Annotated in this window: 54 protein-coding genes (2 of these 54 only partly in view); 9 read left to right on the forward strand and 45 right to left on the reverse strand. The window is 42.0% G+C overall.

Annotated elements, in window-relative coordinates; translation table 11 throughout:
- From GT575_RS10330 to GT575_RS10355, 6 genes are all read right to left on the reverse strand, one after another.
- Positions 1-967, reverse strand: partial view of a TIGR03111 family XrtG-associated glycosyltransferase gene (locus GT575_RS10330; protein WP_330577054.1) — the 5' portion only. The gene continues 440 nt to the left of window position 1, outside the view; only the first 967 of its 1,407 coding nucleotides appear in the window; it begins with the start codon at positions 965-967; its stop codon lies off the left edge, out of view.
- Positions 939-1,544: an exosortase family protein XrtG gene (xrtG, locus tag GT575_RS10335; RefSeq protein ID WP_015535028.1), complete on the reverse strand. Its 606-nt coding sequence runs from the start codon at positions 1,542-1,544 to the stop codon at positions 939-941. The genes GT575_RS10330 and xrtG overlap by 29 nt, the downstream gene beginning before the upstream one ends.
- 47 nt (positions 1,545-1,591) lie before the next feature.
- Positions 1,592-2,365, reverse strand: coding sequence for a Firmicu-CTERM sorting domain-containing protein (locus GT575_RS10340; RefSeq protein WP_015535029.1), 774 nt, complete (start codon positions 2,363-2,365; stop codon positions 1,592-1,594).
- A 69-nt stretch (positions 2,366-2,434) separates the two neighbouring features.
- Entirely contained in the window at positions 2,435-2,887 is a 453-nt protein-coding gene (locus tag GT575_RS10345; protein ID WP_022216358.1) for a 6-carboxytetrahydropterin synthase, read from the reverse strand.
- 326 nt (positions 2,888-3,213) lie between these two features.
- Complete coding sequence (locus tag GT575_RS10350) at positions 3,214-4,497, reverse strand: aminotransferase class I/II-fold pyridoxal phosphate-dependent enzyme (protein ID WP_055144300.1); 1,284 nt, start codon at positions 4,495-4,497, stop codon at positions 3,214-3,216.
- Positions 4,498-4,808: 311 nt separating this feature from the next.
- The gene (locus GT575_RS10355; protein WP_022216357.1) at positions 4,809-5,486 is read right to left on the reverse strand and encodes a TIGR00266 family protein; all 678 of its coding nucleotides are present in this window, start codon (positions 5,484-5,486) and stop codon (positions 4,809-4,811) included.
- A 246-nt stretch (positions 5,487-5,732) separates the two neighbouring features.
- On the opposite strand from GT575_RS10355, the gene GT575_RS10360 reads away from it, so the two are divergent.
- The 4 genes from GT575_RS10360 to carB all read left to right on the forward strand — a co-directional run bounded on the left by GT575_RS10360 (position 5,733) and on the right by carB (position 11,771).
- Complete coding sequence (locus GT575_RS10360; protein ID WP_055144298.1) at positions 5,733-6,620, forward strand: transporter substrate-binding domain-containing protein; 888 nt, start codon at positions 5,733-5,735, stop codon at positions 6,618-6,620.
- A 60-nt stretch (positions 6,621-6,680) separates the two neighbouring features.
- A complete protein-coding gene (locus GT575_RS10365; RefSeq protein WP_004853031.1) occupies positions 6,681-7,391 on the forward strand; it encodes an amino acid ABC transporter permease in 711 nt (236 codons plus the stop codon).
- Positions 7,375-8,199 (forward strand): amino acid ABC transporter ATP-binding protein, encoded by an 825-nt coding sequence (locus tag GT575_RS10370; protein ID WP_004853032.1) that lies wholly within the window; start codon positions 7,375-7,377, stop codon positions 8,197-8,199. Before GT575_RS10365 ends, GT575_RS10370 begins: the two co-directional genes overlap by 17 nt.
- Before the next feature lie 344 nt (positions 8,200-8,543).
- Positions 8,544-11,771 (forward strand): carbamoyl-phosphate synthase large subunit, encoded by a 3,228-nt coding sequence (carB, locus tag GT575_RS10375; RefSeq protein WP_161171949.1) that lies wholly within the window; start codon positions 8,544-8,546, stop codon positions 11,769-11,771.
- A 584-nt stretch (positions 11,772-12,355) separates the two neighbouring features.
- On the opposite strand, the gene GT575_RS10380 is transcribed toward carB, so the two are convergent.
- The 8 genes from GT575_RS10380 to GT575_RS10410 all read right to left on the reverse strand — a co-directional run bounded on the left by GT575_RS10380 (position 12,356) and on the right by GT575_RS10410 (position 19,994).
- A complete protein-coding gene (locus tag GT575_RS10380) occupies positions 12,356-13,108 on the reverse strand; it encodes an alpha/beta fold hydrolase (protein WP_004853039.1) in 753 nt (250 codons plus the stop codon).
- Between the two features lie 38 nt (positions 13,109-13,146).
- Positions 13,147-13,617 carry an L-2-amino-thiazoline-4-carboxylic acid hydrolase gene (locus GT575_RS10385; RefSeq protein ID WP_161171950.1) on the reverse strand — a complete coding sequence of 157 codons (471 nt, stop codon included), beginning with the start codon at positions 13,615-13,617 and terminating at the stop codon, positions 13,147-13,149.
- An 18-nt stretch (positions 13,618-13,635) separates the two neighbouring features.
- A complete protein-coding gene (locus tag GT575_RS10390) occupies positions 13,636-14,565 on the reverse strand; it encodes an acyl-CoA thioester hydrolase/BAAT C-terminal domain-containing protein (protein WP_022216353.1) in 930 nt (309 codons plus the stop codon).
- Positions 14,562-14,711 (reverse strand): hypothetical protein, encoded by a 150-nt coding sequence (locus GT575_RS14945; protein WP_015535036.1) that lies wholly within the window; start codon positions 14,709-14,711, stop codon positions 14,562-14,564. Before GT575_RS14945 ends, GT575_RS10390 begins: the two co-directional genes overlap by 4 nt.
- Positions 14,712-14,898: 187 nt before the next feature.
- On the reverse strand, positions 14,899-16,314 hold the full coding sequence (locus GT575_RS10395) for an alanine/glycine:cation symporter family protein (protein ID WP_022216350.1): 1,416 nt from the start codon (positions 16,312-16,314) through the stop codon (positions 14,899-14,901).
- A 164-nt stretch (positions 16,315-16,478) separates the two neighbouring features.
- The gene (locus GT575_RS10400) at positions 16,479-17,807 is read right to left on the reverse strand and encodes a Na+/H+ antiporter NhaC family protein (protein WP_161171951.1); all 1,329 of its coding nucleotides are present in this window, start codon (positions 17,805-17,807) and stop codon (positions 16,479-16,481) included.
- A gap of 24 nt (positions 17,808-17,831) precedes the next feature.
- Positions 17,832-19,421: a family 43 glycosylhydrolase gene (locus tag GT575_RS10405; RefSeq protein WP_161171952.1), complete on the reverse strand. Its 1,590-nt coding sequence runs from the start codon at positions 19,419-19,421 to the stop codon at positions 17,832-17,834.
- A 138-nt stretch (positions 19,422-19,559) separates the two neighbouring features.
- The gene (locus tag GT575_RS10410) at positions 19,560-19,994 is read right to left on the reverse strand and encodes a hypothetical protein (protein WP_161171953.1); all 435 of its coding nucleotides are present in this window, start codon (positions 19,992-19,994) and stop codon (positions 19,560-19,562) included.
- Between the two features lie 173 nt (positions 19,995-20,167).
- Between GT575_RS10410 and GT575_RS10415 the strand changes: the two genes are divergently transcribed.
- A complete protein-coding gene (locus GT575_RS10415; RefSeq protein WP_118649184.1) occupies positions 20,168-20,551 on the forward strand; it encodes a BlaI/MecI/CopY family transcriptional regulator in 384 nt (127 codons plus the stop codon).
- A 3-nt stretch (positions 20,552-20,554) separates the two neighbouring features.
- Positions 20,555-22,393, forward strand: a complete 1,839-nt coding sequence (locus GT575_RS10420; RefSeq protein WP_161171954.1) for a BlaR1 family beta-lactam sensor/signal transducer — start codon at positions 20,555-20,557, stop codon at positions 22,391-22,393.
- Here the strand turns inward: GT575_RS10420 and GT575_RS10425 are convergent.
- The 11 genes from GT575_RS10425 to pflB form a co-directional block, all read right to left on the reverse strand.
- Positions 22,381-23,361, reverse strand: a complete 981-nt coding sequence (locus GT575_RS10425; RefSeq protein WP_161171955.1) for a DUF6070 family protein — start codon at positions 23,359-23,361, stop codon at positions 22,381-22,383. The genes GT575_RS10420 and GT575_RS10425 overlap by 13 nt on opposite strands.
- 66 nt (positions 23,362-23,427) lie before the next feature.
- The gene (locus tag GT575_RS10430; RefSeq protein ID WP_161171956.1) at positions 23,428-24,570 is read right to left on the reverse strand and encodes a DUF6070 family protein; all 1,143 of its coding nucleotides are present in this window, start codon (positions 24,568-24,570) and stop codon (positions 23,428-23,430) included.
- A gap of 271 nt (positions 24,571-24,841) precedes the next feature.
- A complete protein-coding gene (locus tag GT575_RS10435; RefSeq protein WP_015535041.1) occupies positions 24,842-25,294 on the reverse strand; it encodes a GNAT family N-acetyltransferase in 453 nt (150 codons plus the stop codon).
- A 70-nt stretch (positions 25,295-25,364) separates the two neighbouring features.
- Positions 25,365-25,760 carry a C-GCAxxG-C-C family protein gene (locus tag GT575_RS10440; protein ID WP_055272822.1) on the reverse strand — a complete coding sequence of 132 codons (396 nt, stop codon included), beginning with the start codon at positions 25,758-25,760 and terminating at the stop codon, positions 25,365-25,367.
- Positions 25,761-26,020: 260 nt separating this feature from the next.
- Positions 26,021-28,111, reverse strand: coding sequence for an ABC transporter permease (locus tag GT575_RS10445; protein WP_161171957.1), 2,091 nt, complete (start codon positions 28,109-28,111; stop codon positions 26,021-26,023).
- Positions 28,098-28,865, reverse strand: coding sequence for an ABC transporter ATP-binding protein (locus GT575_RS10450; protein ID WP_055144940.1), 768 nt, complete (start codon positions 28,863-28,865; stop codon positions 28,098-28,100). Before GT575_RS10450 ends, GT575_RS10445 begins: the two co-directional genes overlap by 14 nt.
- A 175-nt stretch (positions 28,866-29,040) precedes the next feature.
- Positions 29,041-30,057: a sensor histidine kinase gene (locus GT575_RS10455; protein ID WP_161171958.1), complete on the reverse strand. Its 1,017-nt coding sequence runs from the start codon at positions 30,055-30,057 to the stop codon at positions 29,041-29,043.
- A 58-nt stretch (positions 30,058-30,115) separates the two neighbouring features.
- Positions 30,116-30,778 (reverse strand): response regulator transcription factor, encoded by a 663-nt coding sequence (locus GT575_RS10460; RefSeq protein WP_022216340.1) that lies wholly within the window; start codon positions 30,776-30,778, stop codon positions 30,116-30,118.
- Positions 30,779-31,013: 235 nt separating this feature from the next.
- The gene (locus GT575_RS10465; protein WP_161171959.1) at positions 31,014-32,231 is read right to left on the reverse strand and encodes a 2-hydroxyacyl-CoA dehydratase; all 1,218 of its coding nucleotides are present in this window, start codon (positions 32,229-32,231) and stop codon (positions 31,014-31,016) included.
- A gap of 285 nt (positions 32,232-32,516) precedes the next feature.
- Positions 32,517-33,359 (reverse strand): radical SAM protein, encoded by an 843-nt coding sequence (locus tag GT575_RS10470; protein WP_015535046.1) that lies wholly within the window; start codon positions 33,357-33,359, stop codon positions 32,517-32,519.
- Positions 33,360-33,569: 210 nt separating this feature from the next.
- Complete coding sequence (gene pflB, locus GT575_RS10475; protein WP_022216338.1) at positions 33,570-35,846, reverse strand: formate C-acetyltransferase; 2,277 nt, start codon at positions 35,844-35,846, stop codon at positions 33,570-33,572.
- Between the two features lie 402 nt (positions 35,847-36,248).
- Here pflB and GT575_RS10480 point away from each other — a divergent pair, with 402 nt between their 5' ends.
- Positions 36,249-36,944: a Crp/Fnr family transcriptional regulator gene (locus GT575_RS10480; protein ID WP_004854105.1), complete on the forward strand. Its 696-nt coding sequence runs from the start codon at positions 36,249-36,251 to the stop codon at positions 36,942-36,944.
- A 98-nt stretch (positions 36,945-37,042) separates the two neighbouring features.
- Here GT575_RS10480 and ftsH read toward each other — a convergent pair whose 3' ends face one another.
- From ftsH to GT575_RS10505, 5 genes are all read right to left on the reverse strand, one after another.
- Complete coding sequence (gene ftsH / locus GT575_RS10485) at positions 37,043-38,863, reverse strand: ATP-dependent zinc metalloprotease FtsH (RefSeq protein ID WP_015535048.1); 1,821 nt, start codon at positions 38,861-38,863, stop codon at positions 37,043-37,045.
- Between the two features lie 274 nt (positions 38,864-39,137).
- Positions 39,138-39,983 (reverse strand): TIGR02452 family protein, encoded by an 846-nt coding sequence (locus tag GT575_RS10490; RefSeq protein ID WP_055222759.1) that lies wholly within the window; start codon positions 39,981-39,983, stop codon positions 39,138-39,140.
- A 167-nt stretch (positions 39,984-40,150) separates the two neighbouring features.
- A complete protein-coding gene (locus GT575_RS10495; protein ID WP_161171960.1) occupies positions 40,151-41,107 on the reverse strand; it encodes a hypothetical protein in 957 nt (318 codons plus the stop codon).
- Between the two features lie 16 nt (positions 41,108-41,123).
- Positions 41,124-41,345, reverse strand: coding sequence for a helix-turn-helix domain-containing protein (locus GT575_RS10500; protein ID WP_055222763.1), 222 nt, complete (start codon positions 41,343-41,345; stop codon positions 41,124-41,126).
- Positions 41,346-41,366: 21 nt separating this feature from the next.
- Positions 41,367-42,221: a hypothetical protein gene (locus GT575_RS10505; protein ID WP_161171961.1), complete on the reverse strand. Its 855-nt coding sequence runs from the start codon at positions 42,219-42,221 to the stop codon at positions 41,367-41,369.
- Positions 42,222-42,347: 126 nt separating this feature from the next.
- Here GT575_RS10505 and GT575_RS15330 point away from each other — a divergent pair, with 126 nt between their 5' ends.
- Positions 42,348-42,473 carry a hypothetical protein gene (locus GT575_RS15330; protein ID WP_270227155.1) on the forward strand — a complete coding sequence of 42 codons (126 nt, stop codon included), beginning with the start codon at positions 42,348-42,350 and terminating at the stop codon, positions 42,471-42,473.
- 123 nt (positions 42,474-42,596) lie between these two features.
- On the opposite strand, the gene GT575_RS10510 is transcribed toward GT575_RS15330, so the two are convergent.
- The 11 genes from GT575_RS10510 to GT575_RS10560 form a co-directional block, all read right to left on the reverse strand.
- A complete protein-coding gene (locus tag GT575_RS10510; protein ID WP_161171962.1) occupies positions 42,597-43,154 on the reverse strand; it encodes an HD domain-containing protein in 558 nt (185 codons plus the stop codon).
- A gap of 75 nt (positions 43,155-43,229) precedes the next feature.
- Positions 43,230-43,997, reverse strand: coding sequence for an alpha/beta fold hydrolase (locus tag GT575_RS10515; protein ID WP_161171963.1), 768 nt, complete (start codon positions 43,995-43,997; stop codon positions 43,230-43,232).
- 49 nt (positions 43,998-44,046) lie between these two features.
- Positions 44,047-44,994: a cation diffusion facilitator family transporter gene (locus GT575_RS10520; RefSeq protein ID WP_161171964.1), complete on the reverse strand. Its 948-nt coding sequence runs from the start codon at positions 44,992-44,994 to the stop codon at positions 44,047-44,049.
- Positions 44,995-45,164: 170 nt separating this feature from the next.
- Complete coding sequence (locus tag GT575_RS10525; RefSeq protein ID WP_161171982.1) at positions 45,165-46,607, reverse strand: recombinase family protein; 1,443 nt, start codon at positions 46,605-46,607, stop codon at positions 45,165-45,167.
- 259 nt (positions 46,608-46,866) lie between these two features.
- The gene (locus tag GT575_RS10530) at positions 46,867-47,040 is read right to left on the reverse strand and encodes a cysteine-rich KTR domain-containing protein (protein WP_038671887.1); all 174 of its coding nucleotides are present in this window, start codon (positions 47,038-47,040) and stop codon (positions 46,867-46,869) included.
- Between the two features lie 41 nt (positions 47,041-47,081).
- The gene (locus tag GT575_RS10535) at positions 47,082-47,939 is read right to left on the reverse strand and encodes a metallophosphoesterase (RefSeq protein ID WP_020993957.1); all 858 of its coding nucleotides are present in this window, start codon (positions 47,937-47,939) and stop codon (positions 47,082-47,084) included.
- Between the two features lie 148 nt (positions 47,940-48,087).
- Positions 48,088-50,442: an ABC transporter permease gene (locus GT575_RS10540; protein WP_161171965.1), complete on the reverse strand. Its 2,355-nt coding sequence runs from the start codon at positions 50,440-50,442 to the stop codon at positions 48,088-48,090.
- Positions 50,426-51,121: an ABC transporter ATP-binding protein gene (locus tag GT575_RS10545; protein WP_008703421.1), complete on the reverse strand. Its 696-nt coding sequence runs from the start codon at positions 51,119-51,121 to the stop codon at positions 50,426-50,428. The genes GT575_RS10540 and GT575_RS10545 overlap by 17 nt, the downstream gene beginning before the upstream one ends.
- 62 nt (positions 51,122-51,183) lie before the next feature.
- Complete coding sequence (locus GT575_RS10550) at positions 51,184-52,413, reverse strand: sensor histidine kinase (protein WP_055156373.1); 1,230 nt, start codon at positions 52,411-52,413, stop codon at positions 51,184-51,186.
- A complete protein-coding gene (locus tag GT575_RS10555) occupies positions 52,410-53,111 on the reverse strand; it encodes a response regulator transcription factor (RefSeq protein ID WP_006857257.1) in 702 nt (233 codons plus the stop codon). The genes GT575_RS10550 and GT575_RS10555 overlap by 4 nt, the downstream gene beginning before the upstream one ends.
- The gene (locus GT575_RS10560; protein WP_161171966.1) at positions 53,101-53,286 is read right to left on the reverse strand and encodes a helix-turn-helix domain-containing protein; all 186 of its coding nucleotides are present in this window, start codon (positions 53,284-53,286) and stop codon (positions 53,101-53,103) included. Before GT575_RS10560 ends, GT575_RS10555 begins: the two co-directional genes overlap by 11 nt.
- A gap of 195 nt (positions 53,287-53,481) precedes the next feature.
- Between GT575_RS10560 and GT575_RS10565 the strand changes: the two genes are divergently transcribed.
- On the forward strand, positions 53,482-53,841 hold the full coding sequence (locus tag GT575_RS10565; RefSeq protein WP_006857255.1) for a helix-turn-helix transcriptional regulator: 360 nt from the start codon (positions 53,482-53,484) through the stop codon (positions 53,839-53,841).
- 26 nt (positions 53,842-53,867) lie between these two features.
- Here GT575_RS10565 and GT575_RS10570 read toward each other — a convergent pair whose 3' ends face one another.
- The 4 genes in view from GT575_RS10570 to GT575_RS10585 are tightly spaced (at most 35 nt apart) and all read right to left on the reverse strand, a layout consistent with a single transcriptional unit that may run on beyond the window.
- Positions 53,868-55,643, reverse strand: a complete 1,776-nt coding sequence (locus GT575_RS10570) for a lysozyme family protein (RefSeq protein ID WP_161171967.1) — start codon at positions 55,641-55,643, stop codon at positions 53,868-53,870.
- A 35-nt stretch (positions 55,644-55,678) separates the two neighbouring features.
- The gene (gene srtB / locus GT575_RS10575; protein WP_161171968.1) at positions 55,679-56,452 is read right to left on the reverse strand and encodes a class B sortase; all 774 of its coding nucleotides are present in this window, start codon (positions 56,450-56,452) and stop codon (positions 55,679-55,681) included.
- A gap of 14 nt (positions 56,453-56,466) precedes the next feature.
- On the reverse strand, positions 56,467-56,871 hold the full coding sequence (locus GT575_RS10580; RefSeq protein ID WP_055229528.1) for a DUF6075 family protein: 405 nt from the start codon (positions 56,869-56,871) through the stop codon (positions 56,467-56,469).
- A 15-nt stretch (positions 56,872-56,886) separates the two neighbouring features.
- A protein-coding gene (locus GT575_RS10585) for a VirB4-like conjugal transfer ATPase, CD1110 family (RefSeq protein ID WP_161171969.1) crosses the window boundary here: on the reverse strand, positions 56,887-57,671 show its 3' end. Its footprint extends 1,549 nt past the window's final position; 785 of the gene's 2,334 nt are visible here — the last part of the coding sequence; its start codon lies beyond the right edge, outside the window — the gene reads right to left on this strand; it ends in the stop codon at positions 56,887-56,889.

Genomic DNA, 57,671 nt, shown 5'->3' on the forward strand with positions numbered 1-57,671 from the left:
TATGATCAAACATGACAAGTCTAACTATGAAATTCGAGAAAAATCCCCTGACCACATTCATTCTGTTCTTCATGAACATATGGACAACCTCTATCTCCCCACGCTGCCATCTCTGCCTCTGGATATACAATCTGTTCACGTCTTCTATCGGATCAACGTAAAATATCGCCTCACTGCAGAGAACCACACTTTCACCAAGCACATCTCTTATCTGAAATGTTACGTGTGTGTCCTCGCACACTGTATCCGTATTGTACATATTGGTTCTCATGATGGTGGAACGTCTGAACGCTGAAAAAGCACCGGAAAGTGTAAATATGTTGTTGAATTCTGACTGAAAGTTTCTTCCGGCAAGAAAAGCCTGGGCATACTCAAAAAACTCAAGTTTTCTGAGCAGGCGAAGTCCGAATCCCTTTGTCTCGTCTATCATCTCAGGATTTGTCATGATTGTACCCGTCATACAGTCAATATCAGCGTTTCTCTCAAACTTTACGACCATATTTCTTATGGCATCCCTCTGCAGAACACCGTCACTGTCTATATGGATCACATATTTGCCAAAGCTGTTGAAAAGCCCAAGGTTCAGTGCCTTAGACTTGCCCTGCTTTGAATTTACCCAGTTCATGGTAAGTTCCGGAAACTCCTCCTGACACTCGCAGAACACTTCAAAGCTTCTGTCTGTACTCATGTTGTTGACGACAAGTATATATATCTTATCATTTGGGTAACTTGAATCATTAATTGACTTGATACACCGTCTAAGACTGTGCTCTTGATTGTACACCGGTATTATCATGGTTATCTCAGGTGAAAAGTTTACTGCCTTCTCCTTATGTGACACTATCTTTTTCTTTATCAGTATCACAAAGTTGCCTATGGTCGGAATGATCTCCATAACTATAGGTATGATGACCCAGGCTGCCCAGAATATAATAGAACTATGAAATATCTGCATTATGTGCGTCAAACTTAAAACCTCCAACCTTCTGTCTTATTATCTGCGACTTTGTAAATACAAAGAAATATAGTGCAACCGTGCATGCATAGAACACAAGACGCCCTATTATCGTATGGGCAATGAAGTATGAACTTTCTCCAAACATATATATTATGAGGCAGATCACAAATATCCTGAGTACATTTGACACAAATATCGCAAATCCTCCCACTACGCTGAGCACGCTTTTCTCATATGTGTGATACAAAGGAAAAAACCACAGGAGCGCCAAAAATGCCAGTATCTCTATGATGCCTGAGCACTCATAGTCTATATACATTGAAAGGTTTGTATCCCCTGTGGATATAAATATTACATTTTTGTTGAAATAAGACTCGTATATTCCAGTCATATCCCCAAACATCCCTGCCACTGCGGATACTGCTTTTTGCAGTGGGGCAAGAATGACCGGCTCAACCAGTATAAGCATGTATATAAAGAGACCCACACTGCCTGCAATGAAATACCAGAATTCGAGTTTGCCACGTTTTAGAACCGTAAGCACATATATCCATATAATAAACGTTACGATCAACAGTATGTTCATCCTGTGTTCTGTCTCCTTTTCACATAGTAATTTTATTATACGAGGGTTTACCTCTTCTTTCTTCTGCACACAAACACTCCGCCTGTTGCAAGTGCCATCGCCATAGCTGCCCCTGCCCACGGACCTGTCGGAGTTCCGGTTATAGTTACGCCCTGCGCGCCGATATTAGGGTTGGACACTGTGATAGTCGCCCCCTGATCAATGTTTATACCCAGATAATCAGCCAGTTTCTTCATTGATATTGAAAACTCTATCTCATCACCCTTTCCCGTCTCAGTGTGTGCTGCATCATAAACCGTAAATGCCACATCGCCATCTATATCTGTATAGTAACCTGCGAACACACCAAAATTCCTGTATATTCCCTCACCTAGATTATACATCTGTCCCGACCAGTTGATCGAACCATCTGAATTCACAGGTAATACATTGAGCACACACTGTTTACCATCTACTGTAATGTTCCAGAACTGGAACTGCATCTGTGATGTGTACAGGTCATTCATGGAAAAATGCACATACAGCCTGTCGCCATCTATCGCAATCTGTCCCTTGTGAACCGAATAGCCATTGTTGCTGTTATATGTTATATCAGCAGATGGATACTGACTCCATTCACCGTAATATCCATCTATGGCAAGCCCTGTTGTGACAGGTCCACTTGAATTGCTCTTTGCCGCATCTGTCTGGGTTGCAACTGCATCATCCGCAAATGCCTGTATTCTGCCGCCCATAATAGAAAAAACTATAAAAATAACAGCGAAAGAAACAGCCATAACGCCTCTGTTCAAATGTTTCTTATACGATTCTCTTTTCTTCATACTCATCACGCCTCATCTCTGTAGTATATTTTCATTGCTCAATTTATATATGTATATATTTCATCTATATCAGCTAAGTCCTGTCATACTCTCAAGTTTCAATATATCATCAAATATCTTCTGATAATTTCTGTTGCTTGTATCCATGTTCATGGTCGGCAGCAGCATCCTGTCAGATACCTGATACACACATAGCGGATTCTCAGATATATCAAGCTGGTATAACTCCATACCACTTTTCATAAGCTGTTTTCGCAATTTCTCGTAGAAGTAGTCGCCTATTGTCTCAAGGGTATTACCACATCCCTCAAACTCAGGAAGTTCATTAAGATACCGTCCCCTATACTGATCTATAAATGACGAGATGATTGCTTCCAACTTAAAAAAGGGAATATCCTCTTTACTATCCTTCATACCTATATAAGTGACAACTGTAAATGAGTGTCCATGTATCTTCGTTATGTCGCCATTAAAACTATGTTTTGCATTAAAGTAGGTTCTGTATATATAGTAGTTAAACAACCATACCCCTCCCGACCATAAACTTCTATTTCAACTTAATAAGACTCATTCTTATCATCTCTAAATTATAAGTACATCATTGTGATATATCAATGATGAAAAATTGCCAAAATAATGTCTGTTTTATGAACATTTTGTAACTTTATGTATAGTCAGAACGTTTCAACCGATTGCGCTGTTCACATTTTATTATCTGTTTGAGTGTTATTGATTGAATAGTCACAGAATCAGTCAAACAGTCATGATGTGAAGAGTCAAAAAAAGATCCCATCCATATGAATGAGATCTTTTTATCTATATCTGCATTATTGCCCCGACATTGCCATTTATGACTCAAGCAGTTTCTGAACACTTACAAGCTTTACGCAGAGAACAAATATCTCTGTTGCCTGCTGCATCTCCTCCGGTGTAGGGAATGAAGGTGCGATTCTGATGTTGCTGTCCTTTGGATCGTTGTGGTATGGGAATGTTGCTCCTGCGCCTGTGAGGATAACTCCTGCCTCCTTGCACTTTGCAACTATAGCCTTTGCACAGCCTTCCATAGCGTCAAATGATATGAAATATCCGCCGAGAGGCTTGATCCATGAACCAATTCCAAGTCCATCAAGCTCCTCCTCAAGAACTTTGAGAGTTGTTTCAAACTTTGGTCTCATGAAATCAGCATGCTTCTTCATATGCTCCTTGAGTCCGTCAAGGTTCTTGAAGTATCTTGCATGTCTGAGCTGATTTACCTTATCGTTTCCTATGGTCTGTATTGTGTAATGCTTCTTGGCATCCTCAAGATTTGCATGTGATGTAGCCATAGCTGAAACTCCTGAACCAGGGAAGCTTACCTTTGATGTTGAAGCAAACTCAAATACCATATCCGGATTGCCGGCCTTTTCACACTCTCCGATGATATCAAGTATCTCTACCTGATTGTCCTCATACAGATGATGGATGACATATGCATTGTCCCAGAAGATTCTGAAGTCCTTAGCTGCTGGTCTTAGATTTGCAAATCTTCTTACTGTCTCATCGCTGTAACAGATTCCCTGTGGGTTTGAGTACTTTGGCACGCACCATATGCCCTTTACTGTTGGATCTGAATTTACAAGTTCTTCAACCATATCCATGTCTGGACCTGTCTCTGACATAGGTATGTTGATCATCTCTATTCCAAAATGCTCTGTGATGGCAAAATGTCTGTCATATCCTGGAACAGGACAGAGGAACTTCACCTTATCTAGCTTGCACCAAGGTGTCTCTCCCATTATTCCATGTGTATATGCTCTTGATACAGTGTCAAACATAAGAGTGAGACTTGCGTTACCACCGATGAAGATATGATCCTCAGTGGTTCCCATCATCTCAGCCATAAGTCTCTTGACCTCTGGAATTCCATCAAGGCACCCATAGTTTCTGCAGTCTATGCCACACTCTGACTTCATATCAGAATCACTGTTGATAACATCCATAAGACCAACAGATACTCCAAGCTGGGTTGGTGATGGCTTACCTCTTGACATATCAAGGTTCAGGCCAAGAGCCTTCTTCTCTTCATATGCCGCAAGCAGCTGCTCTCTAAGTTCCATTAACTCTTCTCTTGATAATTCACTGTACGCTTTCATAAAAGTCTCCCTTGCTACCTAACAATGTTATAGTTATATGTCCAGGTTGCACGTCAAAATATTCTACATCAAATAGACTATCCTAACGTTCAACCCTTGTATCATATAATTTATTTCTCCGGTTGTCTAGACCTTAATCGCATAAGTTTGCAGTATTTTGCAAATTTTGGTTGAAAAATCTAAGTTTAATCACTGTATTCGACTATATTTTCGTCAAAATTTCATATTTAACTTTTTATTTTCAAGTTAGCCGACATTGAAAGATGCTGCAGTGTTCTTTTGGGGTCGGCTTAAATATATGGCTCTATTGGTTATTTAGATGGTATCATGGATGCTATCTCAGCGGCAAGCTGCGACTTCGGCATGGTCTGAAGTGTTATCTTGCCAGGACCAGTTACCACTGTATTGAAGAATCCCTCTCCTCCAAAGAACATATTCATGGCACCACCCTTTACTGTCTCTGCGTTTAAGGAACATGTTGCATCCATCATTGCAAGATAACCTGTGTCAATGACCATCTGCTGTCCCGGTGCAAGCATGTAATCCACAACAGAACCATCGATTTCAAGGAACACTATTCCCTGACCTGTAATCCTCTGCATAATAAATCCCTCACCTCCGAAGAACCCACCGGCTATCTTCTTTTGAAAAGCTATCTCCAGATTGATTCCCGGTGTCGATGCAAGGTATGCTGACTTCTGACAAATGATCTCCTTGCCAGGTCCTATCTCAACCGCCATAATATTTCCCACAAAGCTTGAACCGAATGCTATCAGTCCAGGTCCCCCCTGAGCCGTATATGTATTTCGGAACATCGATTCACCGGATATGGCTCTGGTGAACATCTTGCCTACTCCGCCACCTGATGTCTGCATCTGCATATTCGGAGACATCCATACCATTGCACCTTTTTCGCAGTTTATAGATTCCCCTGCCTCCAGAATGATTTCTACCACAGGCATCATGCCGCCTTTGATCTCGTATCTCATATAATCTGACCTCCCTGTATTCTCCATATTTAATATGAGTTTCATTTTTTTAATTGGTACAAATGTATTATATAGTAAATACTATTCATATAACAATGTTTATTTATAAATCATGAATAAAAGCCTGTTTTTATTAGGCATATCACTTTTTCCCACTTTTGGAACGAGTTTTTTCATATATTAATTGCTTTTTTTGAAACACAATGGTATATTTATTCAGATAAAATATGAAAGGAAGATGTAAAAATGAAACTCAAAAAATTATTAGCAATTTCAATGTCAGCAGTTCTGGCTATGACAGCTCTTACTGCATGTGGAAGCAAGGATGATTCTTCGGAGGCAGGTTCAGGGAGTGCTTCATCAAAGAAGACTGCAAAGGTCATCGAGATTGACCTTACAGACGAGCAGTATGCTTTCGGTGTTGACAAGGAACAGCCTGAGCTCTTAACACAGGTTAACGATTTCATCAAGTCAATGAACGAAGACGGAACATTTGAAGAGATCTGCAATCACTACTTCGGCGATGGCGAGCCTGTTGCAGTTGAGTCAGCAACACTCGATGCAAACAAGGATCAGCTTGTAGTTGCAACCAATGCTGCATTCGAGCCATTTGAGTATACAAAGGGAGAGAACTACTATGGTGTCGATATGGAGATAGCTAAGGCTCTCGCAGACAAGCTTGGCAAGGAGCTCGTTATCCAGAACATGGATTTCGATGCTGTATGTCTCTCAGTTGGTCAGCACAAGTGTGATATCGCTATGGCAGGTCTTACTATAAAGCCAGATCGTGAGGAGTATGTAAGCTTCTCAGATTCATACTACAAGGCTTCTCAGAAGCTTATCGTTACATCAGACAATACAGAGTTTGATGATTGCAAGACAGCTGATGATGTCAACAAGATCCTTCAGGCTAAAGGCTCAGACATGAAGATTGGTTTCCAGACAGGTACTACCGGACAGTTCTACTGCGAGGGTGACGCAGACTGGGGATTCACAAAGCTTGCTATGACTTCAACAGGCTACAAGAACGGTTCTCTTGCAGTTCAGGATCTTTTAAATGGTAACCTCAACTATGTTATCATCGATGCTGCTCCTGCAGCCAGCATCACTGCTGCTCTTAACGCAATGCAGTAAATTTTAATTCGAATTTAGTAATTTTAGTATTAACGCCAATTATGTTTGAAAGGATATTTCATGGGAGACATTTCTACAAAAATACAAAAGTTCATAGAAATATTCATCGACAACAACGGGTATGTTAAGGTAGTCGAGGGTCTGAAGAATACTGTGATAATAGCCATTGCCGGTCTTATCATCGGTATAATAATCGGTACCCTCATTGCTACCGTCAGGGTAATTCCAAAGTACAAGCGTCTGCCTAGGGTTCTGGATGCGATCTGCAGTGTATATGTAGGTTTCTTCCGTGGAACACCTATGGTTGTACAGCTTCTTCTCTTCTACTATGTTCTTCTTCCTATAGTGGGAGGACACATGACAGGAGTTCAGGTGGCTATGCTTGTATTCGGACTCAACAGCGGTGCCTACATCTCAGAGATCATGCGTGGTGGTATACTCTCCGTTGATCCAGGTCAGATGGAAGGTGGACGTGCCATGGGACTCAGTTTTTCGACTACCATGCTCAAAATCGTTATACCTCAGGCAGTCAAGAATATTCTGCCAACCCTTGGAAATGAATTTATTTCTTTAATAAAGGAGACTTCAGTTGTAAGTTTTGTCGGAGCAACTGATCTCTACGTTGCATTCAACTACATCGGAAGTAACAGCTACGAATTCATGGTCCCTTATCTGGTCATGGCACTTATCTACATCGTGATGGTGCTTCTCATCAGCCTGGGAATCAAATTAATGGAAAGGAGCCTGAGAAAGAGTGATAGACGTCATTAATCTTGAAAAAAGCTTCGGTGATAACAAAGTCTTAAACGGCATCAATATCACCATAGACAAAGGCGATATAATGGTTGTTATCGGTCCCTCAGGTTCTGGTAAAAGTACATTTCTTCGCTGTTTGAACTGTATGGAAGACCCTACCGGCGGCCAGATTATATTCAATGGTGTTGATATAGCAGACCCTAAGGTTGATATCAACATACACCGCCGTCATATGGGTATGGTTTTCCAGCATTTCAATCTGTATAACAACAAGACTGTTATACAGAATATCATGCTTGCTCCTGTCTATGTCAGATGTCAGGATTTGAAAAAGGCAAAGCGGCATAATCTTCTGCTTCCTGTCACCAATCTCTTCCGCAAGGAAAAGCAGACAAAGCAGGAAATAACAACAACAAAATCAGAGATCATTGCCGAGGCACATGCAAAGGCGGAGGAACTCCTGAAGAGGATCGGTCTGGAGGACAAGGCGGATGTATATCCATCTACTCTCTCAGGCGGCCAGAAACAGCGTGTTGCCATCGTCCGTGCGCTTGCCATGAATCCTGATGTCATTCTGTTTGATGAGCCAACCTCAGCTCTCGACCCTGAGATGGTCGGCGAGGTTCTTGATCTCATGAAGGCTCTTGCAGATGAAGGCATGACAATGATCATTGTTACCCATGAGATGGGATTTGCCAGGGAGGTTGCCAATAAGGTCGTATTTATTGACGACGGACAGATTCTAGAATCCGGTACACCGGAGGAATTCTTCGGCAACCCTAAGAATCCTAGACTTAAGGATTTCCTTTCAAAAGTGTTATAAGACATTTTATCCGGCATGTGTGTTTTTTCATATGTGCCGGATTTTTTATAAAAAATTCCATGCCATTCATAATTTTTACTATATATTCATACGTACTTTCCAATTCAATTCTTGATCCATTTCATATTTCAGTTCATTTTTTCAATTTATTTCCTTATTAGCTATGTACTTTTGGGCTCTTATACTTTATAATGACAATAATTTGGGCATTTTTATAAAAGAAAATAAACGATGTCCGGCAATGTTTAAAATCACATTAAAATACTTCTTTATTTTGTGTGATTTCATGTAGTTTTCAGTGCTCTCGCTCTGAACAAGAATCATTTTACAATAAGGAGAAAGATATGCCAAAAAGAGAAGACATTAACAAAGTTCTGATAATAGGATCTGGTCCAATCATCATCGGTCAGGCATGTGAGTTCGACTACTCAGGTACTCAGGCGTGCAAGGCCCTTAAGAAGCTTGGTTACGAGATCGTATTGGTCAATTCCAACCCTGCTACCATCATGACAGATCCTGAGACAGCTGATGTCACATACATTGAGCCGCTCAATGTCAAGAGACTTGAGCAGATAATTGCAAAAGAGAGACCTGACGCTCTTCTTCCAAATCTCGGAGGACAGTCAGGACTTAACCTTTGTGCTGAACTTGCAAAAGAAGGCATCTTAGCCAAATACAATGTCAAGGTCATCGGTGTTCAGGTAGATGCCATTGAGCGCGGTGAGGACAGAATCGAATTCAAGAAATCCATGAACGCAATCGGAATAGAAATGGCAAGAAGCGAGGTTGCCTACTCTGTAGATGAGGCTCTCGCCATCGCAGATCAGCTCGGATACCCTGTTGTTCTTCGTCCTGCATACACCATGGGCGGTGCCGGCGGCGGACTCGTATACAACAAGGAGGAGCTCAAAACTGTCTGTGCAAGAGGTCTCCAGGCCAGCCTTGTAGGTCAGGTCCTCGTTGAGGAGTCAATCCTCGGATGGGAGGAGCTTGAGCTTGAAGTTGTACGTGACTGCGAAGGCAATATGATCACTGTATGTTTCATCGAGAACATCGATCCTCTCGGCGTACACACAGGTGATTCATTCTGCTCCGCTCCTATGCTCACAATCTCTGAGGACGTTCAGAAGAGACTTCAGGAGCAGGCATACAAGATCGTTGACTCTGTTGAGGTCATCGGTGGAACAAATGTACAGTTCGCACATGACCCTGTATCTGACAGAATCATCGTAATCGAGATCAACCCTAGAACATCCCGTTCTTCTGCTCTGGCATCAAAGGCTACAGGATTCCCTATTGCCCTTGTGTCAGCCATGCTGGCAACAGGACTTACCCTCAAGGATATCGAGTGCGGTAAGTATGGCACACTGGACAAATACGTTCCTGACGGTGACTATGTGGTTATCAAGTTTGCACGCTGGGCATTTGAAAAGTTCAAGGGTGTCGAGGACAAGCTTGGAACACAGATGCGTGCCGTAGGTGAGGTCATGAGTATCGGTAAGACCTACAAAGAGGCTTTCCAGAAGGCTATCCGAAGCCTTGAGACAGGAAGATACGGTCTCGGCTACGCCAAGGACTACAATACAAAGAGCAAGGATGAACTATTGCGCATGCTCGCACATCCATCAAGCGACAGACATTTCATAATGTACGAGGCGCTCAGAAAGGGTGCTACAGTAGATGAGATATTTGATATAACAAAGGTTAAGCACTACTTCGTTGAGCAGATGAAGGAACTTGTTGAGGAAGAGGAAGCTCTCGCAGCACACAAGGGTACTCTCCCATCCGACGAGGCTCTTACCACTGCAAAGAAGGACGGTTTCTCAGACAGATACCTCAGCCAGATCCTTGAGATTCCTGAGGAGGACATCAGAAATAAGAGAATCGAGCTCGGCGTGACAGAGGCATGGGAAGGCGTACACGTAAGTGGAACAAAGGACAGCGCTTACTACTACTCCACATACAATGCACCTGACAGCAATCCGATAAATGAGAACAAGCCAAAGGTTATGATCCTCGGCGGAGGTCCTAACAGAATCGGTCAGGGTATCGAGTTTGACTACTGCTGCGTACATGCATCACTGGCACTTAAGAAGCTCGGATTTGAGACTATCATAGTAAACTGTAATCCAGAGACTGTTTCAACTGACTATGATACATCAGATAAGCTCTACTTTGAGCCACTTACACTTGAGGATGTTCTCAGCATTTACAACAAGGAAAAGCCAGTGGGCGTCATCGCACAGTTCGGCGGTCAGACGCCTCTTAACCTTGCTTCTGACCTTGAGAAGAACGGCGTAAAGATCCTCGGTACATCTCCTGCTGTCATCGATCTTGCAGAGGACAGAGATCTCTTCCGTGAGATGATGGATAAACTTGAGATACCTATGCCAGAATCTGGTATGGCTACTACTGTTGACGAGGCACTTGAGATTGCTCACAAGATTGGCTATCCAGTCATGGTCCGTCCATCATACGTTCTCGGTGGACGTGGTATGGAGGTCGTATACGATGATGAGAGCCTTGACGGATATATGAGAGCTGCCGTTGGTGTCACACCTGACAGACCTATACTTATAGACAGATTCCTGAATCACGCCCTTGAGTGTGAGGCAGATGCCATAAGCGACGGAACTCACGCATTTGTTCCTGCCGTTATGGAGCACATCGAGCTTGCCGGAGTTCACTCAGGTGATTCAGCCTGCATCATTCCTTCAGTACACATCACTGCTGAGAATGTTGCTACTATCAAAGAATATACAAAGAAGATCGCTGAGGAGATGCATGTCGTAGGTCTTATGAACATGCAGTACGCTATTGAGAAAGGCAAGGTATATGTTCTTGAGGCAAATCCTAGAGCATCCCGTACAGTACCTCTCGTATCAAAGGTATGTAACGTGCGCATGGTTCCTATCGCTACTGATATCATCACATCAGAGCTCACAGGAAGACCATCTCCTGTTCCAGCTCTCAAGGAGCAGCACATACCATATTACGGAGTTAAGGAGGCTGTATTCCCATTCAACATGTTCCCAGAGGTTGACCCAATCTTAGGACCTGAGATGAGATCTACAGGTGAGGTTCTCGGACTTTCAACCTACTACGGAGAGGCATTCTACAAGGCTCAGGAGGCTACACAGACTCTCCTTCCTACAAGCGGAACTGTCCTGATCTCTGTAAACAGAAAGGACAAGGATGAGGTTATCGAGATCGCTCAGCTCTTCGAGAAAGCTGGTTTCAAGATCCTTGCTACAAGCGGAACATATGCCATAATTACGGCTGCCGGAGTAAAAGCTGAGAAAGTCAAAAAGCTCCAGGAGGGCAGACCAAACATCAATGACCTTATAACAAATGGCTCTATAGACCTGATAATCAATTCTCCGAGCGGTAAGGAAAGTGCCCACGACGACAGTTACCTCAGAAAGGCTGCCATCAAGGCAAAGATTCCTTATGTGACTACAATTGCAGGCGCAAGAGCAACCGCAAAGGGTATCCTGTACGTTCAGGCGCATGGCGACAGCGATGTGAAGTCACTGCAGGAGCTTCACAGTGAGATAAAGGACGCTGAGTAATATCGGGCGCGGGCGGCTTTGCCGCTCAGGTAGCCCGGATTGCCAGTTAAAGGACTAGAGGCTTGCTCTAGTTTACAATTTGTTGGCCAGCAAGACCTCTCAGCATTCAAAAGTGCATAAAATTTTATCTAAAATGACAAAAACCAGGAAAAGGATACAATTTCTAATGTCTTTGTATCCTTTTCCCGGTTTTATTTTAATTTGCGAAAATATTATGCGCTTTTTATTGATTACACTTCTCTCCAAGCTACCCTTCTCGCCAAACTACCTACACTGAGAGTCGAACATTTGTTTGATGTGATATATGCGGTGCTACCCTATTCGGTAGGCGGTTAGCCTTCATCACAGGAGTTTATAGCCATAATCAGCTTTATGCATCACTTGCTTTGCTCTTGATTATGCCGTTGGCTCTAAGAGCAATGATAAGACACAAAAATAACCGCCCAGTCCTAACAAACTTTAGCGGTTACTTTTGTATCCAATAATATCAGGGCTAACCGTCTATCGGTTGCACCTTTTGATATTATATTAGCATTCTCCACCCCCTTCATGTCAAACGTATATTAACTCATATTTTCCATATCTCACTGAAACTTGCTCATCATTTCCTCAAACAACTCAGGCCTGAGTAAGACAAGTCCGCCGTGTCCGAGTTCCGGTAATACTTCAAACTCCGTCTGAGGTAGCCTGCGCCTGATATACGCTATATCATTTTTCCGCTCTTTTTCTTCATTCTTTGCGTACCAATAATGGATGTGCGTATCAATCTTCGGAACAGGATCCGGCACCTTATAGTTATTGCACGATTCAAATGTTCGCCACAGTGTTTTGCTGCTGCAATGTCTCAGAACATCCGCAACATACTGCAGATCTTCCTTGGAATAGTCGTCTGTAGCAAATGCCTTTTCCAGCAAAGCCACACCGCCTGCTCTGCCTATCATCATCATTAGATAATCCTTGAGCGCAATAAAGCGTGTCACGATCCATGGCAACTGATACGGTGTGATTCCGCCGTCTATTACACAATGCTGTATTCTAACCTTCTGTCCCAGCGCAACCATAAGCGCAACGGAACCGCCCATAGAACAGCCATATACAGCATATATCTCCGTGAATCCCTTCGCCTTGATCCAGTTATTTAAGTCTGATGCAATCTGCTCCACGCTTGTAAAGTCATTGTCATTGTCAAAATCATAACCCGGAAGTGCCGGAACCAGCAGATGATAATTCTTTTCTAACAGAGGAATTACATTCTCAAAGTAATCCCACTTCACAACAGATGGATGTATCAATATTATCGTTTCTTTATTCTCTTTTCCGAACTCATGGATAGTCATTGTATTTTTCCTTCCTCATACCATATTCTTTCTTTAGATCATGATGAAAATATTCCACATTCCGTATAAGTGTTATAGAATTCGTCGACACCTTTCTCATAGCGGAATTTCCAGTCAAGCTCATACTTTGATGTCTGGCTTGCTATGCTCTCCTGCACCTTTTTGTCCTGAACATTGTCAGTGAAGAGCGTACACTTCTTGTTCTCATGCGCCTTCACCATGAAAGGCGAATCGAACACCGCAGTGACCATCTCATCCACAACTTCAGGTGTGATCCTATCCGGCTCTGCCTTGTGCAGTGAAAATACAAATGCTGCGATATACAGGTTCATCTCCAGTGAGCTTCCACCTATATCGGGAGTTCTGAGAAGCATCTCCTTGTACTCTCTCTTCACGGATCTTTTATATCTCTTCATGTCCATATCAGGATATATCTGCGCAAGCCTTGCAAGTGCCTGCTTAAAACACAGCAGTTCCACAGCTTTTGCATACATTCCATATTTCAACATTTTAATCGCCTGCCCTTTTTATTCCTGTATCCATTCCTTAAGTGCGGCTGAGAGTCTTCTGTCTATATCCTTTCTCGTCGCCTCGCACTCATTTGGATAATCCTTTGCAGCCTTGAATATAAACTTCATGACAAATTTCAGTCCAACCGGAAGCGCCATACGAAGCATCGATTCCGGCAGAACAAAATGAGTTCCATGCTCATACACAAGCGGCACATACTCACATGTATGTGGACGCTCCTTCAGTCGCTGATCCATTCTGCGGATGTATTTGCCCGCCTCCCAGAACGAGTCGTCGTCTGCACCAATCAAAAACAGCTTTCCCCTTATGTTCTCGACCTTGATCATTTCCTCTTCTGTGTGTTCTCTGGCCTTCTCCGAATCGATAAACAGACAGGTACTGCGCTCAATGTCGCCGGAGCCCTTTGTCTCCTCCTCGATTTTCTGCCAGTACACAGGATGCTCATACACAAATGGCATATAAGCAAGAGGCTCGCCTCTCCACGAAAGAGTCGATGCACCCGGTATCGGCCATTCCTTACATCCGTCTTTTTTGCCCTGTTCAAATCCCTGCCATACAAAGTCACTTGCCGTAAGTCCAAATGTCAATGTGATATCAGGAAAATACGATGCCGCAACAATGGAATCCATTCCAGCCGTACTCATTCCCATGATGCCTATTTTCCGGTTTCCATGACTTTTCAGCCATGCAATAGCCGACTCTATTCTCTCAAGCGGATTATTTACATGGCTGTAATTCTTCTTTCCAGGAGATATGCAGAGTGCGTTCACACCATTTTTGTGCAGCCACTTTGCTCCGCACTTCGCCATAAAATCATTCGGATCGTCTCCAAACAGTCCTATGAATGCACAGTCAGCCCCATTTGGATTCTCGTAGTATGTTCCGTAGAACCCATCCTTCTCGATCTCAAAAAACTGTTTTTTCACAACTTTTTCCTCCATTTTCCTGTATACTCCAGACCGCCCTCGCTGCCTGATAACACAATGACAACTTTATCTCTTCTGTCACCAACCGGATATAAGACACAATCCGCCTTGTGCAGTGTTTCTTTTATAGTTTCAGAACCTTTCATTTGTTACATCCCCCTGATCCAATTCTCTTAACAACCACAATGTTAGCCGCTACTAACTTTATTGTCAACTGTTATTGCTTTATAAATCAAAAAAACTCCCGCAAATAAAAAAGCAGCCAGACAAAATTTTGTCTGACTGCTGGTAGGTGTTCATCCAATTATTATAAATATTTACTTCTATTGAGCCCTACAGTTCCTTGTGACGTGCAAAGTAATCCTTTGTCTCTGCCACAACCACACTGCTGAGTGCAAGCAATGCTATGATATTCGGAATCGCCATAAGTCCGTTAAATATATCAGCGATAGTCCATACAGCCTTAACTGTCATGTATGGTCCGATAAATACGCAAAGTATGTATAACCAACGATAGATCTGAACTGAGACCTTGCTGCCGTTTGTGAGGTACTCAAGACACCTCTCACCATAATAGTCCCAACCAAGGATAGTTGTAAATGCGAAGAATACAAGGCAGATCATCAGGATGAATGCTGCAACCTGACCTGGCATAAAGAAAAGTCCCTTCTGGAATGCATCAGTTGTGACTGCGATTCCCTCAAGGCTGCCATCCTGCCAGCTTCCCATCATAACGATTGAAAGACCTGTCATTGTACATACGATGATAGTATCAATAAATGTACCTGTCATTGTTACAAGTCCCTGACGAACAGGCTCCTTTGTCTGAGCTGCTGCTGCTGCGATAGGTGCAGAACCAAGACCAGCCTCATTCGAGAAGATACCACGTGCAACACCCTTCTGCATGGCTATTGCAAGACTTGCTGTAACACCACCTGCAAATGACATAGGCTTAAATGCGCACTTGACTATTGTTTCAAATGCAGCTGGAACTTTATTTATATTAACTATGATAAGAACCAGACACACCACGATGTAGAGAACTGCCATGAATGGTACTATAATCTGAGAAACCTTTGATATTCTCTGGATTCCACCGATTACAACAAGTCCTACAAGGATTGCAAGAATAAATGCTGAGATGACGATGGCTATTGAGTAGTCATTTCCAAAGATTGATACTGTATTTGCCTTGTCAGGATCAAAGAAAGCCTGAACTGCAGAAGCAATACCATTTACCTGTGTAAATGTACCGATACCCATAAGACCTACGCATGCTCCGAAGAATGCAAATATCTTTGCAAGCCACCTCCACTTGTGACCCATACCGCTCTCAATGTAATAGAAAGGTCCTCCGAGAACGTGTCCATCCTCGTCAATCTTTCTGTACTTTACAGCAAGCAGTCCCTCTGAATACTTTGTTGCCATTCCAAAAAGCGCTGCGATCCACATCCAGAAAAGTGCTCCGGGACCACCGGCAAGGATACCTATAGCTGTTGCTACTCCTACGATATTACCTGTACCGATAGTTGCTGAAAGTGCTGTACATAACGCGCCAAAGCTCGTCACCTCTCCTGTACCGTCTTCCTCATTCTTAATCATGAATCTCAGTGCCTTTGGCAGATGAACTATCTGAAGGAACTTAAGTCTGATCGTCAGATAGATTCCGCAGACGATGATGAGTATTATGAGTGGCAAGCCCCAGACAATATCATCAACTTTGCCTAAAAAGTTTGTGAATGCGTCCATGTTACTCCTCCTATTTTTTATTTATAATTCACAAGTGTAAATTATAGCATAAAAATTCTTAAATAAAAACGAAAAAACACGCATTTTCAACATTTTTCTTGTTCTTTTGCGTGTTTTTTGAATATTTGTTTATTATATTACGAAATAACGCATATTTATATTCTTTACCGTCTCTTTGCCAGATGTGGTTTGTCATCACTTCTTATAAGCATCCAAACAAGTGAACTTACAAGAAGAAGTATTGGATAAAACAGATTTGGGATTATCTGGAATGCTGATATCTCATGTCCCAGCTCCGACACCGCTGATATTGCAACCAGCATCTGGGCACCGTAAGGAATGATTCCCTGGAATATGCATGAAAATGTATCAAGCAGTGACGCTGCTCTCTTCGGGGATATACCATAATCCTCTGCCATCTCCTTTGCTATCGGATTTGCCATGACTATCGCGACCGTATTGTTGGCTGTGGCTATGTCCATGGCTCCAACCAGAAGTCCGATTCCGAGCTGGCCTCCCTTGTCACCCTTGAACACCTTCTTTATAGCCGAAAGCAGCGCCTCAAACCCGCCATACTCTCTGATGAGTGAACACATGGCAGCCACAAGTACAGCTACCATACTCGTCTCGAACATTCCCGCTGCACCGCTTCCCATATTCGTCAGGAGATCCACTGCTGCCGTCTGCCCTGTGGCAAGCATGATGATGGAGCCTGACACGATTCCAACTATCAGGACTACAAACACATTAAATCCCACTATTCCTCCTATGAGTACCAGAACATAAGGTATGATCTGTATCATATTATAATCATGTTGTACTACTCCGCCTATCTCAGTATTGAATGACTTAACCAAGATTACTATGAGCGTCACAATCGCTGCAGGAAATGCTATCCAGAAGTTTGCCCTGAACTTATCTTTCATGGCACACCCCTGACCATTACATGCTGCTATGGTCGTATCCGATATGAACGACAGGTTATCTCCGAACATCGCACCGCCCATGATGGACGCCACACAGAGCGGCAGATTAAATCCTGACGCATCGGCAACTGCAACTCCTATAGGCGTCAGAAGTGTTATTGTTCCAACAGACGTTCCCATAGCTGTTGAGACAAAGCACGCTACAACGAACAAAACTGCCACGGAAAATCTCGCCGGAATGATACTCAGCATAAAGTATGCCACACTCTCGGCACTGCTCCGCCCCACGACTCCCACAAATATTCCCGCCGTCAGGAATATGAGCAGCATGGTTATAATATTTTTGTCTGTAAGTCCATTTGCCATGATCTGAAGCTTCTCATCAAAGCTTACCTTTCTGTTCTGCAGACATGCCACAAATATCGCCACCATAAAGGCAACCACTATTGGAATATTGTAAAATCCCATCGGGATCTTCAGCACGTACTCAAACAGTATTCCAAGTCCCAGATACAGGACAAGAAAGACGTATATCGGTATCAGTGCCGCACCATTTGACTTCTTCATAATTCTCCCTCTTCTTTCAATATTTTACCTAAATCGTATATCTTTTAATTGAACCTTTATTCTGCCATGGTATACAAGATACACCGCGTGGACTCCCTCTGGGAAATCCACTTTGTTCTCGCACCATCTCCACTCTGTCTCTGAGATATCTTCAGATACAGGTATATCTATTCTTCCGATACTCTCACTATCTTCTGTCACACATATGTCAAAGTATCCTTCTACATTCTCTGCCAGATCGTTTGCATCCTTGAGCTGCTCCTGATTCTCGCATCTCTCGTCTACCCTGACAGGTCCCTCATACACCACCTTGTTGGCATCCGTCTCATATCTGACATTCACGCCAAATGTACTGCTGCCCCCAAGCGCAAAATACTTATACCCTATGAGTGTTCCATCCTCTATCTCCGCAATAAATCTATCCTCACCCTTGTTCGTCACATTTGGGAATTCTATCGTGTATATACTGTTGGAGCCGTGCGGCATATGTCCATTTGTCAGGTTGCATGCTATCACCGCTGGATACGTGCCATTTGCCACAAGCGGTCCATTGTTCAGTCCGCAGCTCGTAACCTCCACCTGGTCTATGTGTCCATCCGCAGCTATATAGATCTTCTCGGCACAGGCCTGTCTGCTGTAGTCCGACTTATGTGTGAGCCTGTGATAGAACACGTACCACTGACCATCTATGCACTCTATACTTCCGTGCGTGGTTCCGGTCATATTCAGCTTGTTCTCGAAACTTCTTCCCTTATATCCCACATCGCCATTTGACACTATAGTGCCACCAAATGTAAATCCGTGATCCGGATAATCGCTCACCGCATAGCACAGCTCATGGTTCTGCCATGACGAATAAACAAAGTAGTATTTGTCTCCCACCTTTCTCATGGATGAACCCTCAAAAAATGGATGCTCCTCAAATGATGTGCCCTTCACAGCGTAAGGAATGATGTGCCTCGGTTCTTCCTTGACCGTCAGCATATCGTCCTCAAGCACCACCATGATCGGTCCCATGATGCTGTCCTTGTAGCCAAGTATCTCCTCCTTTGTTCTTCCAAACATAGATACCTCATCATCCAGCCTGCCATTTGTCAGAAAATCAGGCTCCTCCTCGTATCCGTACTGGGTTCCGTAGAATATCCTGATGGTTCCGTCATCATTCATGGCTGCCGGATCAAAGCAAATGTACTTCTTCATCACAGTGCCGTCCTTATACTGCACATGGCCAAGATATTCGTATTTGCCCGCCGGCGTATCACACACAGCTACACTGATCGGCCCTGTGTATCCGCCGTAACCGTAGTCACCACCCATACAATAATACAGATAATATCTGCCATCATTCCCCCTCACAACATCTGGCGCGTACATATACTTCAGCTCCGGGTATGCCGGATCCTGACTCGCCCTGTATGTAACGCCCTCGCATCGCCAACTTGTCAGATCTTTTACCGGCGCGGAGTACACCACATAATCCTGCATACAGAACGTGTAACCGCCCTCCTTATCGTGAGATCCATAATGATAAACCCTGTCGCCCCATACATGCGGCTCGCCGTCCGGTATGTACTCATTCAGCGGCAAAAAGGGATTGTAAACCTGCCTGTTCATATATCTTCTCCTTCTTATATCATTTTTTTCTGTTCCCCTAAAACAATAAATCCCCAACATGATCCGCGTCATCTACAGACATGTTGGGTTCTCATATTTACAAGTATATTTAATAAAACTTTTTTAGTCAACAATCACTTATAAAAAAGGCTGCATCTGTTCGCAGAGTTTCTTCTCAAGCTCTATGAGTCTCTTCGTCTTATCCTTCGCCCTGTCATCCGCCGCCTTATATTCGTTTAGATATTTATTCAGCGACTTCACACCCATATTGCAGCCATCCGTCATAAGCTCCGCTATGGTATTGTCAGACTCATCCACTATGAGTTTCACATTTGTCTTGATCCAGGACATGCTCTTGGCTATTGGATTTGGATCCTTGCCATCGTCGTGGTACTCATCCAGCAGCTTCTGTATCTCCTGTTTTATTGCATCGTGCTCCTCCTTACATTCTATAAGTATCTTCTTCATCTTCGCCGCGTGCACATACCCAAGCACCTCATCAATAGACAAAACGCCCATCTTGATCCCGGCATCACATTCCCTGAGCAGCTTTATTGTGTCTGGTGATATCATCTCATATACCTCCTTAGCCTGTATATGAGTATGTTACCCGGTGTTTGAAAATTATATACTCTGCTAAACAATCCTTTTTGGAGAGTTTCCTCATATGTATAGACAAAGGTTGACACCCCACCCCATAATCTTTATACTGTTATTACAAATGTAGTATTAAAGGAGTATAATCTATGAAACACATTCCCCAGATTTCCGAAGCCGAATATGAAGTTATGAAGGTTATATGGAAATATGCCCCTATAAGCACAAATGACATTACTGACAAACTGTTGCAGACCACTTCATGGAATCCTAGGACTATCCAGACTCTCATCAAAAGACTTTCTGATAAGTCCGCCATCTCCTATGAGAAAAAGGGCCGCATGTTCGTCTACTCCCCTGTCATCAGTCAGGAGGAATATCGAAAACATGAAAGCTCATCTTTTCTAAAGAAGTTTTTCAATGGACACATATGCGACATGGTTTCTGCGTTTGTGGATAGTGATGAGCTTAGTGCTGATGATATAAAGGAACTTCAAGACATATTAAATGTAAAAGGCACCGGGAGGAAATAAGGCTTGACAGAATTTTTCACACATTTTTTTATCAGCAATATATCCATAAGTTTCGCTCTGCTGCTACTGATATTTGTTCGATTTATGTTCAGAAAACAGCTAACATGTAACGGCAAATACAACACCATATATATTGTGCTGTTTCTTCTCGTAATTCCATTTATCCCTGTAAATAATTCATTTATATTCCAAGCCATAGGTTTCATACGATCATTATTTAACAGAAGTACTTCTGCCGCAAATACAGTTACTCCTGTGCCTATCAATACCAGCCCTTCATCAAATGGGAACTGGATGAACGACTTTGCTATATCTGTAAACAGTACATCTACAATATATCCAAAGCTCCTTTTTATTATATGGCTTTCCGGAGTTTGCATATTTTCCATCCGTTTAATAGTGTCAGGCATATCACTATACAAGCTGAAAAAATCTGCTGTTCCAGTCACCGACGATACTGTCATATTGAATATATATTCGGAATGCCTTGAGCTCTGCAATGTGCGCAGATACAAACCGAAATTATATTACTCCTCTGCTTTATCTGGAGCGGTCATTGTAGGTGTATTCCGCCCTGTTATATATATTCCACGGCAAATCAACGACTGCATATCCGATTACACAATAACCGACCTGAGACATATTTTGTTACATGAACTACAACATTTTAAACGCAGAGACAATGCCGTGAATATGTTTATCTGCATATTCTGCATACTGTATTGGTTCAATCCTGTTGTTATATACACATTACATACAGCAAGACATGACAGAGAAAAAGCATGTGACAATGATGTATTGCAGTGCCTCGGTCAAAGCTATGCTGTGAAGTATGGACAGACCATCCTCCGTGCGGCTGCAAGCAGATCCAGTAATTCATCATCGGTATCATTCAAGAGCAAAAGCAGGAAAAAATTACTTAAAACAAGGCTTCAGCTTATTGTTAATTTCAACCCTGTCACCAACAGAGAAAAACGAAAATGTATATATGCATTTTTCATTATCATATTGCTGATGACTGTATGTGCGCCATTATCTGTATATGCTCTGGATGATACACAATACAAGGATTTTGCCCCAGTGAATCTGGAATTCTTGGATCTATCCAGCTACTTTTCTGGCTACAACGGCTGTTTTGTGCTGTACGACAAAGGAAATGATAAATGGTTTATCTATAACCAGGACAGAGCTCTATGCCGCACTTCACCGGATTCTACATATAAAATATATGACGCAGTGATGGCTCTTGAACATGGCATCATAACTTCCGACAACTCATTTATGCGCTGGGATGGGAGCACTTACCCTTTTGATGCCTGGAACACAGACCAGACACTTCGATCTGCCATGACCGGATCTGTAAACTGGTATTTTGACAATCTGGATGCAGCCATGGACCACACAGATGTGAAAAATTTTCTCAGTCTTATTGAATATGGAAATCAGAATATCAATTCAGCTCAGAACTGTTACTGGCTGGAATCCTCTCTGACTATATCCCCGGTAGAGCAGGTAGAACTGCTATGTCACCTGAAAAAAAATGATTGGAACTTGTCTAAGGCAAATGTGGATACAGTCATGGAGTCCATGTTTATAGCAAGCTCTGATGGAAAAAGTCTGTATGGCAAGACAGGTACCGGCAGAATTGATGATGTAAATATAAACGGCTGGTTCGTTGGATTCATTACATCTAATGATAATGATTACTTTTTCGCCACGAATATATCACTTTCTGAAAATGACAATCAGTTTTTATCAGCGGACGGACTTTCCGCATCGAAGATCTCTCTGTCAATACTGCGTGATCTTGGAATATATGCCTATGGATATCAGTCAGAATAAACCGGTATGTCACATTCCATCTTCTCTATATGATTTGACATATATTTGAAAGTACCATCTTCTTCCGGTTTTACTGTAAGTGTATTTCTAAATGCAATGTCCGATCCCTTGTCAGCCCACACCGCATCAACAATAAGCGAAACAGTTCCATCATCGTTGTAGGAATAGTCCACAACCTCTCCGAATGGTGGGTACTGTTTTCCAAGGATGACATGGTATCTGTACGAATCTTTTTCTGGATTGTAATCACATTTATCCCTCAGCTCCGTCACAGTGACAGGGAACATTGACAACATAACAGACTCATATTTGTCTGCATCTATCCATCCACCATCAGGTTTCAGATTTTCACCAGTGTACAGTCTGTATATATCATCAAACATACACGGCACAAGTATATCAGATGCATTTGACTCATCCCAATCGATAACAAGCATATTGTAATTCACATAACTAAGCCCATACACATATTTTCTTGTCAGTTCCCTGCATTCATCCGTCAACGGACTGACTCTGAAATACTCCTTCAGCCCACCATGAGCTATTATATTTGAATATGTATATATAAAGTAGCCTTTTTGTGTGAGTTTCATATCTTTTAAATCCTGTATGCCAGTCGCTATAAACTTCCAGTCATGATTCTCGAATTTTGCTGTGTTAAAAATCATCTGTATCCGGCTGTCATCATACACAAATGTCATCTCCGTCACGCTTGCATCCCGGTTTACCCTATATACGCAAATGTAATCACGCCCTCCACCATCTGTATATTTTCTATAAAATGACTGAAATAGCTGATAATTATACATATTGGTATCATCAGAAAAACACATCAGTCCACTGTTTCCTAAGATATCTACTGCACCATATATTAAATCACTATTATCCGAAATATCTTCATCCTCATACAACTTTCTTATGGCATCTGACTGCAATATTCCTATTATATTTACTTTAACATTCTCCATTTCGTCATCGGATAACAGACTATCAGCAATAACATTTCCATTCTGATTTATTGTGATGGTCTTATCTCAGTAATGCTCCTGCCACTCTTTATCAGAAAGCCTGTCTCTGTACCAATATATCCCCTCTTTGCCCATCGTCAGAACATCATTTGACACATACTCAAATCCATCATTTTCTTTCTCCTTTATTGTAACTTTATGTTTAAATAATCTGCCACTCTCATCCTTCTCCGAAACAGCATTTACTATGAGGGTTATTGTTCCGTCAGCATTATGCTCAGCATCCACTACCTCTGGAAATGGAACCAATGGTGTTGCACTGTGATCAAACATCCCCCTCGTTCTGTACTGATACATTTGTCTAGACACATCATACACATTGACATGCTGAAGTACGTCTGTAGACACAGGCAAATACTCCTGAAACACCTTCTCATATAACTCTTCTTCTATCATATATGTGACCCCCTCCTCCGAATAGGGACTGGACACACCATATTTCATTTTGTAAAATGCCTCATAGATATCGTAATAATTTATTTTGTTCATATCTGATTCATCCCAGTTTGTGGTAAATAAATTATTCGAATCATATCCAATAGTCTTGATATACTTTCTGTTAAGTACCCTTAACTTCTCATCCAGAGGCTCAACTCGTAATGCCGTATACGCAGAATCTCCGTCATATCCTCCCATCCTGTACCTCTCAAAAAATAGATATCCGTCTGTGTATTTCCATGTATAGGCCTTATAGTTTTCTTCATTTTTCTCAACAAAACAGTTATTCTCCCGCACATAGAATCGCCTGGTTATCATCACATTGTTACCGCCTGATTTAAAATCAAACCTTACAAAGGACTTATCATACATGACCTGCAGTATTGTACATCCCGCATCTCTGTTTTCAGCCACCTCTGATAAAAACATCTCCGCATTCTCTGCATTTGCCATATTGATCTGATTCTCCACATCCACAGCTATGTACCCCTTACTTCCCATCGATTCTATTACGGTCCTAGTCTGATTCAGTTTTTCTTCCTCGGTCTTGCATTTCATATCCTGACAAGATGAATATATATCATCCAAATCTGCAATAAACTGATTTTCATCAGATATACTAAAATCAATAACTGTCCGCTCTGCGTCTGCCACTGCATTTTTATTGGAACAACTGCATAACAATATGGCTACGCCAACCAAAAGTAGCATACAATATAACTTCTTGTATATATTACACACGTAGTATTTCAAGATAAAAAAATATAAGTTCATCATATTAAAACTCCTTTATAATAAATATTACATTTGTAATATTTATTATAAAGGAGTTTATTGCTGTGTCAATACTAATTACTTATAACTTCGCCATAAGATAAGTAACTCCGGCAGCACTGAAACATTCGCTCCGATCCAGACGTTATCTCCCACTGTGATAGGCAGGGCGATCTCAAAATGTAACTTTGCTCTATCATCATATATACTACAGCTTATACTGCATGAAATTACCATTATGAACAAATCCGAAATCCGTATACAATTTAACACCCATGTCAGATGCCGTGATCTGTATCGTTCCACATCCATAATCCCTTGCATCATTTACAACACGGGATAACAGTTCCTTTGCAATGCCCTTTCTTCTATAATTAGGGTTGGTAAACATACTGGAGAGCAACCCAATTCTTCCACTTGGGCATCCAAAATATGGCGGTTTCTCCACAAATGACATACCGCTTGTCCCTATAATATCATCCCCGTCAAAAGCCAGCCATGATACAAATGTTCCGTCTGCCATATGGCGGGTATAATAATCCTTAAGCGCTGGCACCAGGTCTATCTCTTCTTTTGCGCCCTCTTCCCTGAGCTGATTTATTCTCATATTTATAAATGTATCAAGTTCATTTTCTGTAAGTCTTCTGTAGTCTATTTTCATTTACTTGCATCCTCCATTCCAGAATCCCTTTTTCCTCCAGGATAGGTAAACACGTTGTTCTTGTTACATTTTATTCACTCTTCACCAGTTCATCTATCAGCTCTATAGCCTCCCTGATCATGCCGTCACAGTGCACTTTCTTGATTCCGCCATTTTGGGCATTTGCCTTTAACAGATCAGCACAATCGGTCATGCCGTTGTGGTTATCTGCTATCCTGCGCCTGAACTGATTTATCACGTATGGATTCTCAACGCCCAAAGCGCCAAGTACCATAAGTCCTCCTGTGATCGCACCGCAGGTTGAACCACATTTCATGCCACCACCGAAATTAGCACTGAGCTTTGCCGCCATATCTCCTGTTATTCCGAGCTCATCCGCGTAAGCCCGCAGAATGGTCTGCGCACAGTTATTGACCATCGGTGTCTCGTTTCTTATCTCCATAGCTTTTTCTACATGTTTGTTCATTATGACTTCCTCCAATCCATATACAAATAATCATTTGTTAACCATCAAAATTACTTTTTATGTATCCCTTTGAGGAATTTCCCCATTACAACTCTATATAAAAAATGGCGGGGAGTCTCCCCGCCTAATTAGGTTGGACCTGGGTCTTACGACCAGCCCAGACAATGTGACATGTCACATTTATATCGTATGTTGATGATAACATAATTATGTTATTCATTCAATAAAAAGTGCAATTATTTTCAATAATAGTTATATCCTCACTCACTGATAATCTTCCTGCTGCACAGATACGTTATAAGGAAATATCCGCCATATATGATTACCACGATGGCAGCCGTGATTCCGATAGCACCTGCTATATCATACGCTCCCATAGTGTCAAGAATCTTCGTGCTGACCATCATTCCAAATACCGAATGGACTATGGCGAGAGCAAGTGGGAATACGAAGAATAGTCCCATCTGCGAGAAAAGAGCCTTGTTGATCATGTGCTGATCCACGCCAAGCTTTCTGAGCATCTTATATCTCTCTATGTTGTCTGTGCTCTCTGAGAGCTCTTTGAGTGCGAGGATGGCTGCACCGGATATGAGGAATATGAGTCCGATATACATTCCTATAAAGGATGCGATGGCTCCGGCTCCCACGCTGGCTGCCTTAACACTATCCTTAGTGTTTACTGTGATAAGTCCGCAGATCACATCCTTATTCGATACCTTCTTGATAATCGTATCACTATCCTGTATGGCATCTCTGTCCTGATCGGCATACTTTCCGATGAAGTACTCCCTGGCAAACTGTACACCTTCAACAGCTGAATCAGGCACAATAAACACACCTGTGTTGATCGGCTGTGTCGCGAGCTCTATATCACCATCTATACAATATGTGATAACCGGCTTAAGCGTCTTGCCATATACCTCTATCTCTTTTCCCTCCTGAAGTCTCTCGTCACGGAGCTCCACGAACATTCTATAATTTGCCAGTATTGCATACTCGTCATCGGCAAGCTGGATCTCAGCTTTGTCATAAATCTTTGCCACCTTGTTGTAGTCAGACTGTGATATGATCTCCTCCGTTCCATCAAATCCAGACCAGGCAGCTGCATCTATCCCAAAAGAATCCATGAGAGCCTCATCTCCCAGATAGTTTCTGATTGTAAGTGCAGGACATGTATATGTGTGTACGTCAACGTAATCTGAGAAGTATGATCCAAGATCCACATTATTTTCACTATATACATCTTCTATGCTCTTTCCATCAGTCACCTCAAGTTTCTTCAAAAGATCATTTGTCTCGCTGTCATTACCCATCTCGTCCTCGTCATAATAGATTGAATCACTGCTCTGGGTTTTCGATATACTCACATCCGCTCTTGCGTACTTTGCAATGCCCTCATTTAAGGAATTCTTCACTGCAAGCGCTGATGAAAGCGCACATATTGTCACAAAAAGCATCAGACAGATGACTGATATTGAAAGTACATTTGTGTTGACACGGCTGCTCATCTGTCTGACGACAAATGTATTGAGTCCCTTATAGTACACATTCTTCATGGATGACACGATCCTGAAGAGCATTCCGGATACCGACCAGAAGAAGAGCACCGTTGCAACGCATCCGACCACGATCAACTTGTAGAGATCGTTCATGTACATATCATTTATATCGGTAATCACCGCATGATAAGCATATCCAAGTGATACAACTGATATCAGGAACACGATAACTGATACCCACGGATTCTTGATCTTGACATTCTCAGATTTTCTTCCATTCTGGAAAAGGTCGATGAGCTTACATTTGCTGATGATAAATGTGTTGAAAATTATAACCACCACATATATGATTGCAAAATACAGACAGGTCTTGGCAAATGCGCTGCCGGAGAATACAAAGCTGTATGATGACATATCTGCATCGAACATGTTTGCAACAAGTACACTTGTGAGCTGTGAGATTCCTATTCCGGCAAGAAGTCCTACCACAAGTGATACAAGTCCGATGATAAGTGTCTCGATGAAAAGCATTGTGGACACCTTGCGTTTTCCCATTCCAAGGATGAGGTACAGACCAAATTCTTTGTTACGCCTCTTCATCAGAAAACGGCTTGCATATATGATGAGGAATCCGAGCACAAATGCGATGAACACGCTGACGCCCGCGATTATCTTGCTCATGAGCTGCACGACCTGTCTTGTGTCAGCCGATATCCGGAGCATGGCGGTCTGCGTCTCTATGGCATTGAACACATAGAAGATTGCAACACCAAGTACCAGAGTGAAGAAATATATGGCATAGTCCTTTATACTCTTCTTCATATTTGATACGGAAAGCTTAAAGAGCGTCATTCAGATCACCTCCAAGCAGTGTCACGACATCTATGATCTTATTGAAAAATTCTTTTCTTGTATCTCCTCCTCTTCTGAGCTCGTGGAACACCTTGCCATCCTTGATGAAAAGTATCCTGCCTGCATAGCTGGCTGTAAATGAATCGTGTGTTACCATGAGTATCGTTGTCATGAGATCCTCATTCAGATGCTTAAGTCTCTCAAGCAACAGCTTTGCCGACTTGGAATCGAGTGCTCCCGTAGGCTCATCTGCAAGCACAAGCTTTGGATCAGTGATGATTGCTCTCGCAGATGCTACTCTCTGTTTCTGACCGCCCGACATCTGATACGGATACTTCTTCAGAACACTCTCGATCTCAAGCTCCTTTGCAACAGCTCTGACCTTCGCATCTATCTGTTTTGCAGGCACATTCTGTATTGAAAGTGCCAGTGCGACATTCTCATACGCCGTGAGTGTGTCAAGAAGGTTGAAATCCTGAAATATAAATCCAAGCTCCTCTCTTCTGAACTCGTTAAGCTTGTTGCCCTTGAGTGTTGTGATATCCTTGCCGCCCACATAGATGTGTCCGCTGCTAACCTTATCTATAGTTGAAACGCAGTTAAGCAGTGTCGTCTTACCGCTTCCCGATGCGCCCATGATAGCTACGAACTCTCCTGCCTCCACATCGAATGATATTCCATCTATGGCCTTTGTCATATTGGATTTGTTTCCATAATACTTCTCAATGTTGTCAATCTTTAATATTGTTTCCATTGAAATGCCTCCTCAAATGTTTGTTTATTACTGCTCTCACCATTGAACATATTTGCAGTTTACACATTTTGAAAGCAATTGTCCTTTTTCCATTATTACCTAACATTACAATTCTGTAACCTTGGGGGCGCTCACCAGATCTGGTATCCCACTATCGAAAAACGCAATTTTTATATCATCCAATCTTGTATATATCATTATGTCCAAATACTATACTCACATCTGTGTATTCATCCACCTTTGACGCTATATTCAGCTTATGTCCCAGCTGCCTGCACAGATTGTCTATTATATAAAGGCCCATACCTGTGGATTTCGCATGTTTCCGCCCATTTTCCCCGGTAAATGATTTCTTGCACACAAGTGGAATATCAGACTGTGGTATACCTATTCCATTGTCCTTTATGTGCAGAGCCTTGCCGTCACCCACCGGTTCAACCCAGATCTCTATAGTCTTTTCCTGCCCTCGGTCTATATACTTGATGCTGTTGCTCACGATCTGATTTACCATAAACTCAAGCCATTTTGAATCCGTCACAACACATTCATCCACATCATGAACATTCAGCGATATGTCACCATCAAGCAGCATATCCTTGTTCTTCACAGCCACCCTTCCGATGACACTCTTAAGATTTGTCTCAGCAAATCTGTAATCTGCCGATGCATGCTCTGCCCTCACATAGTAGAGAACCTGATCTGCATACGCGTCAAGCCTTGCGACCTGATCCGCATATTTTCTCGGGATCACATCCCTGTTGTTGTGGCACATGAGCACCAGACTGGCTATCGGAAGCTTTATCTCGTGAACCCAGATCTCTATAAAATCCTTGAAATTCTCCACGCTGTCCCTGTACTTTCTCACATTCTCAGTCATGGACTTGTTGATGTCGTACATAGCTGAATACACCAGCTTTCCCTCGTAGAAGTCAGGCTCGTCCAAAGTGTCAAGTATGAGGTACTTCTGATCCAGTTCATCCAGATGTCCAACCAGACTGTTGTAGAACTTATATTTTCTCAGATAATCGAAAGCGATAACCGATACGACAAATATCACAGCCACGATGACGAACATAATTCTCATCTGTAACTGTGAGTGAAATGCCATCATGAGCAGATATGTGAATATCACAAATCCCGCATATCCCGCAATTATTCCAAGTTTATCCTTTATATACAAGCCAAATTTCATTTTACAAAATTACTCCAATCTTTTGTCGCTGTAAATGATATATAACCCCACTTACCTGTCATACAAGTCGGTATCCCTGCTTCTTCCTGGTCTCTATGGCATCATCATATCCAAGATCCGCCAGTTTCCCCCTGAGCCTGCTTATATTTACTGTGAGCGCATTGTCATTTACAAACTCGTCATTGTCCCATAGGTCTGTCATGATCTCATCCCTCGACACTATCTTTTCCCTGTTGGCAAGCAGCAGCTGGAATATGATCATCTCATTCTTGGTGAGAACCATCTCCTGATCACCTTTGCTGATAGTCCCCTTGCTGAAGTTGACCTCCGCATCTCTGTATGATGCCGTATTCTGGCTGCCCTCCATGCGCTTGAGCACCGCCGCTATCCTAAGCAGAAGTATCGTTGGATTGTATGGCTTTGTTATATAATCATCCGCGCCATAACTCATGGACAGCACCTCATCCATCTCGGAAGTCCTGCTTGTGACCATGATGATAGGCACATCAGATTCCTTTCTTATCTCCTTCACAAGGTTTCTGCCGTTAATCCCCGGAATATTGATATCCATGAGCACCAGATTCGGTGCCGCTTTCAATATATCGTCCTTTGTATTGTCAAAGTTCTTAAGACTCTCAGCCTCATAGCCCTCATTCTCAAGTATCTGCACAAGCTCCTGACAGATACTCTCGTCATCTTCAACAACAAATATCTTTTTCATCTTTATTTCTCCATTTTCTATTTTCCATTTAGGCAATTACGAAACCCTTAATCTATTCAACATGCAAGAAGATGTTTAGCATTACCAAATCAGGGGAATACGAAGTCGCCGGTACTTAGATGGCACGTTAGTGACATCTTTAGTACCGTTGCAGACTGAGTTAAGCGAGAGCGACCCCTGATTGGTATGCTAAAACATCTCTTGCACATTCAGCGTATTTAAGTTTCGCAATTGCCTATTTTCCCATTTTAAGTGGCATGTCCACCAGCATCCTCGCCCTGTTGTAGACATTCAGCTTTGAACCACTGGAATCCACATCACAGCTCACTATCATGCCCTGCGGCAGCTTCTTCTGAAGTGAAGGGTACAAACCTCTTCCACATGTGTGATTAGGCATACAGCCGAATGGCTGAACCGCCAGAACCTTTGGACACTCATGGAGTATGTGTCCCGTTATCTCCGCGCCGATGAGCCAGCCATCTCCTGTTTTATATCCCCAGCTCACATATCCTTCAGCCTCACGCTTCATCGTGAAGAAATCCTCCATGGTATAGAACCCATATTTTCTAAGCGCCTCTATCATTGCTCTCTGCAGGCTGCCGAAGAACTTCAGCCCCGCCTTGTAAAGAAGAGATTCAAATGTCATATTGTCCGTGAGGTGTGAATCCATATAGTACATGGCATACCAAGAAAGCCCATTTGTATGGCTCTCACATCCATTTGACTCAAGGAACTTTATCATATCCCAGTTGCCCAAGTGACAATATTTTATGTACAGTTCACCAACTATCCCAACACGCTGTTTTCTCTTATCATGCAGCTTTATCCGCGAAAAATCCCTGGCAATCCTGACAAAGTTTCGTTTCATCCTGCCTAGTGTCAGATTCTTTCCCTCTTTCAGATCTCTGGACAGGATATCTATCCACTTCTGCCACATTCTTTGTGACTGTCCCTTTTTCACCTCATTTGGTCTTGTCTGATTGAGGAGCAGCATGAGCATATCTCCGTAGAAGAGTCCGAACAGTGCTCTCCACACCATGAATGGCTGTACACGCATCTGACAGTCCTTCTCCAGCCCCTTAACATTCAGGGATAGTATCTTTACCCTGTCAAATCCTGCCTTTCTCACCGACTCCTTTAACACATGTAAGTAATTGGCTCCCCTGCAGGCATCCCCCGCCGTCGGCATGAGAAGTCTTGTCCGGTTGATGTCATACTTGCCTGACTGCAGTGCATCTATCATCTGCCCGGCATTTAAAACAATCGGATAACACATATCATTGTTCACATATTTAAGACCAACATCCGTGATATGATCCTCATTTGACAGTATGACCGGATGATAATCCTTTGAATAAAAGGCGTATTTTATCAGAGGAAAATGCGCATCCAGCATGGCAGGGATCAGCAGTACATATTTTTCATCCCATGCGTTCTCGTCTATCTTATACATAATTTACTCCCCATATACTTTGCAGTGATATAACGTATTTGTAGCACTTTAATTATATATTATAACTTCTTTTGCATGCACCTAGCCACTGTTTACTAATTAATTATGTTAAACTTATTTTTTGATATAACAAAGACACAGGTACTATATAAAATGTCACACCCGTTACAACGGTTTTAACATCTTATATAGCACCTGTGTCTCAATACAAATATTTTTATACACTGCTACAGCATCGACTGGGAATTGAACTATCGATGATTTTCCCGGTTCTTGTTCTTAAATTTATTCCAGAATACTCTTTGCAAGCTTCTGCTCCTCATCAGTAGGCGGGTCGATTCCCTCAAGCTTATATGGTATTCCAAGTCTCTCCCACTCAGTGATTCCGAGCTTGTGATATGGAAGTACCTCAACTTTATCGACAGTCTTGAGAGTATCTATGAACTCCTTTGTCTTCTTCAGATCATCCTCATCAGTTGTGATGGTTGGTACCAGTACGTGTCTGATCCACATATGCTTACCCTGATCTGACAGATACTGTGCAAGATCAAGTATATTGCTGTTGGAGAATCCTGTGAGATCTCTATGCTTGTCATCATTGATCTGCTTGATATCGAGCAGGAACAGATCTGTGAGGTTCATCAGCTCATTGAACTTGGAGAAGAATGGCTCCTCCCTTGTAAATGGATTGCCGGCTGTATCTATTGTTGTATGAATACCCTCAGCCTTTGCAAGCTTGAAAAACTCGATGAGGAAATCCATCTGAAGCAGCGCCTCACCACCGCTCACTGTTATACCACCGCCGTTTTTCCAATATGGCTTATAGCGGAGCGCCTGCTTTAACAGATCCTCAGGGGTCCTCGCCTCGATCTTGACGCCCTTATCCTTCAGCAGCTTTGTATTCTCTTCTATCTTCTTCTCAAGTTCTTCTCTCTCAGCATCGCTTGTTTCATCTGAGTAAAGCTTACTATAGTCTGTCACAAGATTCCATGTCTCTGGGTTGTGACAATATTTACATCTCATCTTGCAGCCCTGTAAAAAAACTACAAATCTTATGCCTGGACCATCTACTGCTCCAAAGCTCTCTGTCGAATGGACATATCCTAAAACCTGTTTCTTTTCAGACATATTTCACCTCTAAGTTCTTCCTATTCAAATATAACTCTCAATTAATGAAAGTAATTACAAACAAAACTACATGTCTATTATCTCTTATAAAAATGATATAAATACATATTCTTAAAAAAAGTCCCGGAGAGGTTATCCCCGGGACCATGGTTCTTGTTATATCTGACAAAGCATCTATAACTTCACTGAAAATCCAGCGTCAGCTAAGAATTAAAGTGAGTCATGGAATGTTCTGTTGATAACATCGAGCTGCTGCTCACGTGTAAGTGATATGAACTTAACAGCATATCCTGATACACGGATTGTGAAGTTAGCGTACTCTGGCTTATCTGGATTCTCCATAGCATCAAGGAGCTTATCCTTACCAAATACGTTTACGTTCAGATGATGAGCGCCCTGATCGAAGTATCCATCCATTGCGCTTACAAGCTTTGTAGCTCTCTCTTCCTCATCATGTCCAAGTGCTGATGGGTTCATTGTCTGTGTATTTGAGATACCATCCAGTGACCACTCATAAGGAATCTTTGCAACAGAGTTAAGTGATGCAAGAAGTCCTGATGTCTCAGCGCCGTAGCTTGGGTTAGCACCTGGTGCAAATGGTGTCCAAGCACGTCTTCCATCTGGAAGGTTACCTGTGTACTTACCATAAACTACGTTAGATGTGATTGTAAGGATAGATGTTGTAGGCTCTGAATTACGATATGTGTGTCTCTTCTTGATGTCTGTAAGGAACTCATGAAGAAGCCATACACCGATGTTATCAGCTCTGTCGTCATCGTTACCATACTTAGGGAACTCGCCTTCGATCTCGAAGTCCTCTGCAAGTCCTGTCTCTGCGTTACGGATAACCTTAACCTTAGCGTACTTGATTGCTGACAGTGAGTCGATTACGTGTGAGAATCCAGCGATACCTGTTGCAAATGTACGACGTACATCTGTATCGATAAGTGCCATCTCAGCTGACTCATAGTAGTACTTGTCATGCATGTACTGGATGAGGTTAAGAATATTTACATAAAGTCCTGCTAACCAGTCAAGCATCTTCTTGTACTTAGCAAGTACTTCATCATAGTCAAGGTACTCTGATGTGATAGGTGAGTACTCTGGACCTACCTGCATTGGCTTACCAGTCTTCTTGTCAAGGAACTTCTCATCCTTACCACCATTGATAGCGTAAAGAAGACACTTAGCAAGGTTTGCACGAGCTCCGAAGAACTGCATCTCCTTACCAGTCTGTGTAGCTGATACACAGCAGCAGATTGAGTAATCATCGCCCCAGATTGGCTTCATTACATCATCGTTCTCATACTGGATTGAGCTTGTTCTTACAGAAATCTTAGCAGCATACTTCTTGAATGTATCCTGAAGAGCTGATGAGTAAAGAACTGTAAGGTTTGGCTCTGGAGCTGGTCCCATGTTCTCAAGTGTATGAAGGAATCTGTAATCGTTCTTTGTAACCATTGAACGTCCGTCAACACCGATACCACCAACCTCAAGAGTAGCCCATACAGGATCTCCTGAGAACAGCTCGTTGTATGACTTAATTCTTGCGAACTTAACCATACGAAGCTTCATTGTGAAATGATCGATAAGCTCCTGAGCCTCAGCCTCTGTAAGCTTACCAGCCTTAATATCTCTCTCAATGTAGATATCAAGGAATGTAGATACACGTCCAACTGACATAGCTGCACCGTTCTGAGTCTTGATAGCTGCAAGGTATCCGAAGTATAACCACTGAACAGCCTCTTTAGCGTTTGAAGCTGGCTTTGAAATGTCATATCCGTATGACTGAGCCATAACCTTCATCTCTTTGAGACGCTTAATCTGCTCTGAAAGCTCTTCTCTCTGACGGATGACATCATCAAACATGTTGCCATCGCCACAGTTAGCCTTATCCTCTTCCTTCCAAGCGATAAGCTGATCAATACCGTAAAGAGCAACTCTTCTGTAGTCACCTACGATACGTCCACGACCATATGTGTCAGGAAGTCCTGTTACGATATGTGTATGACGAGCTGCCAGCATCTCTGGTGTGTAAGCATCAAATACTGCCTGGTTGTGTGTCTTGTGATACTCAGTGAAGATCTTGTGGAAGTTCTCGTTTGGAGTATATCCATACATCTGAAGAGCCTCCTCAGCCATCTTGATACCACCATAAGGCATAAATGCTCTCTTAAGTGGCTCATCTGTCTGAAGACCTACAATCTGCTCAAGATCCTTTGTCTCTGGATCAATGTAGCCTGGGCCATAAGATGTGATGCTTGATACAACATCAGCATCCTCCTTTAAAACTCCACCGTTATCTCTCTCAGCCTTCTGAAGTGCCTGAAGCTTATCCCAAAGCTTGTTAGTAGCATCTGTTGGGGCTGCAAGGAAACTCTCGTCTCCATCGTACTGTGTGTAGTTGTTCTGGATGAAGTCTCTTACATTACACTCTTCCTTCCAGAGTCTACCTGTGAATGATTCCCATTCCTGGTTCTGTAACATGATAAAATTTCTCCTTTCAGTGTTTTAATATGTGAAAATGTGACACACTATTTACTTATTATACAGAATAATCTTCTATAATTCAATAATGCTTATCACATTCCTTGCTTTTCATTTGTAAGTATATTATACTTTACTCATAAATTCGGTTGTTATAACCACGTAATGAAGATTTAAACAACTTTTTTTGAAAAAATTTGAGAAAATATATGAATAATATATATTGTGTATGGACAAGGGATAATTTATTACACATATACAATATACTGTGTTTTGAAAAAATATACATCCTATAGCTGAAAGCCTGATCGCACCCCTGCATCATGACACCTTGTCACTATAATATACTACGCTGCAGACTGCTACTCTGCATAGAAATAAATAATAAGATGGAGGTTATGTATGAAACTTAAAATTCCTCAATATCAATTGTCTGAAGTACTCAACATGATGGCATTTAAAGGAATCTCTGAAGCCGATATCAAAACCATGATGGATCTCAGGATCCTGCGCGAACACTATTACAGATACAACTCCACTATATTCAAAGCCGGCGAAATAACCGAGGAGCTTGGAATAGTCATCAAAGGCCGGGTGATTGTTGAGAATGTTGACTACTGGGGCTCCAAAAGTATCCTGAGTTCAGCACTTCCTGGAAAGGTGTTCGGTGAAACATACGCCCTGTCCGGACACAAACTCATGATCGACGCAAGAGCAACAGAGCCTACTATCGTATTCCTGCTCAACGCACAGGATATCATGTCCGGCAAATACAACAGTTATCCGTGGCATCTGCAAATGCTGAAGAATCTTCTTCTCCTATCATCGAGAAGAAGTCTCACACTCTCTCTTCATATCTTCTATATAAAGCCAAAGAAGATACGTGAGCGTGTCAGCTATTATCTCTCAGGACTTGCCAGCTCTCTTGGAACAACTGAGTTCGATATCCCATTTAACAGGGAACAGTTTGCCGACTACCTGAATGTCGACAGAACCGCACTGTCAAAGGAGCTGTCCAACATGCAGAGTGAAGGACTTATAGAGTTCAAAAAGAATCATTTCAAACTGTTGGAGCTTGACCACGAGGAATTGACGTAATACTACTATTCTGAATCCAGTACAAGTCTATCTTATGATTACCGGGTGCGGAATTGTAAAATGCCAGCACCCGGTAACTGAAATTATATCTAAGAGAATCATGAATTCAATATCTTCATAAACTCCTCGCCTGTGATCGTCTCCTTCTGATACAGATAATTGGAAAGCTCATCAAGCTTCGCTCTGTTCTCGAGGATAATGGTTGCCGCCTTCTCATGCTGCTTTCTTATAAGCTCCACAACCTTCTTGTCTATGAGTGTCTGCGTCTCTGCCGAGCACGAAAGTGATGAATCACCGCCAAGGTATTTGTTAGTTTCTACCTCCATGGCTACCATATCAAAATCTTTGCTCATTCCGTATTTGGTGATCATAGCTCTTGCAAGCTTTGTTGCCTGTTCTATATCGTTGGAGGCTCCCGTTGTAATAGATCCAAATACTATCTCCTCTGCAGCTCTTCCGCCTGTGAGTGTCGCTATCTTATTCTCAATCTCTTCCTTGGTCATAAGATAGTGATTACCCTCATCCACCTGCATGGTGTAACCAAGAGCTCCTGATGTTCTCGGAACTATGGTTATCTTCTGGACAGGCGCTGAATCAGTCTGCTTGGCAGCTACAAGCGCATGTCCGATCTCATGGTATGACACGACAAGCTTCTCCTTGTCTGTAAGTATCGCATTCTTTCTCTGGTAACCTGCAATTACGACCTCTATGCTCTCTTCCATATCGGCCTGTGTCACGAAGCCTCTGCCGGCTCTGACAGCCCTGAGCGCCGCCTCATTTACAATATTTGCGAGCTCGGCACCTGATGCACCTGATGCCATTCTGGCTATCTTATTGAAGTCTACATTGTCTCCTATCTTGACCTTCTTGGCGTGAACCTTGAGTATATCCTCACGTCCCTTGAGATCAGGAAGTTCTACAGGTACTCGTCTGTCAAATCTTCCCGGTCTGAGCAGTGCAGGATCAAGCGAATCCGGTCTGTTGGTTGCTGCAAGAATGATGACACCATTGTTGCCTTCGAATCCATCCATCTCGGTGAGGAGCTGGTTAAGTGTCTGCTCTCGCTCATCATTGCCGCCTATCTGTCCATCTCTCTTCTTACCTATGGCATCTATCTCATCGATGAACACTATACATGGAGCCTTTTCCTTTGCCTGCTGGAACAAATCCCTTACCTTTGAAGCACCCATACCTACGAACATCTCAACGAACTCTGAACCGGACATTGAGAAGAAAGGTACATTCGCCTCTCCGGCTACAGCCTTGGCAAGCATGGTCTTACCTGTTCCCGGAGGACCCACAAGAAGAATACCCTTTGGCATGGAAGCGCCGATCTCCTTGTACTTTCCAGGATTGTGAAGATACTCAACTATCTCAGTCAAATTCTCCTTCGCCTCATCCTCTCCGGCGACATCTGTAAACTTTATTCCCTCTGTGGAATTAACATATATCTTCGCATTACTCTTGCCCATTCCAAACATCATGGAATTCTTGCCGCCTCCGGCGTGCTTCATCATCTGATTGGCAAGCATTCTTCCAAGTAATGTGAATATAAGTATAGGCACGATCCAACTGAGTATAAAACTGAGTATCGGTGATGTCTGCTTGATCTCCTGACCTGAGAACTTGGCTCCCGACTTGTAAAGTCGCTCGGTTAAGTTCTCATCACTCACCATAGCAGTCTTATACACCTTCTTGTCATCTTTGCCTGTAAAATAGATGACATTTGACTGTGCCTCAATGTCTACCTCATCGATCTTCTTGTCATCTGTCATGGATATGAACGTACCATAGTCCACCTCCTCTATACTTCTCTCAGCAAACCATGGGACAAATATGAAATTGAGAACCATTATTATGATAAGCACTATCAGATAATAAAATATCAGCGGCTTCTTTGGCTGTTTTACTTCTTTCATATAAAAATCCTCCTTGTGATATTTTTTAGGATATATATGTCTGACACAATACAGAAACGCCATTATCATATATATTATTCTAACCTTATATCACAAGGAGGATTTATTCAATTAATTATTTCTAAAATTTGTATAATTCTTTTAATAATCTTTCACTATTTTCTCATTGACACTAATCCTGTAATCAAGACTCTTGTCATTTCCTGCTCATCTTCTTATATCTACATCGCCGCCCTCATAGCATGATGGTATGCACCATAGGCACAAATTTCATTTACAATGAACTTAATACGCTGTTAAACACCCTGTAATTGAAATCATCATTTGGTCTGCAGTATACAGCAAACTCGATATTCTCAAATGCGTATATATAATCACTTAGAACATTTGCAGCAGCTGATGCCACCGCATGAGGATCGTTGCGGAATGCACCACAGCCAAATGCACCGAGTATCACTGTGTCCGCATGGTTCATAACTGCGCTGTCAAGTATCCTTCTGAGTCTTTTCTCATGAATAATCTGAAGGTCATAATTGCTTACTCCCGCTGCGCTTGCACCATTCTCACAGTTATAAATATTTCCTGGAATTTCCCGTAGATTCGGCGCAGCACATGTGATCACATCCGCTTTATACCAGTCCTTTTGCTCCATGAGTTCCGGCAGATCTGTATCCGTCTTAAACACCACTATACCAGGTGTGTATATAATATCATCATTGTGTATAGGATCTTTTGCCGCTCTGTGAGGAGTATAGAACATTCCCCACATATCAGGAGTGTTCAAACAGAAATACAGATTAGAACATCTGCAGAGACATTCCTCCTGTGCACTCGCTCCATATACAACTCCGCCACCCGGATTTACCGCCGATGCAAAGTTATGCACAGCAACATGCTGTCCCTTATAATATGCCGCTGCCTCATATGTTCTCTTTCTGGATACCACAATCCTGGTCTGTTTCTTATAAATATTAAGATTAAGTCCCGGAATCTTCTCACTTTCTGCAATAAATCGCTGCCCTGACACTGATTTCTTTGTAGCATCTGACAATGCAGCATCCGTCTTGCACATATACTCTGTATTCTGAAATATAATTTTGTTCATCTCTTTGCGATCCATCTGTAATCCTCCTTAATTCTCACTGTCATACATGAAATTATGATAATATGCCCACGCTAAATGTTCTCGTTTTTCAATTTCATTCATTTTCTCTAGTCATAATTTTAAACCACAGGGAACCAATTTACCATATCCCTGTGGTTTAATCTTAAATTAATATTCACCTGTTATTCTATCTCAACTACGCCTGTATCCAGGAAGAATTTGCCAGTGCTCACACTATATTCATACACTGAATCTTCTTTATCCACGAATGAACTATGCATCTTACCAGTCACATCCGCATAGGACACGATCACATACTGCCAGTCACAGTCAAACTTTATTGTATCTGGTATATCCCCAACATCATAGGTTTTGGCGTCCAGCTCTTTGTTATCCTCAGACATAGCTGTAAATGTATACTTTTCTCCTGCTCGTTCAAACTTCCATTCCACGTGTATAGTCATCTCATTTTCATCTCCTGATGAACTTTCACTACCCGAGAACGAAGTCGTCTTATACGACTCTTTTATATCCATTACACCTGAGCCGTTCTCTGCAGTCTGATCCGTGGCCGCACACCCCATTGAGCTGCCACTCGTTATATAATATGTTCCATCTGTTTTCTCATATACCTTATTTAGGATTATTCCCACATCACCATCTGAGTCTGCATAGCTATCCTTATTGTCCAGATCATAGTACACACATCCGTTCACTGTCCGGCTTCTGGTGACACTTCCATCTGCATTCTCATTATACCCAACATTGTTTGTTCCAACACTTATACCATCAGATACCAGAGTCTCGTACATATCTTCCCCCTCGCCTGATCTGGCATAGATCATATAACATCCGTCAACATCAATGTCTTCATCTGTTATCTTAAGTGTACCTGCATCAATATCGATTTCGCACGGAACATCGGTAACTGTCCCAAGCCTTTCTGTTGTTACAAACACTCCAACCAGAAAATCTTTTTCATCAGTTTCAGTCATTTCCTTATCCGCAAGCGAGCAGCCTGAGAGCATACATATTCCAAGTAATCCAATAATACCCACAGCAGCCAGATCACTCTTTCGTATCACTCTATGTGTCTCACCTGATTTCCTGTCTGTTTTCTTACCCCTGATAACTTTCATCACAGCTCCCGCCTCCTTAGTCTTCTTCTATAAGTTCACCATCAAATGTCAATATGTCTCCAACATCGCAGTGCAGGTAATAGCATATCTTGTTGATCGTGGTAAACCGCACACCCTTTGCTTTCCCGCTTCTGAGAACCGACAGATTTGCCTCTGTTATCCCCACTAGTTTGCAAAGTTCCTTCGATGTCATATTATTCTCTTTTAAAACCCTGTCCAGAGTTACTTTGATCGCCATCCCTACACGTCACCTCAAATTCTATATATATGAATCATTTTCTTCTTTTATCGCTTTTGTCTTAGCAAGGTTTCTGACACCCATATACGCAACGACGAGTATTATCAGCTCATATAATGGAAGTGATATCTTGAAATCTGCATTTGAAAGAGTCGTCATGATAAAAAGCTGAAGCACATTCTTCGAGAGTTCCAGAATCACCATGACTGATATTGCACTCTTGCTCGTCTTTGAAAGTCTCTCTGCCATATGGATTGTTTCATCCGAATACTCATTTTCTATTATGCTGTTGCAAAGCCTGTATCCCCTGATCAGAACCCATATGACAAGAGCAGCATTTACAAGCTGGAAAATAAACAGGATCACTGCCCATCCGGCATCACCAGGCATAGCACCGGCATTTGTCCGATTTGTTCTGACAAGCTCCGGCAGTGACACACAGACAATCACAAAAGCTGTGAATACCACTATCACACCTATTATCTTCTTGATGATTTCTACTATCTGAGTGCTATCCGCCTTGTCTATACTCTCCACGATCCTGAGCACAGCATAACATGCCAGCACCGACCATATCACTGAGCTTATTGCAAGATTCAGCATATCTGAAGTTACCAGAGCATTTCCATCTATGACATACCCTGGATTTATCATCATATATATTCCTATGAAAAGCACCGCCGAAAGTCCCAGCAACAGGTAGTCAGCATCAATTTTTCTATTTCTTATACAGAGCACGATGAATCCAGCAAGTGGCATACATCCTATCAGGCAGAACATAAATATTGCAAATGCGTTCTGGCCTCCTCCTGCAAGTGACATATTCCTTAGCCACACCGCAATATACGCAAATATATTTAAAATACCATTAACCATAGCAGCCTCCAATCCAATGTAAAAATTATTGTTTCACGATAATTATCTTACTTGTATAGTACCATAGAATTATCGTTTGTCAATAATTATTATTGTTTTTCGATAATTAATTACAGTTGATACAAAATGTGTCTCCGTATATTCGACTTCATCGCCAGCATGACCGATGACTATTTCATAGATCTGTATGAATACCTTTTCCCAGATGGACCATACAAGGTCGACTATGTCGGATACTTTGACAACATCTGATCATAATTGTCAAAACAAATACCTCCCGGGCTGATCGTTATATTCCATCATCCGCCTAGGAGGTATTATCACATATTTTGTAATAAAAAATAACTTTTCACTATCAATTACTGGCACTATCAACTACTTGCCGGGCTGATCTGACATTTTCTCTATAAGCTTCTTACATTCAGCCTCAAATTCATCTTCCACTTCTCGCCATGGTCTTTCGGCCTCAGCAGGGACTGAACTAAGGTTGTCCGTATTCCTGTACTCCTCGCCTTTCATCAGATTCTTAAGTTCGAAGTTCATCATATCATCATCTATCTGTTTCCACATCGCATTCTCTTCTTCGCTCAGATCAGCAAGTCCAAATCGCTCAAGTATAACGTTCATGATCGAACTCTCTATCTCAAGATAATTGGACAAATGCGCTTTTACCGGTCTGATTATGTCTGATATATACGCCTCGCTGGCATCGTGCAACAGGCAGGCAAGCTGTAACCGCTCTGACCATCCCCTTGCCTTCGCCTCATTCATACAGTTGATGGAGTGCTGTGCCACAGAAAAGAAATAGGACACATGCCCTCCACCGCGGCACGTGAGGCTTAACGCATGCGCTATATCCTGTATTGATATGTCAGCAACTGCCATATTCATCGGATCTATTTTGATTCCCGTATACGTGTTCATCGTTGCCATATCACAGTCTCCTTATCCTTATTTATCAGCATTTTAAGATAGTATATCCTTGTTGTATCATATTCCACTTTTAATTCATTCAAGGTCAAGCAATTCAGAAATAATATCATTGAATTGTCTGCTCTGATCTATGTTGCACACGTGACCGCAATGCTCTATTATTATCAGCTCCGCATCTGTCAGATCAGCTTCCTCCACGATTCCATTTATAAAGCACAGATCACCACGCCCGGAAATATATACATTCTCCTCGTGTAATCTGCTCACGAACTCGTCACAAAGTGAAAAATGCTCAATAAAAATATTCATATACGCCTTAAATTCCTGACTGTTTAATGCCTTGGCACATTTGCAGAACACCTTCCTGCTTGTCTTGCTGACTTTCCATGGCATAAATAACTTTGCCATTATTCTGTAGACAACAGGAAATGGAAGTTTGTCACCTATCTTAGCAAAGACATTGACAGCACGCCTGAGTGGTTTTCCAACCGTGCCAAGCGCACCCACAAGTATTGCTTTATCTATGTAACTTCCGCATCTCATCTCCATATATTTGATAAATATAGTTCCAAGTGATACGCCCATAAAAACAGCTCGCTGTATCCCCCGCTCATCAAGCACCTGTGTTATCTCACCCACGACAACATCCAGCGTACTTCCCATCTTGGACAATTTTAGTTCACTGTCTCCATGACTTGGCAAAGTTATCGCCAGAACATTAAACTTCTTCTGAAGCAAGGGAATCTGATTCTTCCATACCCTGTTGTTTCCTCCAAATCCATGAAGCAGAACTATATATCTATCGGTATCACATGAGCTTTCAAAAACTTCATAATGTAACAATATCCTTGCATCCCCTTGATCATTTGTATTTTGTATTACAGCTTTACTATCAATCCGGTATGACCTCTATATACACCTGATCATACTTATCCCTTAGCTCCTGTTTTATCTCGTCTCTCACCTTATGAATGATACTTATATGTATCACATCCGTCTGATTTCCTATATATACCTCAACCCACAGCTTCCGCCCGGTCTGGATGACATCCAGAAAAGTGACCTCATATGGGTAATCCTTCATATGCTGATCCACTATGGCTCGTATCTGACTAAGCGTCTCTTCCTCCGGAGCAAAAAGAATAAGATTCTTGATACTCTGAAATATCTCGCACACCGGCTCTTTTATGAGAAGAAGTGCCATAACCACCGCTACTGCTGGATCAATATAAGGGGTAATAAAACGCAGTTTTGTATGCAACAGAGCAGTCTGTACCGCAAATGCTATAGCAACTCCCATACTGCTTATTACGTCAAGCTTCCACATATACAGCTCCGCTTTGATAGTTGTAGACTCATATTTCTTACTGTAATGACCGAGTATCGCATACATAACCGCACAACATACACATACAAGAAATTCGAATACCGCTATGCTCCCCGCATCTACCTCATGTCCACCATGAAACAACAGCTTTATATTCTCAACCATGAGATTACATGTGAGTGCAAGTAATACACTGTACTTCACAAGGAGGAAAAGTGATTCCACCTGGGCATAGCCATATGGATGTTTCTCTGTCACCGGTTTATACAGAAGCGGAACCAGCACCATGAATGGTCCTATCATGACCAGATCTGCGGAGTCGAACAGGCAGTCCGTCCAAAGCGAATGTGAATGGGTATACCATGCCATCACGCCCTCCGCAAGTATGAAGAAGACACTTCCCATAAAAGACAGACGAAGTATTCTCTTCTCTATTGCAAGCTTGTCCTTTCTCGACCTACGTTCCTTCTTCTTAGCTTCTCTTTTACTAATTTCTACATCTCTTTCATTCATTATATATTCTTCCTATGTTTAATTTCCATAGACCACAATATCATCAGTACATAATATAATCAAGTATCGGCTATTGATTTCTCCTTTTTGATATGCATATTTTTTACAAAAAAGTCCCTGTAACCACCTCATGGCAATTACAGGGACTCATATTGTCTTTATTAAGCTAATTACTTACAAGTTCTGTTCGTCCGAATCCTACTTGTTAGCGATTGCAGCCTGTGCAGATAGGTAAAAATATGGGGGTTTTTAATGAAATGAGCATTGTCCTCATTCTCTCCCCTATGTACCGAGGAAATCTTTTCGATTTCCTCTAATTTGATAATGCAGTTTTTCTTTCTGCCTTCCGCTGTAAAGGTTGCTTTCACATCTGCTGTCCCATTCAGATTAACATACCAATCAAATGTAGTATCCGATGTTGGTGTTATCAAATATACAAACCGATTGACAACATCGTGGCTGATAGTGCTACCACTAAAATCAACAAGGCTGTTCAGAGTAGAACGGATACCCTCTATATCCAATCCTTTCGGATTGCTTTTTTCCTGTGGAATTTCATCAAGTGCTTTTTGAAGTTTCTTGATTTCTTCATCGACAGGACTTCTCATTGCTTGATACTCGTCTTTGGAAATCTCTCCATCAGCTCTCATAGCAATCAAGTTAGTCAGTCTGCTATTTGCCTTATCCAATTTCGCCTGTATCGTTACCGTATCGGATTGAGTTTCGTTAGATTTTTCTTCCTTATAATAACACTTAATAAGGTCTAACGCAATCAGTACAGACTCTTTTCTCTCTGTCCAGAGATGCTCTAACAGAGCTTTTGCCATAAAATCAAGTTTCCAATCGGTTATCATTCTGCTGTCACAATATCCCTCAGTGTCTAAACCGATTTCAGCTCTTTTCCGTTTAATTCCGTTGTTAAGCTGATTGTAGCATTGATAACCGTAAGAGGTTTTTCCGTCCAATTTCGTATGCCATTTGTTTTTACGATATGATGAGCCGCAGGAGCAACGCAGCTTGTTGACCCATATATCTCGTGAATCACGCTTACTATGTGTGTTTTTTCCTGCCGATACACATACAGGTTTTACTCTGCTTTCCCTTATTGCCTGTGCTTTATCCCATATCTCTTGAGAAATAATAGCAGGGAAATCTCCCTCAACATATTCATAAGTGGACATATCAAGATTGTTAATTCGCTTCTGCTCTAAAAAATTATTGCTTCTGGATTTGTTGTAACACTTTGTTCCTGTGTAGGTGGCATTTTTAATCGCTCTCATAATATTTGAAACGCTCCACTTTATAAGTCCAGAAGCTGTTTTCCTTTTTCGCTCCGTCAAAATCTTTGCGATTTTCATCGAGCCATAACCTTGCAGATACAAATCATATATCATTCTGACCGTTTCTGCCTGTTCCTCATTGATAACATAGGTATCTCCAACACGGTCATAACCTAAAATATTACCGTTTCCATAGAGAACACCATTATCACGGCTGATTTTCTGACCTGCTTTTACACGCTCGGAACACGCATAATTATCTCTATGATATAGATATGTGACTTCTACTCGAAAAGTAGAAAAGTGCCACGAGCAAGCAAGGCTTTTTTTAATAAGTTATCCTCACTTCTACGTGACACTATGTAAATAACTGCTGCTTCTGATAAGCAGCGTGATGGTCGTGCTTGACCAACACATAAAAATCCCTCCAAACTCGAAAACGGGTTTAGAGGGCAGTAAAATTTAGTCTGGGCGTGACAAAGCCGCCCACCAAAGCACCGTTTTTTTTATTCGGCGGGCTTGTCCTACCTATGGTTATATAAAAACAGAGCCGACAAACTGCGATTACTCACTTGTTCATCGGCTCTGCATCTTATGCGTCTGGCTCTTTGATGACGGTTATTTGTAAATTCTTTACATCAATCAATGTTTCCTGTTTACATTTTGGGCAGTAAAGAGGATAGTTTTTCAAAACTGTGTCCTCTCTGATTTTGTTTCGGGTTTTGTTTCCGCAAAGAGGACATAATAGCCATTCTGTCTGCTTCAAGTTACAACCTACCTTTCAAAATTAAATACATTTACTTACTATCATTCTGCGATAAGCTCCAATAACACGATTTCTGGACGGTTATTAAATCGAATAGGGATTATACTATTGCCAAGTCCTCTGCAAACAATCATATTTGTGTCACCTTTCGTATATAAGCCTGCATCATATTTTGGAAACAAGCCTTGATTTGGAGCAACCAAACCGCCAATAAACGGTAAACGAAACTGACCACCATGTGCGTGACCGCTTAAAACTAAATCGACACCACAATTTACATAGGCTTCAAACAATTCTGGGCGATGTGAAAGCAAAATAGTGTAATTGTCTTTATCTCCGATTAGTCCCCGTAATTTCGTATCAACCATAGCAGGAACTTCTCCAAACATATCCCCTTTAAGCGTAAAGCTTGGGTCGGAAAGTCCGATAAGCGTAATGTCATCTCCATTATATTCTAACTGCATTGCTTTATCTTCAAGGACAACTACACCAGTATTTTCAAGTTCTGCTTTAAGCTCATCATACTGTGACAAACTGGCTTCGTGATTGCCTGTTACATAATATGTATCTGCAATTTGAACAGCTTCTTTTGCAAAATCAAGGGCAACATCAATGTCCGTATGTTCAGCATCAACTAAATCACCCGTTATTACTATTATGTTTGGCTCACATTCTGACAGTATTTGTAACAGTTCTGCATTGTCTTCTCCGAACACTGCATTGTGCAGGTCGGATATTTGAGCTATCCGAAAACCATTAAATGCGGCAGGGATACGATTGCTTGAAACAGTCACCGTACTCAACATCAAAGCTGTATTGCTCCACATAGTCCAAATAATCAAAGCAGCAATCAACGTGCATACAGAAATCAAAGTTTTTTTAGATAATCGTTTTTTCATGGTGTTCTCCATCTTTCCTATATTATGATATAGAGCCAACCTTACAATTAGATGAATTTTGACTTACAAAATAGTAAGCTAAAAGAGGCAGACAATTCCGTTCAAGAATTACCTGCCTGCCCCTCTATGAATGCAATAATATTGAGAACTATTGCACACTAATTATATCTACGATAGATGTTTTCTCCAATTTTTTAATGGGGTTTCTTACTGCCAAAATTACTGCAATGGCAACAACAACAATAATGATACCAAGCTGAACCAGAGGAACACTCCATGCATCGCCCCATTTATAGGTTATAAGTTTGCTAAATAAAATCTTGTTACAGACTATTCCTAAAACGCTACCGCAAATAGTACCTGTGATTGCATAGGTAGATGCTTCGGCAATAATCATTTTAGCCAGTTGCCTGTTACTTAATCCAATCGCTCGAAAAACTCCGTATTGTTTCATTTTTGCCACCACACTCATAGCTATGCTATTTATGATATTGAATAGTGTAATCAATGCAATCAATACCAAAAAGCCATAAATGAAAAGCCCAAAACAATAGTAAGCCCCACGGGTGTTACTATTACCCATTCGCTCATCAGAAAATGTATATTGTGAGCCTACCAAGCGGTGTATTTCATTTACATCATTCTCTGTGGCATTTTGAGATAACTGTATATCAATAATACTATAATCCGTTTCGCCCGTCAGTTTTCTAAAGGTATCCTCAGAACAAATGAGCTTGCCAACATCTTGACGATTATTAAATGGGCAGTCAGATAACATACCGACAATCTCCATATCAGCTTGGCTGCCATTCAAATTTAAGGTAATGACATTGCCTACCTCAATGTCGTTTTGTGGCTCAAAAACGATAAGTCCTGTATTACTTTCACTTTGTGCTTTTTCCAAGCTGCCGGACAAAACATAGTCCTTTGCCCAGTCAAACTGCATGTCTTCATATGAAATAAGGTCAACAACTTTTTCCTCGCCATTTACGATTACGGGAACATTGTAAGCAAACATTCGCCCATAAACATTTTTTACGGCGGGATTTTGCTGTAATTCCTCAATAAATTCAGCCTTTACCGAGCAGGTATCTTCTGGACTGATAACAGATATATCGGCAGTCCACGTCTGTAAAGGCGTCAATGTGTGATTCATAAAATCAATAGTTACTGAAAATGCAAGAAAAAGAATAATACTGATTGAAAATGAGCTAATCATTAAAATAAAATTCTTTTTGCTTGCTTTAGCATGATGAATACCAAGAGAAGTGTCTATCTTGAAAAACTTGGTATTCGCCGCTTTTTTTACAGGTTGTAAATCATTTGCATTTCCAGATACCGCTGCCAAAGGAGAAACTTTGGATGCTTTCTTAGCAGGAGAACGGGCAGCAAGGAGAACTGTCAACAAACCAACAACAATACCCGCTATAATACTTGGATAGCTTATACTAAAAGCAGGCATTCCACCAAAATATTGTGGACTAAGCTGCCGCAAAATAAAACACAATACCCAAACCAATACCATACCGCCGATAACACCAAGTGGAATTGCAAAGCGACACCAATTCATAACCTCTTTACGTACTAACTGCATAACCTGTTTAGGTGTTGCCCCTATGCAACGAACCATTCCAAAAAACTCTGTTCGCTGTGCCACATTAGTGTTCATACTACTTGCAATCATTAAAACGCCAGCCATCAAAACGAGGAAAAATAGAATTATTGCAACAGTATACACCTGTGCCATGAATGAATCATCACTCTGCCCCATCAAACCAAGCAATGTTATATTTTCGGTTACTTGTTTATCGGACAATCCGTACTGTTCTTTAATCTCAGCTATCTCTTTTGGAATGTTTCCTTTATTATCAAATAGCACGAAAAACATTGTATACTCAGATGGGTTAACATCTGTTTCATTGGAGTAAATTGTTCGAAAGCCATCTGTTGTCAAAAACACACCATAAACATCTTCACGCATAAGGTTTGCGGAATTTTTCATAAAGCCAGAAATAATATATGAGAATTCCGTTCCATTTGGCGTTGTAATTACAATTTGCTCACCAATTTTTAACTTTAGCGTATCCTTCGCATTGATTGATATCATTGCTTCATTCTCAGTTTTAGGAAACGTCCCTTCATCCAACACATTAAAAATTTCTGTAACTATGCTTTCATTTCCACCGCATATACTCACATTTTTTCCATGCAAAGTATATTCTTGTTCTCCTCGAAAATTCAGCGTACCATAATCGGCAACAGTAGCTACCTCTGGTCTGGAAGATATAAGCATTGCATCTTCATCACTAATGTTTTGTATGCCAATATGCCAATTTCCGTTTTCCTGCTGTGCCTGCAAAATCTGCCCTCTGATAAACATATCAGCCATACCGAAAATAGCTGTTACCAGAAAGACAGCCAATACAATACAAATAATAGACATACGATTTTGCTTTCGATGTACTTTTGCAGAAATAGGAACAAGGTCAAGATAACTTTTCATTCGCATTACCTCCCAAGTCTGTCAGCACACCGTCTGTGACACGCAAGACACGGTCAACCATAGAAGTAAGACCGTTGTTGTGCGTAATCATAAGTATTGTTTGTTGGTAATGTCTGGATGCTTTTGTCAGCAAATCAATAACATCTTGGCTATTCTTGCTATCCAGATTGCCTGTCGGCTCGTCCGCAAGAATCAACTTCGGTTTTGTAATCAATGCCCTGCCAATAGCGACACGCTGCTGCTGACCGCCAGAAAGCTGGCTTGGCAAATGGTTTCTTCGTTCTGTTAAGCCGAGCAATTCTAATATTTCTTCTACATCAGAAGCTTTCGGTTTGCGATAATCCAAAAGAAGCGGAAATGCTATATTCTGTTCCACCGTCAATTCAGATACAAGCTGAAAAGACTGAAAAATAAAGCCGATATTCCTCCTTCTGAAAATCGTGCGTTCTTCTTCTTTCATAGAAAATAAGTTATTCCCATCCATCGTGACTGTGCCAGAAGTAGGAACATCCAATGCACCGATACAATTTAGCAGGGTACTCTTCCCAGAGCCAGACTCTCCAACGACAGCAACGAACTCACCTTTTTCCAGAGAGAACGATACATTTTTCAAAGCATCGACTTTTGCCTCACCAGTTCCGTATGTTTTACACAGATTTTGTACTTTTAAGATTTCCATTTATAAGTACCTCCTTTCTTACAAGGATAGAAGTAACAGCTTACAATCAGATGAATTTAACCTTACGATTCCGTAAGGAAAGACAATGTAAAGGTTGTTCCCTGTAATCGCTCGCTCTGAACAGAAAGAATACCGCCTTGTCCCTCAACAATCGCCTTTGCTAATGGCAATCCAAGTCCAATCCCTTGACTTTCTGAAGTATTTTTGCTTCGATAAAATCTCTTAAATATGTGGTGTATATCCTCTTGGGAAATGCCGTGTCCGTTATCCGTAATAAATATTCTAATCATAGCGGGCGTTTGTTCCCACGATATAGAGATTTTTCCCCCTGTATCTGTATGGTCAAGTGCGTTTTTGATAATGTTGCCAATGGCTTCGCCCGTCCACTCTATATCACAGTAAAGCATCTGTTCCAAATCACCATCTATCACAATTTCCTTTTTTTCATTGTCCGCCCGTGTTGTCAATTCACTAATTGCGTGATTAATAATATTCGGGATACTGTAATTGGATTTTTCAAAAGAGATGCTCCCTGCATCTATTCTTGTGATTTTCAACATAGATTGAATAAGCTGTTCCATTCTCTTTAATGCAGTTCCAATCTTTAAGGAAAATTCTTTGACCGTTTCGAAGTTTTCTGGCTCATTCTCAATAATTTCCTGATACATCATAAGTGCCGACAGAGGCGTTTTTAATTGATGTGATATATCAGAAATTGTATTTTTAAGAAACTCTTTTGTCTTTTGTTCTGTATCATTTTTTGCTTGAAGCATAGTAGCCAATTGGTCAACAGAAGATAAGAGCTGGTAAATAGTTCCCTCGTTAGATTGCGGAAGGTGAACAGTATAGTTCCCATCTATGTAGTCCTTAATGATGTTTTCTGATTCCCTATATAGTCTTTCCCTACGATACAAAAACAGCATTGTACCTAAAAACAGAAGCAGCGTCCATAGAAATAACATCACAAACAGAGATGTCAGTATTGTATTTTTAACAGCAGATACATAAGGTAAATTTTCTATATCCGTGCTGTTTGAAAGACCAATTTCGGCTAAAAACTTATTTCCTGTAGTGCCTGCTTCCGTATTCATTAAGGCTGTTGCAATTACTTCCTTTGAAATTCCTTCTTCCAGTAAAGAAGTAGCAATCGCATTATTGTGTGTTAAAAACATTTCTTTGGTAGCCGCCGTTTGCGTGTCAATGACAGCTATTCCCATCAAAAAAAGCAGCAAAACAAGAGTAACAATGAAAATGCAATAATAACGGCTATGTTTATCATGTAAGAAGTTCATTCGTCCACCTCTTTCCACTGATAACCAAATCCTCGGACTGTTAGTAAATGTTCTGGATGTGATGGGTCTGTTTCTATTTTTTCTCGCAGTCGTCGCACATAGACGGAAAGGGTATTATTGTCTACATAATCTCCTGTGCTGTCCCATAACTCGTCTAAAATAATATCTCTTGTAATAATACGGTTTGCATTCTTTACCAACAGGCATATTAAACGGTATTCTGCGGCGGTAAGTTCTAATATTTTTCCCTTTAATAAGACACGGCTTCCTAAAAGGTCTATCTTAATATCGCCACATTCCATAACTGCCCCTGTTCCTTGAGTGGACAACCCTGCCCGCCGCAGCAACGCTCGTATGCGTGAACATAACTCGCCTAACTTAAACGGTTTTGTTATGTAGTCATCACCGCCGCAGTCCAGACCACGAATAATGCTAACTTCTTCATCAGAAGCTGTCAGAAAAATAATCGGTATCTGACTTCCGTTTTTTCGTACTTTTTCACATATCTCAAAACCTGTTCCGTCTGGCAATGTGACATCAAGGATGAGCATATCGTATTTTTCTATCTCAGATAAATAAGTTAGAGTTTCCTGCACAGAACGGACAAAATCGACATCGAAGCCATTTTTCTTTAGCGAATATTGCAGTCCGTCTATTAAACTTACATCATCTTCTAGTAATAAAATTCTATTCTCCATAATCTGTAACCTTTCTCCGCTTATCAACGGGCTTTTTTGAACTTTTAGGAATAAGCCACATCCGATTTATATTTAGGACACCCTCAATACGGTTTTCTTTGCATAACCGTTGCACACGCCGCACCGATATCCCCCAAAGTTCTGCGGCTTCCTGTGCCGTCATATATTCAAACATTTCTGACCTCCTAAAATCGTACTGTATCTATTATATCCGTTTGAACGAACAATATCAACTATGCAAATGTGAATTTTTATATCTTACAAGTAGAGATTTTATATCCTAATACAAGGGATTTCAGACCGTTCTATAAGAACTATCATTTCTGTAAAATATAATAGAAGCATTATATTGATACAAGGTGGTGAGTTTATGGACGCAAGAAACAATGATTTTGACTTCGATTTTACACCGATAGGGCAGGCAATCAAAAAAGCAAGGACAGCAAAAGGTATGACCAGAGATGAGCTTTCTCGTATTGTGGATTATGACCCAAGACATCTTCAAGCGATTGAAAATGAGGGGCAAAAGCCAAGTCTGGAGTTGTTCATTCAGCTTGTGACGATGTTCGGTGTATCAGTTGATGAATACATATTCCCAGATAATGAGGTCAAGAAAAGTTCCGTCCGCAGACGCTTAGACGCAGAACTCGACAAACTAAATGATAAAGAGTTGCTCGTAATAGAAGCAACTGTCAGCGGTCTATGTAAGGCAAAAGAGCCAGAGGAATAAACCTCTGGTTTTTCTTTTGCCCATTCTTAATAGGCAGGAACACCGTAACCATAGATGGAGCTACTTCCAACCGTATATTGATTTTGCCTGCAAGTGTCGCCAGAGTTACCCTCTACGGTGTAAACGACACCGTTTTCGCATTTCTCCACAATGCCTACATGGTCGGTTTCTCCGTCGCCTTCCCAATCAAAAAAGATAATATCGCCTGCCGACGGCTCATAGCTTCGGTCTTTCCATTGTCCGTTACCCTTAAACCAATTTGCACCGTCCACGCAGCCTGCGAATTTTGGGATAATCCCGCTTTCGATATAGCCACATTGGTCGGCACACCAAGACACAAAGCAGGCACACCATTCCACACGCCCCTCAAAGCCGTACCAACTCCAATAAGGCTGACCGCCCTCATTGCCGAGCTGTGTCAAAGCGACCTCCACAATCGCCTGGTTACCGCCGCTTGTGAACGCTCTTCCGTATGGATAATACCGCAGCACATGGGCGGGATATTGCGTGTCGCCATAGCTGTCCCAACCTAACCGTGCCGCCTGCATGGTGGAGAACTCTACCGCATTGGCATAGGAATAGCCGCCATAGTTAGTCTTAGCCCACGAGATATAGCCGTTGCCGAAATTGTAACCCTGCAAGGCAAGTTTGATATGCTCCATATCAATCGGGTTTTCTACCTCGGCAGAGATAAGGGCAGCCTTTAATTCCTGTACACCGCACTCAATCGAATATTCTGGGTCTTGTATCCCGTTCGGCTCGTGGGGATACCTTGTGTTAAAGCTGCCCTCCGCCGCCTGCATCGGGTCAAGTCCACGCCCGCCACTTTCCTGCATCATTACCGCCTTGATAAGCTCCACATATTCGGGAATACCGTACTGTTTGGCATATTTCTGTATCAAAGGCTCATAGGCTTCCACCTCTGCACTGACAGGGGTATAGGCGTTGCTCCCGCTTCCGCCACCAAACAGGGAAACAGCACAGCCGAGCAGGACAACAATGAGAATAATCACAACTGCAATCCAACCGCCTGCAATTATAGCAGAAATCAGAGCTTTTGTTCCTGCAATAATCGCCTTGACCGCAGCTATGGTGGCTCTGACCGTCGCTTTGGTGGCTTCGGCGGTTGCCTTTGCGGTGACTTTTGCCGCCTGTGCTGCCTTTTGGGCAGTTTTCGCAGAAACCTTTGCCGCTGCCTGTGCGGTTTTTACCGAGGTTTCTGTCGTTTTGATTGCCGCCTTAGAAGTTGCCTGTGCGGTTTTAATTCCCTTTTCGGTTGTCTTGACCGTTCCCTTAGCAGTTGCTTTCACCGCTTTTTCTGTATTTCGGGCTGTGGTCTTAATCATTTTTTGCCCCTGCTGTCGGGTCTTTATCAACTGCGATTTTGCTGTCTGGGAAACATCGGGGGCAGAGGAACGGCTTGCAGCCCCGTGACGGATCTGCAAGCCGTGTTGTTCTGACATATTCTGTGCTGCTTCCTGTTCTGCGGCTTTGACAGCCCGACTTTGCTTGAAATCGGTTATTTTATCTTTTGCCTTACCGATATTCTCCTGCGTTGTCTTGACTGCCTTTTGCCCCCGCTTATTGAACTGATGGATAACTTCGTCTTTTACACGGTCTGCTGCACAAGAAATCCTATCCGCAGCATATTCAGTGGCAGAGTTTTCATCAGCGTAATATCCCTGTTCCGCCTTGCCCTTTATCCCCACATAGGCAGACTTCATACGCTCACTGGCTATGGCGGCTTTATCTATGGTCTTTATCGTACCTTTGACCGCATCCCTGGTTTTTATATCAGCCATAGAGAACCTCCTTTCCCAGAGGATTTGCGTTCAAATCAGCCGACCTTTTTTGCCACAACAACGAGCCTGCCGTTCTGTGCGGAGTATTCGCAGGTGGAAAGGGTAATGAGCCTGTCGCCGTATTCAGCGGTCACACCTGTATCATACAAAGCAAGCTCCTTGCACTTCCCGACATAGGAATTAAAATCTTCCTCATTCTCCGCATCAACAAAGTCATAGTATCGGAAGCCCTCAGAACTGTACGCCACAGTCTTAAACACAGCGACGATTTCATACTCTGCCTGCTCTGTGAGGGTATCAAACTGAATAGTCTTGTGTTCCTCATAGAAGTTCTTGGACTTGTAATCCTCCAACGCTCCAAACATCTTGCCACCCTTGATGTGATGACCGTAGATAACCAAATTTTCACTTTCGACAATATCACCATTCTCCTGCACATAAGGCGTACCTAAGTCGCTGTACTCTTTTTCAAAATTGTGCTTCAGATAAAAATTCGGATTGTTCCTGCTCTGCATCACAGGATAATTGATTGTTGTGCCGGCTATGGAAATCCAACCCACCATATCCTCATTCTGTAAATACAATTTCTGATACTTGGCAAGCACATCTTCTCCCTCGCTGACAGGGGCATCGTCTGGCACGGTTTCATCCGTGGGAGCCTGCTCTACCATCTCGGCAATCTCCTCAAAGGTTTCCGTCTGCTCGTCCACCTCTGCATAGTAATGATAAATGCGGAAGCCGCAAAAAGCCGCCGTACCTAACAGGCACACGGCGGCTACAACACAGATAATAGATTTATAATTCTTCATAGGCTTTTCCTTTCTTATCTTGAAATTTCCGTCTGTTTTCTGGGAGTAGGAAGCTCCCTGCAATATTCGGGGTATCTGACCTTGATACCCTCCATAAAGTAGGGAGCAAACTCACAGCAGAACAACTCCTCTGGCGTGAAATACCGTTCCTGCCCTTCCTCTGCATACCCGTTCCAAAGGTTAAAAGCAAGATGGCAGACCTTGACTGTTCCACTTGTCTGCCAGCCGCCGTGCATACCCTCTGGCTCGATGCAGTCCTCCTTGAAATTGAACATCTGGTTGATGTTCGCCCTCGTTTCCGAAGCGATACCCATCACATAGAAAAACGCCCTGTGATAACAGTCGTTCACTCTGCATTTCATCATATTTTCCAGAAAGAAATCACGATGAGCCGTATCACGGAATTTAATATCAGCCATAAAAAACCTCCTTTCTTAGACCTCACCGAACTTGGTCGTCATCAACTTGTAAAGCTCGGTATTGCGTGGGAACTTGTTTACAAATGGTACAAGAGAGCTGCCAACTTTGAGTAATCCCTGTCCTGCACCGACATTCGTGATATAGCTCATCTGAAGGTCGGAGATATTAAGGAGCTTGGCAAGCTCAAGTCTGTCCGTAGATGCTTGGTTAAGCATAATGATAAATTCGCTGTTAGCAAGCATCGTCCTTGCCGTATGGCTCTGCAAAAGGTCGTCCACATTCTGCGTAATACCTGTACAGTACGCACCGTATTTACGCACACGCTTCCAGAGGGTAAAGAGGAAGTTTGCAGAGTATTCATGCTGAAAGAGCAGATAGATTTCATCAATGAAAATAAATGTGTTTCTGCCTTTGGCTCTGTTCTGTGTGATACGGTTTAAGATACTGTCAAGCACGACAAGCATACCGATAGGCTGTAACTGCTTGCCCAAATCCAGAATGTCATAGCAGATAAGGCGGCTGTGGGTATCAACATTCGTGTGCTTTGCAAAGGTGTTGAGCGATCCGTCCGTAAACAGCTCAATCGCAAGGGCGATTTCCTGTGCTTCTGGCTCATTCTGTTTTAACAGTTCCTCACGGAAGTCCTGCAAGGTGGGCGGCGTTCCCATATAGTTGCCCTGCTGATAATAGCGGTACACGCTTGCCGTACAGCGGTCAATGATGGATTTCTGCTTTGCTCCCAAGTTCGTGCCGCCGATGAGCTGTTCGCAAAGGGATAAAATAAACTCCGATTTCAGAA

The sequence above is a fragment of the Coprococcus sp. BIOML-A2 genome (assembly GCF_009875795.1).
Classification (GTDB): domain Bacteria; phylum Bacillota; class Clostridia; order Lachnospirales; family Lachnospiraceae; genus Coprococcus; species Coprococcus aceti.

Excerpts from the sequence above, each read along its gene's own strand:
- xrtG (WP_015535028.1), bottom strand. The coding sequence starts at position 1,544 with ATGAACATACTGTTGATCGTAACGTTTATTATATGGATATATGTGCTT.
- GT575_RS10340 (WP_015535029.1), bottom strand. The coding sequence starts at position 2,365 with ATGAAGAAAAGAGAATCGTATAAGAAACATTTGAACAGAGGCGTTATG.
- GT575_RS10350 (WP_055144300.1), bottom strand. The coding sequence starts at position 4,497 with ATGAAAGCGTACAGTGAATTATCAAGAGAAGAGTTAATGGAACTTAGA.
- GT575_RS10355 (WP_022216357.1), bottom strand. The coding sequence starts at position 5,486 with ATGAGATACGAGATCAAAGGCGGCATGATGCCTGTGGTAGAAATCATT.
- GT575_RS10360 (WP_055144298.1), top strand. The coding sequence starts at position 5,733 with ATGAAACTCAAAAAATTATTAGCAATTTCAATGTCAGCAGTTCTGGCT.
- GT575_RS10365 (WP_004853031.1), top strand. The coding sequence starts at position 6,681 with ATGGGAGACATTTCTACAAAAATACAAAAGTTCATAGAAATATTCATC.
- carB (WP_161171949.1), top strand. The coding sequence starts at position 8,544 with ATGCCAAAAAGAGAAGACATTAACAAAGTTCTGATAATAGGATCTGGT.
- GT575_RS10380 (WP_004853039.1), bottom strand. The coding sequence starts at position 13,108 with ATGACTATCCATGAGTTCGGAAAAGAGAATAAAGAAACGATAATATTG.
- GT575_RS10385 (WP_161171950.1), bottom strand. The coding sequence starts at position 13,617 with ATGTTGAAATATGGAATGTATGCAAAAGCTGTGGAACTGCTGTGTTTT.
- GT575_RS14945 (WP_015535036.1), bottom strand. The coding sequence starts at position 14,711 with ATGAAAGGTTCTGAAACTATAAAAGAAACACTGCACAAGGCGGATTGT.
- GT575_RS10395 (WP_022216350.1), bottom strand. The coding sequence starts at position 16,314 with ATGGACGCATTCACAAACTTTTTAGGCAAAGTTGATGATATTGTCTGG.
- GT575_RS10400 (WP_161171951.1), bottom strand. The coding sequence starts at position 17,807 with ATGAAGAAGTCAAATGGTGCGGCACTGATACCGATATACGTCTTTCTT.
- GT575_RS10405 (WP_161171952.1), bottom strand. The coding sequence starts at position 19,421 with ATGAACAGGCAGGTTTACAATCCCTTTTTGCCGCTGAATGAGTACATA.
- GT575_RS10410 (WP_161171953.1), bottom strand. The coding sequence starts at position 19,994 with ATGATATCACCAGACACAATAAAGCTGCTCAGGGAATGTGATGCCGGG.
- GT575_RS10415 (WP_118649184.1), top strand. The coding sequence starts at position 20,168 with ATGAAACACATTCCCCAGATTTCCGAAGCCGAATATGAAGTTATGAAG.
- GT575_RS10425 (WP_161171955.1), bottom strand. The coding sequence starts at position 23,361 with ATGGAGAATGTTAAAGTAAATATAATAGGAATATTGCAGTCAGATGCC.
- GT575_RS10430 (WP_161171956.1), bottom strand. The coding sequence starts at position 24,570 with ATGCTACTTTTGGTTGGCGTAGCCATATTGTTATGCAGTTGTTCCAAT.
- GT575_RS10435 (WP_015535041.1), bottom strand. The coding sequence starts at position 25,294 with ATGAAAATAGACTACAGAAGACTTACAGAAAATGAACTTGATACATTT.
- GT575_RS10440 (WP_055272822.1), bottom strand. The coding sequence starts at position 25,760 with ATGAACAAACATGTAGAAAAAGCTATGGAGATAAGAAACGAGACACCG.
- GT575_RS10445 (WP_161171957.1), bottom strand. The coding sequence starts at position 28,111 with ATGACGCTCTTTAAGCTTTCCGTATCAAATATGAAGAAGAGTATAAAG.
- GT575_RS10450 (WP_055144940.1), bottom strand. The coding sequence starts at position 28,865 with ATGGAAACAATATTAAAGATTGACAACATTGAGAAGTATTATGGAAAC.
- GT575_RS10455 (WP_161171958.1), bottom strand. The coding sequence starts at position 30,057 with ATGAAATTTGGCTTGTATATAAAGGATAAACTTGGAATAATTGCGGGA.
- GT575_RS10460 (WP_022216340.1), bottom strand. The coding sequence starts at position 30,778 with ATGAAAAAGATATTTGTTGTTGAAGATGACGAGAGTATCTGTCAGGAG.
- GT575_RS10465 (WP_161171959.1), bottom strand. The coding sequence starts at position 32,231 with ATGTATAAGATAGACGAGAACGCATGGGATGAAAAATATGTACTGCTG.
- GT575_RS10470 (WP_015535046.1), bottom strand. The coding sequence starts at position 33,359 with ATGTCTGAAAAGAAACAGGTTTTAGGATATGTCCATTCGACAGAGAGC.
- pflB (WP_022216338.1), bottom strand. The coding sequence starts at position 35,846 with ATGTTACAGAACCAGGAATGGGAATCATTCACAGGTAGACTCTGGAAG.
- GT575_RS10480 (WP_004854105.1), top strand. The coding sequence starts at position 36,249 with ATGAAACTTAAAATTCCTCAATATCAATTGTCTGAAGTACTCAACATG.
- ftsH (WP_015535048.1), bottom strand. The coding sequence starts at position 38,863 with ATGAAAGAAGTAAAACAGCCAAAGAAGCCGCTGATATTTTATTATCTG.
- GT575_RS10490 (WP_055222759.1), bottom strand. The coding sequence starts at position 39,983 with ATGGATCGCAAAGAGATGAACAAAATTATATTTCAGAATACAGAGTAT.
- GT575_RS10495 (WP_161171960.1), bottom strand. The coding sequence starts at position 41,107 with ATGAAAGTTATCAGGGGTAAGAAAACAGACAGGAAATCAGGTGAGACA.
- GT575_RS10500 (WP_055222763.1), bottom strand. The coding sequence starts at position 41,345 with ATGGCGATCAAAGTAACTCTGGACAGGGTTTTAAAAGAGAATAATATG.
- GT575_RS10505 (WP_161171961.1), bottom strand. The coding sequence starts at position 42,221 with ATGGTTAATGGTATTTTAAATATATTTGCGTATATTGCGGTGTGGCTA.
- GT575_RS15330 (WP_270227155.1), top strand. The coding sequence starts at position 42,348 with ATGTGTCTCCGTATATTCGACTTCATCGCCAGCATGACCGATGACTAT.
- GT575_RS10510 (WP_161171962.1), bottom strand. The coding sequence starts at position 43,154 with ATGGCAACGATGAACACGTATACGGGAATCAAAATAGATCCGATGAAT.
- GT575_RS10520 (WP_161171964.1), bottom strand. The coding sequence starts at position 44,994 with ATGAATGAAAGAGATGTAGAAATTAGTAAAAGAGAAGCTAAGAAGAAG.
- GT575_RS10535 (WP_020993957.1), bottom strand. The coding sequence starts at position 47,939 with ATGAAAAAACGATTATCTAAAAAAACTTTGATTTCTGTATGCACGTTG.
- GT575_RS10540 (WP_161171965.1), bottom strand. The coding sequence starts at position 50,442 with ATGAAAAGTTATCTTGACCTTGTTCCTATTTCTGCAAAAGTACATCGA.
- GT575_RS10545 (WP_008703421.1), bottom strand. The coding sequence starts at position 51,121 with ATGGAAATCTTAAAAGTACAAAATCTGTGTAAAACATACGGAACTGGT.
- GT575_RS10550 (WP_055156373.1), bottom strand. The coding sequence starts at position 52,413 with ATGAACTTCTTACATGATAAACATAGCCGTTATTATTGCATTTTCATT.
- GT575_RS10555 (WP_006857257.1), bottom strand. The coding sequence starts at position 53,111 with ATGGAGAATAGAATTTTATTACTAGAAGATGATGTAAGTTTAATAGAC.
- GT575_RS10560 (WP_161171966.1), bottom strand. The coding sequence starts at position 53,286 with ATGTTTGAATATATGACGGCACAGGAAGCCGCAGAACTTTGGGGGATA.
- GT575_RS10565 (WP_006857255.1), top strand. The coding sequence starts at position 53,482 with ATGGACGCAAGAAACAATGATTTTGACTTCGATTTTACACCGATAGGG.
- GT575_RS10570 (WP_161171967.1), bottom strand. The coding sequence starts at position 55,643 with ATGGCTGATATAAAAACCAGGGATGCGGTCAAAGGTACGATAAAGACC.
- srtB (WP_161171968.1), bottom strand. The coding sequence starts at position 56,452 with ATGAAGAATTATAAATCTATTATCTGTGTTGTAGCCGCCGTGTGCCTG.
- GT575_RS10580 (WP_055229528.1), bottom strand. The coding sequence starts at position 56,871 with ATGGCTGATATTAAATTCCGTGATACGGCTCATCGTGATTTCTTTCTG.